The sequence below is a fragment of the Nostoc sp. genome (genome assembly GCF_036917355.1).
Taxonomy (GTDB): domain Bacteria; phylum Cyanobacteriota; class Cyanobacteriia; order Cyanobacteriales; family Nostocaceae; genus Nostoc.
Window position 1 is genome coordinate 1 of record NZ_JBALDP010000028.1, and the last position, 50187, is coordinate 50187.

Below are 50187 nucleotides of genomic sequence, written 5' to 3' on the forward strand. Positions count from 1 at the left end.
TCTGTGAGGCTGCTAGAGTATGGCATTACTACTTTATACAACTTTTGCGCTCACTTTACTTCAACACAGTAAAAGATGTCAAATGGGTTCTATAGGCAGTCTTTTAGTCCGAGGCAGAGCGTTTCCGGTTCCACTCAGTCTTCGTCATCCGCCTACCTATCAGGGCGCGGCGCTTTGTAATTGAATATTCATGTATGTGTCAATACTCATAAGCGACCAATCATGAGAAGCTAACTTTACCTAAATTTCATGAAGTACCTGTATTCTCATCGTTTTCTAGTCATTTTATGTAACTATTACTCAGTATAAATAACTACAAAAAATTAAAAATTTATCTACAAAGACTGCTTGAATCAAACCTAACTGATGCACTTAGAGATTGGAATCTTTTTTTTAACAAGTTTTTGAGTTTAGCATCCTGTTATATATCAATATCATTAAGCAAAAGTTCAAATGCATATATTTTTCTTTGTAATTTTTTTATAAAGGATGAAAAATAGCTTAGTTAGTGTCTAAATGAAGATTATTTAAAGTGCGTAAATAATAGCTATAATAAACACACTGCCGAAAAAATTAAAATATACGATTCTTTTTATAGGTGTACTTACCAGATAAAAAAGTAGTTGTAATCAAAATTTTATTGGCAGTAATTTATCTCTTGGCTTAGATATGAGGAAAAGATTTTATGTCAAACTTCTAGCGCCCTGCTTGGCTAAAAATGATTTATATAACATCCAGATAGATGAACACTAAAAATCGCAAAAAATTGCTGATTTTAAGGCAAGCTAAATCTCTAAAATGAAGATAAAAAATATGCAAAATTTCATTGCATTCTGACGATAATTTATTGTAAAAGTATGAAACAAAACTAAAATATTATTATCGGCAACAGTCAAGTAACATCACATAGATTCTGGATTAATTTGTCTGTGTGAAATTACAGGTATTGCTGTCAAAATTTACTAAGATACTTGGCAATTTACACTCAGTAGACTGAGCGTTATCCCCTTTTTCTGGCTACTATATTGGCACTGAAAAGCAATCAGCTTGATCGAGGTAAGCCAAAATTCATAACTGTTCAAGTAGCTCTTAACTTCTTGGTTACAGTATGGTTACAGATAAGTGTTTGTCGCTTATTTGCCTACTAACAAGAGTGACTATTCACGCTCTATACACACCACTCTAACCCGCCTGTAAGCCAGAATTTCAGCATGATAATGATTCTGAAGCTTTATTTTTTGGGGTTCTAGCAGATGCTCTCTCTAAGCAGGTTTGGTGAACTTAGTTAAGAGAGAAGGTCAAATGCTTTCAACAGAGAATAACTTTGGAAATCTTCATTGAGTCAATGGTAGGTGTCTCGAATTCCTTTATAAAAATTCATTGTCAGGCTTTACTCATGCTGTTAGTAGGGTTATTATCTTCAAAAGCAACTATGTGCTATTTATGCTGTCACAATAGTAACAAATAAAGTGTAGTATTTTGATTTTTTTAGAAAATGATCAATCCTTTGACAAAACAAACATTTTTAATATTAATGGTATTACTTGTTTCCTGAGACAAACTCTGATAACCTTATCGGTTCCCTCTTTAATTTAGACTCTTTCGACCAGTTAAATATACAGCAAATAGCATGATAATGACAAATAAAAAATGGGCCGTTAAACGCATAACAGTTAATCTCGCAACGCAGGAAGCGGAAAAACTAGAAAAATATTGCCAACAAACAGGTAGACCTGCAACTGATGTGATTCGTGAACTGATTAGAAGTTTGCCTGTCTCTGACGACAACAAAGATGCAAACAACTAAGAAGTTAATTTCACAACATTATCCAGAAAACAGCTTTGCCAACAAAAAAATATCTCTGATACTTTTGAGACTCCGTCGCTATGGACAAAAGTTTGTCTAGATGATACAGACGCGTTTTTATCGCGTCTGGTCATTTACCGGGATTAATAAAAAGTAATCAAAGAAGTTTTAGTATCGATATTGGCAAGCCTTAATATGCTGCTAGAGTTGATATTAAGTAGCAAATTCCGACACCAACCCAGTTACAATCTGTAAAGAAACTGAAAAGGAACGACGGAATGCGTGTTGCAATCGTAGGTGCGGGACTGGCTGGGCTAGCAACCGCAGTAGATTTAGCTGATGCTGGTTGTGAAATAGAGATTTTTGAGTCTCGTCCGTTTGTCGGCGGTAAAGTTGGCAGTTGGGTTGATGGAGATGGCAACCATCTAGAAATGGGGTTGCATGTATTTTTCGGGTGCTACTACCAACTATTTGACTTAATGAAAAAAGTGGGGGTGTTAGAAAACTTACGCCTCAAGGAACATACCCACACTTTTATTAATAAAGGGGGGCGCACTGGTGCTTTAGATTTTCGTTTTATTACAGGTGCGCCTTTCAATGGCTTAAAGGCATTTTTCACAACTTCCCAACTATCGTTGCAGGATAAATTGCAAAATGCGATCGCTTTGGGTACTAGTCCGATAGTTCGCGGATTGGTAGACTTTAATGGGGCGATGAAAACTATCCGCAATTTAGATAAAGTTAGTTTTGCCGATTGGTTTCGCAGTCATGGTGGGAGTAATGGCAGCATCAAGCGGATGTGGAACCCCATTGCTTACGCATTGGGATTTATTGATTGCGAAAATATGTCTGCCCGTTGTATGTTAACCATATTCCAGCTATTTGCAGTTAGAACTGAAGCTTCAGTTTTGCGAATGCTAGAAGGTTCTCCATCTGAATATTTACACAAGCCGATTCTGGAATATCTGGAAGCTAGAGGCACCAAAATTTACACGCGTCGGCAAGTTCGGGAAATTCAGTTTACTGAGTCAGCCGAACAAACCCGTGTCACTGGTATAGTAGTTGCCCAAGGTGATGCAGTAGAAACGATCGCTGCTGATGCTTACGTTTTTGCCTGTGATGTTCCAGGAATTCAACGCATCCTACCCCAGGAGTGGCGTAAGTGGTCAGAATTTGACAATATTTACAAACTGGATGCAGTGCCAGTGGCTACAGTGCAGTTACGCTTTGATGGTTGGGTAACAGAACTGAATGATGGAGAACAACGTAAACAGCTAAACCATGCGGCTGGAATCGATAATTTACTTTACACAGCCGATGCTGACTTTTCTTGTTTTGCCGATTTAGCGTTGACTAGCCCTGCTGATTATTATCGCCCAGGACAGGGATCTTTGTTACAGCTAGTGCTGACACCGGGAGATCCGTTTATTGCCCAAAGTAATGAAGCGATCGCACAGCATGTTCTCAAGCAAGTCCATGAACTTTTTCCCTCGTCGCGGGAGCTAAATATGACTTGGTACAGTGTTGTAAAGCTTGCTCAGTCTCTCTACCGAGAAGCGCCAGGGATGGATGCGTACCGTCCCAACCAAAAAACACCAGTAGATAATTTCTTCCTTGCCGGCAGTTATACTCAGCAAGACTACATCGATAGCATGGAAGGTGCTACTATTTCTGGACGACGTGCGGCAAAAGTGATTTTGGAAAGTTTCAAGAAATAACGAACTCCAAAGAGTGCCAAGAACGCGATCGCAAAGCATCTCGTAGAGAAGGAAAAAGAGAAATGCCAGACTGGTTAGAGCATACTGTGCAGGTAGAAGTAGAGGCTCCCATAGATTTAGTATGGAGCCTCTGGTCTGATTTAGAGCAAATGCCCCGGTGGATGAAGTGGATTGATTCAGTGAAAATTCCGCCAGATAATCCAGATATATCTCTTTGGAAATTAAAAACTGGCAGTCTAGAATTTAATTGGCAATCCCGAATTCTCAAAGTTATTCCCAACCAAATTATCCAATGGGAATCCGTTGATGGTTTGCCAAATCAGGGAGCGATTCGCTTTTACGATCGCCACAATAGTAGCATTGTGAAAATGACTATTTCCTATGCTATCCCCGGCATTCTTGGCAAAATTATGGATAACTTGTTTTTGGGGCGAATAGTTGAATCGACAATTCAAGCTGATTTGGAAAGGTTTAAAGAATACGCGCTGAATGTTAAAGCTAATTGATATTAGATATCGAAAATAGGCAGTAGGAATATTTAATATTTTATTTCTTACTGCCTAAGAAGAGTTAGGAGTTATCAGTCCAAGGTCTTTCAACACTAATACCTTCTTTTACTGAGATTAATCCGTCATTTACATCAAGTAAATTCTTGATACTAAGTGATTTATTATCAACTATAAAAGGTATACTAATTACGGTAAAAATTGAGGATAATATTCTTGCTTCTTCAGTTAGGTTTCTAAAATCATCAAGTTTATTGATAAAAGTTTTAGCTATAAAACCATCTTTATGTTTGTGCAGTTTTAATCTTTCAGCAGTTGCATAATCATTTATCTCTGAATGATTAGAACCAATAAACCATGTACCATGTATAATATCATTTCGTTTGTCTATTAATTTTTGAAACCTCTCTAAAATATTTGTAATAATTCCTAATTCTTCTTGATCAAAAAATCCTGATATATAGATTAAATCTTTAAATTTCTCTTTAAGATGACCAGCTGTTTCTTTATATAGAAAAAGTCGTGCAATATTTTGATTGTTTAAACCATTTTTCTGAAGTAAAAATATAGAAGTTGTTTGAACTGCAAAACATATATGTTCAAATTCAACAACGAATTCTCCTATCGCATGATAAATTTCATTAATTTGATTTTGCTTTTTTTCGTTTGTTTCTACTGTTGGTTCTGGAAGTGGATCACCTACAGCTTCGTAAGCAATAATTAGAGACTCTAAAGCTTCAATTCCATTTGCCACAGCTAACTCGTAAGTATCCCCATGAGTCCGCCAGCGTTGTCCTGGAAAATCAGGGAATCCTACTAAGAAGCAATCATCTTCGTCAGACCATTGAATAATCATTTGGTACTTAAGCTTACTCATCTTTTTCTTTCCCTTCTACTTCTTCAATTGCCTGTTTGACTTCCTTCTCTTGGTAGCGTTTAGCATCTGCTCCGTCTTTGCCTGAAATCGTGATTTTTCCACTATAGAGGGGATGCACCCAGTTAGTATGACTTCCTTTTCCTGGGACTTCTGTAAAACCTACTTGGGAAAGCATTTGCTTCAGTTCCCGGATTTTCTTTGGCATCAATTTTCTTAAAAAATGCGATTGCCACAGTAAAAAACAATGGTTTAAATATTCCTTGCTGTCTATCCAAAAGCATCTAATCATTGATTAGATTTTTGTTTATGCATTGAGTTGTTTTACTATACTAGTCCTTGTCAATAACAGGACTGAGATTACCAAGTTGGATCGCTAAATAAATTAATCGTCAATTCCTCGCGTGGCGGTACTCCGGTAATACAAGCGCGAACAATCTCTCCATCCTCTAATTCGACGGTGCAAGCGTGACAAGACCCCATGAGACAACCGGTGGGAATAAAAACCCCAGCCCGGTCTGCTACATCTAAGAGGGCTTCTCCCACTTCGGCATCTACTGTGACATCATCTGGTAAAAAACGGACACGAACAATCATCAATATTACGCTTTTAATAGAGTTGTCATTTGTCAGTTGTCCTTTGTCCTTTGCAAATGACTAATGACATTTCAACGCATTTTAGCTTAAGACAAAAACAGGCTTAAGTCTAAATGGCTTTCAACTTCAATGGCTAGAGAGTCCAAAATCTGCTCTCGCTGTTCTCGATAGTTAGCAACACCGGTAGGCAAAGATTTTAAACCCCGCTGTTGACGGAGGCGATTTAACCAAGCCCGTCGCCAAGGGCCATTGTCAAAAAGCCCGTGCAGGTAACTTCCCCAAACTGATTGACAGCTATCTACTAACCCTAAATTAATATCATCAAATAGGGCATGGTACGATTGGGGATCTATGCCTTGCTGTTCGATACGCGATCGCCCTTGGTGGATTTCAAAGCCATTAACTGGTAAACCTTGTTGGGGATAATTTGAGCTAACTTGGCGCTGACGGGCAATTTTTTGTCCTGTAATTACAGTTCTGATTGGTAAAAGATTTAACCCTTGAAATCTGCCCGCTTGTCCCTCTATCCCCTCTGGGTCGGCGATGATTTGACCGAGCATTTGATAGCCACCGCAGATACCTAAAACCGTTCCCCCAGAAGCAGCGTAGTTTTGGATAGCTTCTGCCATACCGCTTTTTTGCAGCAGTAGCAAGTCAGCAATTGTGGTCTTTGTACCTGGGATAATCACGGCATCGGGATGTCCCAAATCTTGCTTAGGACTTAAGTACTTAATTGAAACTGTACTTTCTGATTCCAGTGGGTCAAAGTCGGTGAAATTGGCAATTCTTGGTAAGCGGATGACGGCAATGTTGAGGTCAGTTTGGGCTTTATTCGTGGACGATTGACGTTCTAGCAGGTCAAGAGAATCTTCTGCTGGAAACATTTCTTGTAAGTAGGGTATAACACCGATAACAGGGATACCTGTGCGTTCTTCTAACCATTTTATCCCCGGATCTAAGAGCGATCGCTGCCCTCGAAACTTATTAATTACTATACCTTTAATTAAGGCACGTTCATCTGGTTCCAATAACTCTAAGGTTCCAACGACATGAGCAAAAGCACCACCCCGATCAATATCAACTACTAACATGGTTGGTGCATTTAAATGTTTTGCTACCCGCATATTAGTTAAGTCACGGTGCTTGAGGTTAATTTCTGCTGGACTACCAGCACCTTCACAAACCACTAAGTCAAATTCTGTTCCTAAATGCTGTAGCGATTCTTCAATTGTCCGCCACCCCAATTCAAAATATTGCTCGTAGTAATCTGAGGCACTCACTTTACCTACAGACCTACCTTTAATAATTACTTGGGAAGTCATATCCCCTTGAGGTTTGAGTAGAATTGGGTTCATTTCTACCCAAGGCACTACTCCCGCTGCCCAAGCTTGTACTGCTTGAGCATAGCCAATTTCTCCACCACTGGCGGTGACATAAGCATTTAAAGCCATATTTTGACCTTTAAAGGGAGCCACTCGCCAACCACGCCGCGACAGAATGCGACAAATAGCTGTAGTTAAAAGTGATTTCCCTGCATGGGATGTTGTCCCCACTACCATAATTGATTTCATAGTTGCTATCACTTAGTTTTTCAAGATACAGAGTTAATTTTTAGGAGCGAGCAACAGGGGAGCAGCACTTCGGCTACGCTCAGTGACCGAGGTAGCAGTAAGTTTTTCCCCTCTGCCCCTCCGCTCCTCTGCACCTCTGCCTCTTGTGCCCAATGCCCACTATAACCATCACAAATTCTACTTGGATGATTATGGTAAAGACTTCATGAATAGATATGATGTTTCCGTGTATATTGTTCCCTTTGATTCCCTAATCCTAACTCTTGGATTTTTTATTCTAAAAAGGTATCCGTAACCAACGAATCACAGCATCATAGAAACGATCGCGCCATGAAGGAGTACGCCAATTTTTACCCTGGTACTGTTCCACTAACTGGCGTCCCAAGGGAGTGAGACGAAAACTATCTGTAATTCCCTGACCATCGACCTCTCGGCGCAATACACCTACTTGAATCAACCAGCCCAAAGCGTTATCACAGGCTAATTCTGATAAAGGGCGTTTAGTATAGCCCTGCTTGAGTCCATTTTCCAGAGCGATCGCAGTTACTGATACACTCTGATGGCCCATCACTTCAAATAAAGATACATTAAAAGGCGAACACACTAGCGATCGCTCGGCTCTTTCTACTGTGCTTTGAGGATAGACAAAAATATTTGGGTTTTGGGAATCAACAGCAGGCATCGTGTATGGGTATAAATTTTTCTTCTAATAAAGATTAATTTAATAATATATTTTTTCTCGTACTAAATACCCCATTAAACCAAAATTAGTTACCTAAAGTATATTTATCCTATTTTTTAGTAATTATATTTAAACATTATAAATTAATGTAAAATTTCAAGTGCATCAACAATCTGAAACAGGAAAGGTTAATTATGCCTCTAGCAGTTGGTACGGATGCACCTGCATTTACCGCCAAAGATACAAACGGCAACACAGTCTCGCTATCTGATTTTGCCGGGAAGACAGTTGTTTTGTATTTTTACCCCAAAGATGACACGCCAGGCTGCACCAAACAAGCCTGTAGTTTTCGGGATGCCCAGTCTCAATATCAAGGTAAAGATATTGTCATCTTGGGCGTCAGTGCAGATGATGAAGTCTCCCATCAAGCATTCACCCAAAAATATAATTTGAATTTTCCCCTACTGGCTGACAGCGACAAATCCCTCATCAAAGCTTTCGATGTGGATGGTGGTGGTTATGCCAAGCGCGTCACCTACGTAATTGACCCCAGCGGCAAAATTACCCATGTTGACAGTGCTGTAAATACCACCACCCATGCTAGCGATGTTTTAGCTGCACTTGGGCTGATCTGATAATTCAGGATTTTTTAAATGGTCTTAGCCCCAAGCCTTTAGAGGCTTGGGGTTCTTTGTTTGATTCAGTTACCTGATGGTGGTGTCACCAATGGCGGCGTAACTGATGGTTGTGTAACCGTTGGCAAACTGAGGGTTGGTTGCTGTTGTTGACCTTGAATTAGTTTTTGTTGCCTTGCTTTAAAGGCTGCTGCTGCTGAGTTTAGTTCTTCGTTCTGTTGGTTAGAATCCCAGTTGAGAGTCCCGAAATTTGCCCGATGAATCAGATCAAACATATTGAAATTGTCTGAGTTGGAACGGGCGAAAGGATCGGTATTTTGGTCTGTTGTACTATTGCTGGGGAAAGCATCGGCTGGGCTGCTGACTTGAGCCGAACTTGGTTGAGCCACAAGCAAGGAAGCAAAGCTAATTCCTGCTACTGTAGCTACAAAAAGTCTAGTAATTTGTAAAAATGGTTTTTTCATGGGTTTTGACCCTACCTAAAATTTATCTATTCTATCTTTTTAAGCCAGAGTCCGCCGCAGTTGGGGTTGAATACTCAGCAAGGCGACTAGGGCAAAGCCAAACAACACCAGTAATGCTCCCCCAAAGGTAACATCGCCCCAAGGAGCCTGCATCACTACACTACCTAGTTCCCAATTACTGTGGAAATAGAGATAGCGAATGGGTTCGATCGCATAACTGAGAGGATTTAGAGTAGCTACAATTTGCAACCACTTAGGCATGAAAGATAGAGGTGCTAAAGCAGTACTAGCAAACAATAACGGTAGGTTAGTGACAAAAATCACTGCAATCAATTCAATGTGTCCGGGTAGAGCGAAAGCTAAACCGAGGGAGATGGCTGTTACACCCAAAGCTAAAAGTAAGACAATTAGAGCGATCGCACTTAAACCCGCTACATCGGGTAGTCCAGCCCCTAAGAATGCAGCTGCTGCTACAATCACCGCAGCTTGCAGCAAACTTTGGCTGATGATAAAGATGGCTGAGGCAAAAACAATGGAAAATCGCGAGGCTAACGGTGCTACGAGCAAACGATTCAAAAAGCCGAATTCGCGGTCAAACATTACAGGTAAACCAGCATTTAGCGCCCCGGCAAAGGCTGTAAACACAATGATGCCAGCAGCCAAAAATTGACCGTAATTTGTTGTATTGCCAAATATACCCTTGGGAGCATTTTGGAACAAAGCACCAAATAGCACTAACCACATTACTGGTTGAATAATTCCAGCAACTAAAGACGAGGGACGGCGTTGCAACTGAATAAACAAGCGACGAGTTAAAGCCAACGTCTCTTGTACCAATTCACCGAAAAAGTTAGGTGCAGTATTAGCATCTGCTTGTGGCGATGCTAATGGTTGCCAATTGATATCAGACTTAGGAGTAACACTCATAGCAATTTTGGATTTTAGATTTTGGATTTTAGATTGGGCACAAGAGGCAGAGGTACGGAGGGGAAAAACTTACTGCTACTTCTCCCCTGCTCCTCTGCTCCCCTGCTCCCCTGCTCCCTAGCTATCTCATATTCTGCTTCTTTTCAGCTTTGGGATCGCGGGTGGCGACAGCTGCGAGTTCTGCATCCAATAAGGTGCGTCCTGTGGCAGCGAGATAAACGTCATCGAGGCTGGGGCGAGATTGGGCGATGCCAAATATGGGCAAGCCAGCGGTGTTCAGCGCTTGCTGTATGTTAATGAGAACATCATTTTGAGGTGTCACTACCAAGTTGAGTGAATTACCTTGAGCGCTGTTGATGATGACTTCTTGGACAAAAGGCAAAGGTTTCAGGAGGTTTTTAGCTTTTTCAGCTTCCTCAACGGGGGAAAACTCGCGGATTCGCAAGGTGATGCGATCGCCCCCTACTTGATCTTTCAATTGCGAAGGTGTACCACTTGCAATTACAACGCCGCGATCTATAATTGCCACGCGATCGGCTAAAGCGTCAATTTCTTCTAAATAATGGCTGGTAATTACTACCGTCGTCCCAGAGGCACGTAATTTTCTTAGGAAATCCCATACCACAAAACGGGTTTCTATGTCAAGTCCTACAGTTGGCTCGTCCAATACCAGAACATCCGGTGCATGGAGCAATCCAGCAGCCAAGTCTAGGCGCTTGCGTAAACCGCCTGAGTAGGTTCCTGTCTTTTTGTTGGCGTATTCTTGCAAACCGAGTAAATCTAATACCGTTTCAATACGCTGTTTGGCTACTGCGCCTGGAAGGTGATAAAGTGCTGCTTGCAATTGCAGCAGTTCTTTTCCAGTCAACACCTTATCTATAGCGACTTCCTGAGCTACATAGCCTAGTCGTTGTCTTGCGACTCTGGGATTATCTAACACAGAGATGCCAGATACTTCAATTTTGCCAGCATCCGGTGTGGTCAGCGTACACAAAGCACGCAAGGTAGTAGTTTTCCCAGCACCATTGGGGCCAAGTAAACCAAAAATTTCTCCTGGTTCTACCTGAAAGGAAACATCCTGGACGGCAACCACTGTACCGTAATGTTTTTGCAGATTTTGAATTAAAACGGCGGGAGCCATGACAGCCGATCCCCAACTATACAAATCTCAATAAAGTCTATCTTTATTCTAGAAGGTAGAGAGCAAGGAAATAGCGCATAGAGCGAAAATCTGTCAAAAGTTCGCTTCATGCGCTATGCTGCCAAAAATTTTTAATTATTCTAAACAAGTTGTTTGATTGCGTTTGTAGCGAAACAAACCAAATACTACAGCAATTAATCCTAAACCTGGAAGAGTTGCAGGCTCTGGAACCTGAATACGAGTGGGAGGCTTAGGCGGATTGTAGTACCTCGTTGGGACATCTGGCAGATCCCCATTAAATAGATAGTTGTGAGACTCACCATTTCCTGTCAAAGAAGCTACCACTACATTGCCGTTAACTTGACCGTTATTGAAATTTAAATTAGCCAAAGGTGCAAGAATACTACCTTGGATGCCAATTCCACTAGCAGTTATATTTGTCGCTTCATAAAAGTTGTAGATTACCTTTTGTTTATCTGCGCCAATGATATTAAACCCAAAGTTTTGTAGTGACACATCCTTACCGCTGATATTGACAACGATAGTTGAATTTGCGTCCCCTTTAATTTCAAAATAGTTTGTCTTAGAGACAGATGAGCCTGCAAGATTAAAAACATTGAAAGCAGTACCACTACCACTAAGGTTAATAGCACCCCAAGGTTGAACTGTTGTGTTACCAGTAGGAGTCAAGGTTGCCAAATATTCAGATAGTCCTCGCAGTTGTTTCCCTGCTTCATTGAAGTCGATGGGATTACCTTGGCTGAGAGTTCCTTGGGGAAATCCCACATTGCTGGATACATTGGCGCTGCCTCCATAGACAGCATTACCGTGGTAGACTTGACCGTTACTTAAAGTTAAATTCTGTCCAGCGACTACTACGTTGCCGCTATTGCCAGAAAGTCTGCTTCCAAGTCCGCCGACGAAATTGATATTACCGCCAGCAGCAACTTTTCCTTCGATATCTGTATATTTTTGAGAGATATCTCCCAAAACAAATACATTGTAATCAGAGGCAGCGCCTAACTCAACTGCATTCGCTCTTGCTGAGAAACCCAGCGCTAGAGTGAATACAATCGGAGCTGTTACTTGCCCCCAAATATAATAGGTTTTTGATTTCATCTTATAGTTTAGGAATCATCAAGATGATCCTATGGTTATCAATCAAAGATTGCACTAGTCTACTAGCTATTTTTATTGAAGTTTCACATTAGTATAAATACTGTATATTTTCCCCTAACTCATTTTAAAAACCGCACATTTACTATTGACTTTATCAATTAGACTTTTATGAAGAATAATCCAGTAGTTATAAGGTTATTTCACAACTTTCAAACTTTTGAGGCTAATGTCATTGCAACCGCTGATAAATCCACCCATAGCCTGAATTTGTTGTAGGTATTCAAGGACTGATTTGGTGATGACTTCTCCCGGCATTAACACAGGAATCCCTGGAGGATAGGGACAAACAATTTCAGCACAGATGCGTTTATTGGTTTGTGTCAAAGGTAGTATTTCACTGACAGCAAAAAAAGCTTGACGGGGAGAAAGTTGTAAAGCATAATCTAATGTTCTGTCTAGATTTAGCCAAACCTGGTTTTTAACAGTCAAGTTGCTTCGTCGATATTCTTTGGCGAGGGTGGTGAAACCTTGCACTAATTGTTCAATATCGGCTGGGATGTTGCCCAAACTAATGATAAAGGTGAGATGTTGCAGTGAGGCAAATTCAGCAGTAACGGCAAATTTTTCATCGAGAATTTCATCTGCTTCAAATCCGGTTAAACCTAAACCAGAAACAGTGACAGTTAGTCGCGTTTTGTCTAAAGTTACAAAGCCGGGAGATCCCGCCAACTGAGGCATTTCCAAAACTGATAATCCAGGAATTTGACTGATTCTGGTTCTAGCTTCCTCAGCAAGTTGCAAAGTGCGAGACATCAGCATTTTTCCGTGGAGTGCCATTTGTTGACGTGCTGCATCTAAAGAAGCTAAAAGTAAATAACTAGGACTGGTAGACTGTACGAGCTGCAAAGCTTTACTGATGCGATCGCAATCAATCCTGTTACCTTGAATGTGCAGCATCGATGCCTGTGTCATTGCACCAAGTACTTTGTGGATAGATTGTACAGTTAAATCTGCACCTGCGGCTAAAGCTGGAGTGGGTAATTCGGGATGAAAGGCAAAGTGTGCGCCGTGTGCCTCATCTACAAGTAGAGGGATATTATATTGATGTGTGATGTTGGCGATCGCACTCAAATCTCCACAAACACCGTAATATGTTGGATAAACTACCAACACTGCTTTGGCATAAGGATGCTGTTGGAGTGCAGATTGTATAGCATTGGGCGTGATGCTATGGGCAATATCTAAAACTGGATCGTATTCAGGATGGATAAAAATTGGTATTGCACCAGAGAGAATTAAACCTGCGATCGCCGAAGAATGCACATTGCGAGGCAGAATAATTTTATCGCCTGTGTCACAGGTAGCGAGAATTGCCGCTTCAATCCCACAGGTAGAACCATTGACAAGGAACCATGTTTGCAAAGCACCAAATGCTTCAGATGCAAGTTGTTGTGCTTCTTGAATAACGCCTTGGGGTGCAAAGAGATTATCTAAATCTGCTAATTCAGTTAAATCAGCGCGAAAGACGGCTTTGCCAAGTAAATCAGCCAAGGGTTGAGAAACTCCCTCACCTAGCTTATGTCCTGGAGTGTAAAAAGGCGCATGAGGTCTTGCTGCATTGGCTTTTAAGGCATCTAATAAAGGTGTTTTGTTTTGATTGAGCATTTAATAATTCGTAATTGGAGGTACAAGAAAGTTAAATTTATTAATATACATAAATAAATTACGAATTAAGAATTACGAATTATCGCATGAGACCTTATCATCAAATCCCAATTTTTGAGTGTGGTGAACCGCTAATAGCAATTCCTTTAGAATTGTTTGCGGTGGAATCTCCTCATCCTTATGAAAAATTAGGTGCGCCTTATGGCGATCGCTCCCCCTATTATCTCCGTCAAAGCGTTATTGAAAATTTGATCCAAGCGCAAAATTATCTTAATCTTCTGCATCCTAACTGGCGTATCCAAATTTTTGATGCCTATCGCCCGATCGCAGTCCAGCAGTTTATGGTAGATTACAGCTTCGCTCAAGCAGTGCAGCATAGGGGATTAACTGATGTGGAATTATCCCCAAACCAACGCCAAGAGGTTTGGGAAGCGGTTTATGCAATTTGGGCTGCACCAAGTTTAGATGAAAAAACTCCGCCTCCTCATAGTACTGGTGCAGCAGTAGATGTAACGCTAGTAGATGATGCAGGACAAATAGTAAATATGGGTTCGCCCATTGATGAAATGTCAGAGCGATCGCATCCAGATTATTATGCAAATAGCGATCGCTCTGAAACGCAAAAGTATCATACTCATCGTCAACTATTGCGAGATGTAATGTTAAAAGCCGGCTTTCAACGCAATCCTAGAGAATGGTGGCATTTCTCTGTCGGCGATCAAATGTGGGCTTGGCTGAATAATCAATCTAATCCAGCCAATCCTGTCACAGCACGTTATGGACGGCTTGTATAGATGCGTTATGCATCTTGAGGATTCAGTTCTTTTAATTCGTCGGTAGTGTAAGTACCAATGGGAGTCCAAACTAGATAGGGAAGGAGTAACAGCGCCGCCATTAAAGAAATCGGTAAAACGCAGATTGCGAGAACAACACCTGAAATCAAACCGATTAGCCCAAGAATTTCCCCAACTTTGAGACTGCGAAACCTGAGCATTATAGGTATGTAGGCGACGGTGATAATTTCCACCAAAAGATACAAAGCCATTAATAGCCAAGTAATTAGGCTTCCGGGATTTTTTTCCCAGACAATATAAGCTGAAGCTGCACCACTGATAAAAATCACAGTCCAGATGAACGGAATCAGCGGTTCAAAAACTAGCCAGCGAGGGCGACTTAAATTTGCAAACCATTTAACATCACGCGGCGTAATCAAGAAACTCCCAAGGGCGATGAAGAAAGTTACAGCCCCAATTATTATCCAAGATGGAATCATAATGCACTCAAGTTTTGTGTATTTTGTCAAGTCATACACTGCAAGTTTGACAATTTAGGCTATATCTTTAATCATTCTCTGGGGCGATTCTTAGGCATCTTGAGGATTGAGACGGATCATCTGCCAAGTGGTATAAGTACCAATAGGACTCCAGAGCAAATAAGGAACTAGTAATAGGGCTGCCCAACCAGAAAAACCTAAGACTGCAAGTATCAATAAAGCACTAATAATCAAACCTGTACCACCGAGAATTGTGCCCACTTTCAGACTGCGAAGCTTAAACATTACAGGTGTATAGGCAATGGTAACAATTTCTAATAGCAGATATAAACCCATGATTAACCAGGTTGAGGTGCTTCCTGGGTCTTTTTCCCAGACAATATAAGCTGACCAAGCACCGCAAATAAATATTACAGTCCAAATAATCGGAATTGCGCCCTCAAAAGTTAGCCATCTCGGTCGTTGTAAACGCTTGAACCATTGGCGATCGCTAGGCGTAATCACGTTCGCGGCTAAAGCAACCAAGAAAGCCACGCCCCCAATCACCATCCAAGATTTAATCATGCCCGTTAGTCCTTTACAAGCGCTATCTATCGCTTAATATCACTCTTTATAGTGTGATTTTGTCAATTTAATTGCTAATTACTCATCATCCCTGAGTTTGAACCCTTCACATCGTTTGGTAGGATTTTAAATTATGGGCATTGGAAATAGCACAAAAAGTAGAAAGGACATGATTCGTGTGACTTTTTTAGTGACACGCGATTTGAATGCTATTTTTCCAGATGCGATCGCCAGAGCGCGTCCTGGTTGGGATAATGTAGCAATGTTTGGATGTGCAGCAAATGCAGGTTGAAGGTAGTTTACAGCGCTGCATTCGGTTCTTAATCCACGCCTATCTGCCAGCCTCCGCCTCAATTCATCATATCTATTTACGCAACGTCGCTAGCTTGCGTCCTGACTGGACTTTGCCCAGCTTTTACAAGCATCACAGCCAGTAGTGAAGTCAAAAGTGTAAAATACTCATATTAATAAATAAAAGCGAACTGCTAAGAACTCCAAGAAAACTAATCGTCATCATTTATAGAGAATTCGTATTAGAGCGATGTAGATTTTATGACTCAACGCTTAGATTTCAGAGTAGATATTGAAGAAGCCATAAAAACGCTAAACCTTTCTTGCAATGATTTCAGGTTAGTTAGCCTTCATGAATACGAACAGATATTGGTGTCAATTCTTGAGCGATTCACAAGCTTGGGTAAAAAAGGACTAAATTATTCCTATTGGTGGAGTTCATTCAAAGAACCGTCTTGCTCAATTCATCTCGAATATGCACCTGACGTTTTGAAAGAACTTGTACCTTTAGAAGAAACAGTGTGGTTTGTGGCTGAAGACTGGAAAAGAACTAAAAAGCATGGTAATTTTTGGCTCTATGAGGGCGAGATCGCGGTAATTGCCGATCTAATAGGAGAAATGTATGGGTTTGAATATTACATAGTCTCGAAAAAGTTTGAGTGGCTACTGGGCGAAGATCGTCACAGAGTATTAATTGGTGTTGGGCAGTCTATGACTGAAAAGATACAATACTTAAAATCAAATTGTGAAAACGTCAAATAGGTTCAGCATTTTAAAATTTTATTCTAAGGTCATTGGTTAGGCGATCGCGCCCAAAATCAAGATGTTGATTTGTGAAGGGAGTTTGCAATGAATCATCAAAAACAACTCAGTGCAATGCTTGTTCCATTCTATTTAGGGCACCAACAAGATTCAAAAGGTCGGACAATTCAAGAGATGTGGACTTGGGATTTTGAAGAATTGGAGTGTACCCATGATTACATTCAGTGGTTGTTCCCTTTAGCTGAGAGAAGTGCATTCAATTCTGATGCACCCATCGTTGATGAGGAAGTAATTCAAGCATTTCAAAGCAACCCACAGCTACGTCAGAATTTGCTGCGTTCCTTCACAGTAATGCTTAAATTTTATGGGTTGCAACGCCACCAGAGTAATGACGGAAAAATACTTGTTAGCCAGTCAGAAGACTATTTGAATCGTAAACGCGAATGGGTCTGTATATTTCACCACAATTATCTTCGTATCACCCGTATATTAAAGTGCTTGATAACATTTGGATTGGAGAATGAAGCCCAAGCATTTTATGAATGCTTGCGGGAAATCTACCGTGAGAATAGCGATCGGGTTGGAGGTGAAACATTTCAGTATTGGACAATTGCAGTCAAACCAAATGCGACAATGTAACAGCAAGCCTTAAATCGACCAATCACACTTCCCCATACTACAAGCCAATGTCCAATTCCTCATGATTTTTTGAGTACTACCTCAAAAAAACCTTTATTTAAAAGTTGCGCGATGACACAGACAACTAGAGAGCATCTGTATTCTTTTGAAGAATATCTCGCTTATAACAATAGTACTGATAGCCGTTATGAACTGGCGGATGGGAAACTAGAACGCATGAATCCGCCAACTTTTAGACATTTACTACTTGCTAAATTCCTTGAACAGACATTTGACACAGAAATCAATCGCTTGAGTTTACCTTGGCTATGCTTTAGAGAGGCAGGGGTAAGAACGGGATGGCGAAAGTCAAGATTGCCTGATGTTTATGTTGTAAAAGCTGAACAGGTAATGGAATTCCTTGATGAGTCTGCTGTTTGTCAGTCTGCGCCGATATTAGTAGTGGAAGTTGTCAGTCCTGATTCCGTAAAACGCGATTATCGATATAAACGTTCTGAATATGCAGCGTTAGAGATTCCTGAATATTGGATTGTAGATCCAATAGAGTCAAAAATTACGATTTTATTGTTTTCAGAAGGATTGTACGAGGAACAAGAGTTTAGCGGGAGTCAGCAAATTGTGTCTGCAACTTTCCCAGAAATTGCACTTACAGTTGAACAAGTGTTGTCTGCGGGTAATGTTGGTTAAAAAATAGACCAGTTTTTAGATCATTTTCCTAGTGTCAGCCGTGAGCAAGCGATCTTATGCAATAACTTTATTCTTTTTGGTGAGAATCAATTCCAGCCGACGGATTTTACAAACATCACAGCCAGCAGTTAAGTAAAAAGCATAAAATAATTACGTAAATTTTAGGTAATAATAATTACATAATTTCTGATTGCAGTGGTAAAGTTCAATTTAGGCGATCGCAACTTATTACAGTCGCTTATAACTGTGTGAAAAAATTTTAAACCAGTCCGAAGATGAAAGATTCTCCTATAGAAGAAGTTAATCCAGACATCGAAAGTATTGTGAAGGGAAACACTGCTTTCGCTCTTGATTTATATGAAAGACTTAAGCCAACGGAAAACAACCTATTCTTTTCCCCATACAGTATATCTTTAGCATTAGCTATGGCTTACGCTGGTGCTCGTAAAGATACAGAAAGGCAAATAGCTCAAGTTCTCCATTTCACATCGGGGCAGCAACAACTTCACCAAACATTTGCTTGCCTAGAAATGGAATTAAAAGCAGTACAAGATTGGTCAGGAATTCTGTTGCGAACTGCCAATTCACTATGGCCCCAAACAGGATACCCTTTGCTTAAAGAGTTTTTAAACCTCGTAAACAATTATTATGGGGTGGTAGTTACTGCCGTCGATTATCAGAAAGATCCAGAAGCAGCAGAAAACATTATTAATGCTTGGGTTGCAGAAAAAACTCAGGATAAGATTCAGAATCTGATTCCATCAAATTCTCTCAATGAATTGACACGTCTGGTCTTAGTCAATGCTATTTATTTCCAAGGAGACTGGAAAAATAAGTTTGACAATACCCTTACAGAAACAGCTCCATTTTGGATAACATCTGCCAAAAAGATTCAAGTGCCTATGATGGAGCAGCAGGAGACATTTGGGTACAAAGAAACCGAGGACTTACAGGTTCTTCAGTTGCCCTACGTTGGCAACGATCTATCAATGCTTGTTCTCTTACCCAAACAGATTAACGGACTAAGGGAACTTGAAGACAACTTAACCCTGAAAAATCTGGCGAATTGGATAGAGGGACTTCAGGAAAGAGAGGTTCGTGTATTTCTGCCACGTTTCAGAGTCAGTTCTCAGTTTCAATTAAATGAAACTCTGATTGCGATGGGGATGAGAGATAGTTTTGATGAAAATAAAGCTAATTTCTCTGGTATGGATGGCAGAGAAAATGGGTTTTGCATTGGAGCAGTTGTCCATCAGGCTTTTGTTGACGTAAATGAAGAGGGTACTGAAGCCGCAGCCGCAACAGCTGTGGGGATGGTAAATTTATGCTTGTCTGAGCCACCTTTACCAGTACCAGTTTTCAAAGTCGATCGTCCATTCATCTTTCTTATTCGTGAGAAGATAACAGGAAGTGTCCTTTTTCTTGGGAAAATAGTCAATCCTGAGGAGAGTTTGTAACCTTTTATTTATAAGTCCCTAAATTAACCATCTATCTTAGCGATCGCACTCAGTTGACAATGAAGGCTAGCCTTGCTCACGATAGACTTTATACTTTTATCAACTTCCCAGTGCTAGCCATTCCTTTGAGTAGGTGCAGCCCATCGTAAGCATCGCTCTATGCAAAAACTCTATTCTTTTTGATGATGAAATCTAATCCCTAAAAAGATGTCGTAAACAAACTCAAAAAAGTCCTTTTTCTGCAACAATCCTGAAGTTTGATAACATCCTTTTTCATCTAACAGAGGCTTTATCACATAGTATACAGGCTGATAATTATACCAAGGAATAGAAGGCCACAAATGATGAATTAAGTGGTAATTCTGTCCCATAATCAGGATATTGAGAACTTGGTTCGGGTAGACACGAGCATTTTTCCAGCGATCGCGCTCTGCAAAAGGACGATGGGGTAAATAGTCGAAAAATAATCCTAGTGCTATGCCCACCACAAAAGCTGGTATAAACCAAAAATTGAGAATGTAACCTAAAAAGTGGTATTGCACTGAGATATAAACAATTACCCCGATAATTAAGCGGCTGATGAACCATTCTAATAGCTCATATTTACGCCACAGTCGCCGTTGAAAGAAAAACACCTCGTGGTACAAAAACCGCACTGCAATCAGCCACAGTGGCCCACCCGTAGAGACATAATGATCTGGGTCGTCTTTAGGATGATTAACATGTCCATGATGCTGTAAATGCACCCGCGTAAAGACTGGAAAAGCAAAAGCTAGCATCAACGCACTGCCATGCCCTAACATCGCATTCATCACCCGGTTGCGATGAGCAGATTGGTGACAGGCATCATGAATTACTGTTCCAGCACAATGCAAAGCCATAGTATTAACGCAAAAGCATAGCCAGTGCGGCCATTCCCAAAGCCAGTAACCAAAGTTGGATAACACCAGCATGGATACAGCTACAGAAAACAACAGCAGCGTCGGATTGAAATCACCAGGAGGCGCTAAAAATTCCTTGGGTGGGATTGTCAGTGGCTTTTGTGCCTCCGATGCGATCATCTCTAACATTGACTCCTTCTTAAGCAGACATTACGAATATACGATAAATATTATTGAATAATAAAGTTTTGCAAATTTTTGTATAGCAAGATTTATCCACAGCTTTGCATATCAGCAGATGAATAACGCTATGATTCCAGACGAAGCCTAGTCTTTACTGATAAGTAGGGTATGACAATCGGCAAGAAGTTAATGGAATAAACTCCTTCGTTCGGAGGATGGATACAAGATTGATGTACTATATCTAGTCTATCCCACAGCCCCCACTCTCCCATAAACCCTCATCTAACTGCTTATATCTTATTGGTATAGCAGTGACTGAAAAGGAGATGCCACTTAAGTTACGATGACTTCCCAGATAGCTCCCTAACTTCAGCCCCTATGCAATTACGAGATTCTCTGCGCCGGACAAAAATTGTCGCTACTATTGGCCCCGCCACTAGCAGTCCTGAAATGCTCAAGGCGATTATTGAAGCGGGAGCCACGACGCTGCGGCTAAACTTCTCCCACGGAACTCATGCCGACCATCAGCGTAGTATTCGCTTAATTCGGCAAACCGCTTTTGAATTAAATCAGCCAGTGGCTATTCTCCAAGACTTGCAGGGCCCAAAAATTCGCTTGGGGAAGTTTGACAATGGGTCTATAGTTTTAGCAAAAGGCGATCGCTTCACCTTGACAAATCGTCCGGTGGTAGGTACGCAAGAAATTAGCTGTGTCACCTACGATTATTTAGCCGAAGAAGTTCCAGTCGGGGCAAAAATCCTCCTTGATGATGGACGAGTAGAAATGCTGGTGGAGGAAATTAACCGAGATAAAGGTGATTTGCATTGTCGTATCACCGTGCCTGGTAAACTTTCTAACAACAAAGGCGTAAACTTTCCTGGCGTTTACCTGTCAATTAAGGCAATGACCGACAAAGACCGAGAGGATCTAATGTTTGGTCTAGATCAGGGTGTCGATTGGGTGGCACTTTCCTTTGTCCGCAATCCCCAGGACATGATTGAAATTAAAGAACTAATTTCTAGTACAGGCAAGCAAGTGCCAGTGGTTGCCAAAATTGAAAAGCACGAAGCCATTGAACAAATGGAGGCGATTCTGGCTTTGTGTGATGGCGTGATGGTTGCCAGAGGCGATTTAGGGGTGGAATTGCCAGCGGAAGATGTTCCGGTACTCCAAAAGCGGCTAATTGCGACAGCAAATCGCTTGGGGATTCCGATCATCACTGCCACTCAGATGTTAGACAGTATGGTGAGCAATCCCCGTCCTACTCGTGCTGAAGTATCGGATGTGGCAAATGCGATTTTAGACGGCACAGACGCGGTGATGCTCTCCAACGAAACCGCCGTGGGTAGCTTCCCTGTAGAAGCAGTGGCGACGATGGCGCGAATTGCCGAACGTATGGAGCAGGAAGAAGCCCAACACCTAAACCTACGTTCTGTCAGAGATGCTCGACGCTCCATTCCTAATGCGATTAGTCAAGCTGTCGGTCAAATTGCCGAACAACTAGGTGCAGCAGCAATTATGACCCTAACGCAAACGGGAGCAACAGCTCGCAATGTCTCTAAATTCCGTCCTCACACACCGATTTTGGCAGTGACACCCCATGTAAATGTGGCGCGGCAGTTACAGATGGTGTGGGGAGTCAAACCGTTGTTGGTGCTAGGATTACCTTCCACTGGTCAGACATTTCAAGCTGCGATTAACGTGGCTCAGGAACTTAAGTTACTGTCTCAGGGTGATTTAGTAGTGATGACGGCTGGTACACTCCAGGGTATTTCTGGCTCTACAGATTTGATTAAGGTAGAGGTGGTGACGGCAGTACTAGGTCACGGAATTGGACTGGGACAAGGTTCAGTAAGTGGTCGCGCACGGGTGGCTAATACAGGGATGGATGTGAGTAACTTTAATCCCGGAGACATATTGGTTGCATCCCGCACTAGTGCCGATTTTGTTGAAGCAATTCGGAAAGCTGCCGGGATTATTACTGAAGAAGAAAGTCTCACAAGTCACGCGGCAGTAATTGGCTTGCGTCTTGGTGTACCAGTAATTGTCGGCGTGAAGCAGGCAACGCAGGTGATTCGAGATGGGGCGATTATAACGCTGGATCTGCAACGGGGTTTGATTTACTCTGGGGCGGTGAGAACGGCTTAGAAGTGGGGATTGGGGACAGAAGAAGGGAATAGGGTACAGGTTACAGGGTACAAATTATTCCCTGTCACCTGTAACCTCTTACCTAACCCCACATCCCACTCCCTTTATGAAACAGTTGCGATCGCAGCCCCAAGCCATCCAGCAAAGTTTTGTTGCTGTTTGGAGTTAGGATGCTCAACAGGCTTTACTTGATATCTAGTTGGACGTGGGGATGTGAGGGTGATGGAATAAATACGCAGTTCGTCTTGGTGGAAAACTGCGACTTGGATGGTATCGTTTGGTTGATAATCTTTCAGGCGATCGCTTAAGCCACCCGCCGTTATCTTAATCCCATCAATTGCTAACAACTCATCACCTGCATCAATTCCTGCTATTTGTGCAGGTGAACCAGTCTCCACAAACTTAATAATCTCGCGCCCATTTTCTGTATTTATTCTCACACCCAGGTAAGGTTCTTCCTGCTGTTCGGCTACCAACTGTAAGCCAAAGGGTTCTAAATACTGATTGAAAGGCAAATCATCAGTACTATCAACGTAGCGTTTAAAGAAATCAGTCAAATCGATTCCGGCAACAGATTCGATAACTTCTTGCAACTGTTCTGGGGTATAGCCAATTTCATCTTGCCCAAATTGCTGCCACATTTTCAGCATCACGTCATCAAGGGAGCGCTGATTGTTGTGAGTAGAGCGAATCAGCAAATCCAGGAGCAACGATACCATTTCTCCTTTTAAATAGTAAGAAATTTGGGAATTACCGCTATTGGCATCTGGACGATAGAGTTTTATCCAGGCATCAAAACTTGACTCGGAAACTGGTTGTACCTTTCGCCCCGGTGTCATTTCATATCTGGTAATTTCCTTACCTAAGTTATTCAAATACGACTTAACATCATAAATTCCCGCCCGCAAAGGAATTAACAAGTCATAGTAACTAGTAGTACCTTCACAAAACCACAATGATGGTGTGTAATTTTCTTGGTCGTAATCAAAAACCTCTAATGCTTTTGGGCGAATTCGCTTGACATTCCACAAGTGAAAGAACTCGTGTGCAACTAATTGCAGAAAGCGATCGTATTTTTCCTGAGCGCGAAATCCGAAACGTTGGTAAATTAAGGAGCAAGAGTCTTTATGCTCCAAACCGCCAAAAGCTTGGCTAAATAAATGTAGCAGAAACACATATCGTTTATATGGCAAACCGCCAAACATCTGCGCTTCTACCTGAATAATTTTTTGGATATCAGCAATCAACTGCTGGGCTTGGTAATTACCTTGTCCCCAGATTGCCAATTCATGGGGTTTTCCTAATACCTCAAATTTATACAATTGGTGGGAACCAATCTCAAAGGGAGTATCCACCAGAGTATCAAAATCGTTAGCCAAGAAAGTATTCGTTTTCTCTGCAACGGGTGGTAAGGCAGTAGTTACATGCCATTCCAGCTGTGGTGGTACGATAGTGACGCGAATGGGTTGCTTATCCCAGCCAGGTATTCTAAAAAATAGTGCCGCACCATTAAAATAACCGTGGGTGCTATCTAAGTGATTTGTTCGTACCGATAGCTCATTGGCAAAAATGCGGTAACGTACAGTTAATTCTGAAATACCTATTTTTTCTATCTGCCAGTGATTTTTACCGAGCTTCCGCCAAGTTAAAGGCTTATTCTCTGCAAAAGCCTCAAAATCCTGTAAACTCTTTGCGTATTCCCGGACTAAATAGGAACCGGGTGTCCACACTGGCAGTTTTAAATCGAGAATCGGTGAGGAATAATCGACAAGGTGTAAAGTAACCTCAAACAGATGGGTTTCTGGTTGGGACATTGCCACCAGGTAATGAATCGTTGGCTCAGTTTCTTGGGCGTAGGTGTTGGGGCGAGTTGCTGTTGCTTCAGTCATTTTGCGTGCTGAGTTAATAATCAATGGGTAATTTTCCCATCATGACAAATTTGTTTTTAACATCGCACACAAACCGTCTTTCATTCGTCATCATTCCAAATCTCTAGCGTTAAACTTACCAAGAAACAGGTTACGCAGACTATCTTATAGAGAATCGGATAAAAAAATCACACTTTGCCAGCCAAGTTCATCAACTGTTTGAAGTTCACAAGATAAGTAATGTTGTTGGCACTATCAATCTTTATCCACCCTTTTTCATGCAGCTTTTCCATGATTTTGGTGGTTTCTTCAACGCCGATTTCTGTCACCTCTGCTAAATCTTTGAAGGGAATGTTAAAAATTTCTCTTCCTAAGTCTGATTCTTGACCATAGCTTTCACCCAAAGTCACTAGAGTATGAGCGAGTTTAACTGCTGGTGGTGAAGACCGCATTTGCAAGCGCACGTTAATTTGCCGCAATCGCCTTACCATCAGTTGCAACATGCGGTGATGTAACTGCGGGTCTTTGAACAATATTTGAATAAACCGCTCTCTGGAAATACTCAGCAACTTCACGGGTGAAAGGGCAATGACATCAGTTGAGCGTGGAGATTCATCCAAAATTGCCATTTCTCCAAAAAAATCTCCACGCCCAAAAATTGCCAGAGCTACTGAATCTTCCCCGACGGTACGCCGGACTTTGACCCAACCAGAAACCACGAAGTAAACGGCGTTACCCCAAGCATCTTCCATCACAACGGCTCGCCCAGATGGGTATTCATGTTCAATTGCAACGTTGAGTAGCCATTCCAATGTCTGTGGATTGGCTGTACTCATTAAGGGGAAAAGTTCACTAAAAACCTCAGTTAACATGAAATATTTGCAACAATAGGATTTAAGAGGGGGAAACGAACTTTGCTACTATTAAGTTTGTTTAAACCGTAATCTTACTCAGAATACGATCGCAAAATTTGTATTTATTTGGAGATGAATCTCTAAGCTTTATCAGTCTAGGATTCCATTACAACATAACAATTATGTATGCTAACGAAATCAGCGTTTTCACCTACTGACTGATGATTTACTCTTTGTTGGTATATTGCTATCTAGTGCCAGTATTTTGATCTGTTGGTCTAAATTTTTCACTAATTGATTCAGGGTAACTAAAGCCTCTAATTGCTGAGAATCAAGGCTAGGATTCAGTAAAAGTCGTTCTTGTAGTTCATGTAACTTAATGCTTAGTTGCTGAGAAATTCCTAAAGCATCGCGGCCTATACGCGTCAATTGTTGTTGTTGATAGAATTTTAATGCTGCTCCCCGCAATACTTGCAGTGTTGCCTCTTCGCCGTAGATTCCCGGCATGACTCGCAAGCGTAATAATAAGCGATTTTTTTGATATATGTATTCCTTTTCTACTTGTTTTGGTTCTGCAATCGTGGTTACAGGCAGGAAAGCAAACCGCTTTAATTCATTCAATACTCCTTGAAAAACTGAGAGCGGCAGTTTGTCTAATACAGACTGTAAAACTCCATTGTCACTCCACAGTATTCTGCCTTCGTAAGCTTGTCTTTCTAAGTACAGCCGACCAATTCCCCCAGCCAGGATTCGCCCTAGTAATTCTTCTAGTAATTTTTTCGGTGGTAGTGTTGTTAGCAACTCAATCGGACTCAGTAGTTCGGAAGTTTGTGTGAGAAAAATAGGTAAATTGTTTGATGATGTGGCTTCAGAATCCTCTCCTAGTTGAGTTGTGGAAATAGGGGTGAAGAACATCGTAGTTTGAGATGATTGGTCTAACTCTGGGATAGGAGGCAAGTCTACCCGCTGCCCAGAATTTTGACGCTTTTGTGTCTGAAACACCATCAATACTGGTTGTTGATTTGATTCCTCGGCATCTAAGGAAGGACTAGGTATGTCAGCAATCGTAGCTGGGCTATTTGTTGTGGGAAAGTCCACTGTTGGCTGATGCACTTGTTGGGCATCTAGCTGAGATATATTCTTATGGTTGAGGTAGGCTGATAGTATTCTGCGGTGAGCATCGGCTGCGATTGCCTCAATCACCATTGTGCAATTGATAGAAGACAAAATGCGACCAACGTAATCTAGGGCTTCGCTCTCTTGTGGATGAACCATGCCTAACAAGAGGTTTTTGTCTTGTAATCCAAAGGGCAAAATTTGGTGGTAGAGGCAAGCTTCAAAGGACAAAAGATGATCGATTAGGTGGAATATTTGTTCGCGATCGCCTTCTTGCTCCCACTTAGTTTGAGTGGCAGTTAGCATTTGCTGTCTATTTGCTGCTGTATCATTTAGTTCGCCCTTTGAAGACAACATAGATTTGATTCGTTGGTGTTTACTTATATTTTGCCTCTAATTCAATAGGTAGTTAATAAAGATACTTTGTTAGATTGTTAAAATTTCAATTATATATACTTAAGTAAATGTAAGTAGAAGATGAATTTTAGATTAGAGACTGGGGATAATACTGAGGATTGGGCAAAAGAGTGCTGTTAGCGGATAGCTAGGGTTGAGCCAGTGCTGAGTTTTATTTATCTCCTTGTCCCCTTGTCTCCCCTGCTCCTCCGTTACAGAGCGTAGCCTTACCACTTGCCTACGGCACGCTCCGCGAACGTGGAAGCAAGCTACGCGCAGCGTCTCGTAGAGAAGTGCTACTTCCCACTCCCCCATGCTCCATTTCCCACTACAGGCTACTCTTGGGTTCTTAAAGCTTGGGCTGTCAGATAGACTTTCGTCCATTCGCCTAGCACTTGATGGGTTTTGAGTTTTAACTGTTCGGCTATGGCTTCTATTGAATTACCCTCTTTCCGCAAAGCTAAAATCTGCCGACCCAGAGGAGTCAATTTTTCATCAAGTTGCTCCCATTGGTTTTGTGTTAATCCCAAGTTGTGTTCTTGCAAAGAAATTGAGAGCCAACTTTCCACGAGTTCTGGTTTACCTTTGAGGGCAAAAACACGCACAGCATGATAACTAATTTTTTCTCGTAGTCGATATACCTCTTTAGTCTGCTTATTCAGTTTCTGGGCGATGTCTTCCTGGGACTTACCTTGCAGATAAAGTCGTAGCCATTCCACTGCATCTGTTCCCAGATTTTCTTGTAAATAATCTTCAAATTCTTTTTGTACTGACTGGCGCAGCCCTTGTTGTTCCTCTAATTGTTGTGCTTCTTGATATTCTGCGATCGCCTGACTATCGACTAAGTTCACTCGATTGTCACTGTCGTCTGTAAGAACTTCTTCTGAGACTAGGCGAACCAAATCACGTCCTGGCACTTGGGTTAAACCACCGCGCTGAGTGCGACGCAAATAATTCACAAATCGGTAAGCTAATAGGGGTTGATTCCTTACTGGCCGCAAACAATATTCTTCTAAACTGGCAAATAGCAGAGCATCTCCCAATCTTCTATCGGTTGTATATTTGGCAATATCAGCCATTTGTTGTTGCATCTGGCTGTCGTTTTGGAGTAACTCTTGGAGTACTTCTTGTAATACATCCATTACACTACGCTGGCGATCGCGGCTGAGGGAAACCCAAGTCTGAATCTTATTCCGTAATGTTACTAAACTCCCCAATCGGGTTATCAAGTTGCGATAAGCACGTTCTCGCCCCAGCCCCAAGTAGCGTTGACGTAAAATCCTCCAGCGATATTCCATCGCTTGCTTGGCGATATCTAGTTCTTTAGGATTGTACAAATCGAACCGTTTTGAGTCAGATCCCAACAGCCAGAGAATAATGCTTTGCCTTGCGGCTTCATTTTGGTCTGGACATTCCACAACCAAGCGCTTTTGCCAATCTAGAGCCAGTTTTTCCACATCTATTGTCATAGTGAGATTGCATTCCTCGAAACTCAATTTTGAAGTTTGCATTACAACCCCCATTCGTCCCACCTAATTGTTTAACTGGCAGCTGCCCCAGATTTCACGAATTTCATGAATTTCATGAAAATAGCTCAGTGATTCTACTTTTATTACGTCTGAATTCATTAGAATTATGCAGAAATTTCTATATTGATGTTTTGCTTTTACTTTAAAAAGCCCAAAACCAATATATATCAAGCATTTGGGGTATTATGCCCACTTCAACTTTTTGTAAAGTTATGTGTTTTAGTTGAGAACAGAAATCTGCTTAAAGTGGGGAGGATACACTTTTTACAAAATGGATCGGGTAAATCTGACATTTTGTATGTAACAGAGCCGAGGAACGAATATAATTTAACTCAAATTTGGACGTTATTCCACCAGTATAAGTTTCATCCCTGTACAGACCCTTACGTAGTAGGAATATTTAGTTGAATCTCAATATCCTTAGTGTTAATGAGATTTGGCCCTGGAAAATTCCCTAAGTGCTCTGATAAATTGGCTTAATTCTCTGCTTTTCAAGGAGGATTGGGCTTTAGCTGAATCGTGTTCAGTCAATTTTTGCGATCTTTTATGATTTTATTAAGTACATATACGGTAATTAGAGTTTTAAGAGGTTGTTTGGTAAGTCGTTGTATAAAATCTTGGATAAATACTATCGCCATAGTGTGGAATTAGCGCTCTTCTATGACTTTGGAGAGAGAATAATCCAAGCGATTAGAAATCGCGGCTACACAAACAAAGTCCGCCTCCACGGACTAACGCCAAAATAAGGTTTCAAATTTAATCTGACGAGAGTAATAAAAGAGCGTGAGTCTCAGTATCTTATGTAGCGATGTCTACGATGGTCACGTCACTTTGTGGAAGCAAGCGTCTCCTAGAGAAGTGCGGGCTACGCCTACGCTATTCTAAATAGTAGGAATTGATAGGCAAATTTCTCTTTTTTAAACTAGCTTCAGTCACAACTACACCTTTCATATTGGTAAGTTATTCTTAAAAGTTTTATATTTCTACAAATGAACAGTCAACAGTCAATATTGGTTTTGACTATTGACTCTGACTGTTGCTTTCGCTCTGCTTCAAAATTCAACTTATGCAAAATCTAAAAACAGAAGGAATGTAATCCTCTAAAGTTTTGATAGTCAGAAGCCTGACAAAAAACTTCTTTTTAAATTCATTTATGGGAAGTTTTTGTTTTGAATTCCCCCGCAGGAAGTTAAATCTATCGATTGTTCGATCTAACAATGGGATTTTCTACAGATTCTCGATAACCTTGGACTTGTTCTGTATAAGCAATTGGTAGAACAGCTTCAACGTTTTCATGGGGACGAGGAATAATCACCCAAGATTCAAGTGTACCGCCATAAACATTTTCTGCGGCTTCAACACCGGCAGCCATAGCGGCTTTTACTTCAGAAACATCACCACGAATATTAACTGTAAAACGAGCGCTACCTACTCTGATATAACCAACAAGGGTAACTCGACCAGCTTTTACCATAGCATCTGCTGCTGCTAGCACCGCAGGAAAACCTTTAGTTTCAAGTGCTCCAACTGCCTGTAATGACATTATTAATCTCCTGTATGAACAAACTGGGGGCTACAAGTTAATTGTACGAAGCTTCGCTACAGATTTTGATAGCAAAATTGCTTAGAAGATGCGGAAAGGTTCTGATTCTTCAGTGAAATGGATTGGTAATATGGTTTCCACATTTTCTGGGGGATTGGGAACGATGTAGTGGGTAATTACTGTACCAACCTTTACTTCCTCTCCAGCGGCGATTCCGGCTTCAACAGCTCTATTTACTTCAGAAACGTGTCCCCGGACGGCGACTAGCAAGCGAGCACTTTCCGCTTGACCATAATACACAATTGTGACTGCGGCAGCTTTGACCATTGCATCTGCTGCTGCTAAGACACTCGGAAAACCTAAAGTTTCAATTACGCCAACCGCCATTGGCATGGCATTAGCTCCTGGATTAAGGGATAAGCGATTTTAATTGTACGTGGCTTTAGTCCCCATTTTGACATTTTGGAAAACTTTCTTTGATGCCATATTTTTTTTGGAGAGTAGAGAAGCGATTAATTGTGTCTGTCCTGTAAGCGATTAATCGCGTCTGTTGGGAGTTAGAATATTTTGATATTCCCTTACTTATGTTTTATATATATATTACAAATAATACTTTAGCATCTTAGGTTGTGTAACTTTATTGTTTAACAAAATCAATTATGGGTGGAAGCAAGCTAGTACGATAAACTGAAATTTATGTTTCCGAATTTTCTTCCTACGGCAGTTGAGCAACTCACAGAACCTACTTCGATCGCACTAGCTCAGAGTATTCAAACAACTGCGATCGCTACTCCTTTAACTAATCAAGCAGTTACCACAACATTTGTCAAGCAAGGGTGTGGTGGAACTCCAATTTTATTAATTCACGGCTTTGACAGTTCTGTATTAGAATTTCGGCGGCTTTTGCCACTACTTTCTGAAGATAATGAAACTTGGGCAGTAGATTTATTGGGTTTTGGATTTACAGATAGACTTTCAGGAATTGCCTATAGCCCAACTGCAATTAAAACCCATCTTTATTATTTCTGGAAAAGCCTAATTAACCAACCTGTAATTTTAGTAGGTGCTTCGATGGGGGGTGCAACGGCGATTGATTTTACCTTAGCTTATCCAGAAGCAGTCAAAAAGCTGGTGTTAATTGATAGTGCGGGATTAGCGGGTGGTTCGCCATTGAGCAAATTCATGTTTCCACCATTAGATTATTTAGCAACTCAGTTTTTGAGTAATATGAAAGTGCGCGATCGCGTTTCCCGCATTGGATATAAAAATCAAACTCTTGCCTCTATCGATGCGTTATGTTGTGGAGCATTACATTTACAAATGCCGAGTTGGCATCAAGCTGTGATTTCTTTCACTAAAAGTGGTGGTTACAGTGGTTTTAGATTCACAGCTATATCAAAAATTGCGCAACAAACGCTAATTTTGTGGGGCGATTCTGATAGAATTTTGGGTACTAAGGATGCTATGAGATTTAAAAGGGCAATTCCACACAGTACTCTCACGTGGATTAAAGATTGTGGTCATCTCCCACACTTGGAACAACCACAAATCACCGCGCAGCATATTTTAGACTTTCGAGTTGAAAGATAGCTCAAGTCTCAATAATTTTTCTGTAACGGCGTGGAAAGCTTTTCAACTGTTGCTAATGGCTTCTGTCATAGCTACTATTTTTTCTTGAATCGTGTTACTTTCACCTAATTTTAGGGAATGTAGCTAGAGCGATACCTTCGGTGAGCTTCTCTACGAGACGCTTCGCGAACGCTAACGCAAACCTGTATTGTATTAAGGTGGGCATTATAATGCACACCTTACAAGCTCAAAAGATTTACACTTGCACTTGGTAATTTAGGTTTAATTCATCTCCTGTTGTTCCCCGAATACCCCAGTTGTGTTTTGGGGTTTCTGTAATCGTGATTTCTATATCTATAGGTGCAATTGCAACTTGTTCAGATAAGCGAGAAAACAACAACATAATTAGTTTCTTTTTCGTTTCAATAGTGCGTCCCTCAAACATACTAATCTCAATGATGATGTATTTCTCTGAACGTCCTAAAGGGTAGATGAAATCATCGGGTTCGAGAGGAAAGAACCGATGGATACGCTTGTCTTGAGGATATACTAGAGCTTCAACAACACAAGAATGAATTGCGTCAGAAATGGCACTGCGAGAATGACGGATAAATGAAGCAGTGCCATAGATTTTGATTTGTACCATTAATCTTTAACTGACTGATGAACTGATTCTAGTCGAGTAACCACATCTCATTAGAACTATCAGGATACTCATTCGGCTGATTTTGTGGTTGATTTTGAGCTAGTGTTTCCGATGAGCGATGTGATTTTTTGTAGTTAAGTGGATTGTAGTGGTCTTTTACCGGTTTGATCGCGTTAGTTTCTTTGACAACAAGTTTAGATTTCTCTTCTACTTTTTGTACTGCTTTTTGTTCTGCTTTTTGTTTTAAAGAATTAATTTCTTCTATAAGCTGGGAATTTGCTTCTGCAAGTTGCAGTGCTGTTTTTTTTGTCTCATCAAGTTCTTTTGTTAGCTGTTCTAGTAATGATTTTTGTTCTGATACAAATGTTTTTTGTTTAGATAATTTTGATTGCAAATCAGCAACTTCTTGTCCAAGAGATGCTTCCTTTTTATGGCTTGTTTCTAGATTACTTGTCAATTCTTTGACAGTTACTTCTAAATCAGCTTTAGTAGGACTGCGTTTAGTAGAAGTTGGCTCAAGTGGTTGTCCTAACGATTCCTCATCAGATGAAGCTTGTTCTTCGACAATTTTTTCTGCTGTAACTTCGATCGCAGATTCACCTTCTGGGGGTGTAAATTTTTGCGCCTCTTCTTGTAGTAAGTCAGAGAGACTTTGTTTCCTAGCCATTATTATTTTCTCCAATCACGCTGTAATTCATCAGCTGCACGGCGGTAGTCTAATTCCGCCTCCCGTGCGTTTCCTCCTCGCCACTGAGTAATCGCTACACCTTCCAGTGCTGCTCGTTCATGAGCTTTATAGGCACGGATGAAGGTATTACAAGTAGGAATACCTAAGCGAGTCAGAGTGTTTTTTGCTTCTTGTGCTTCCCCCAGACTGCGCGTATCGACTTTGGTGAGCAATACCCGATGGGGAGTTCCCACAGGGATGACGGCTTCCTTAACTGTTTCCACGAGGATTGCTAAATCCATTGCAGATGGGGGTGTCGGCAAAACTAGATAATCTGCGATCGCAACTACCGCCACTAATGCTTCAGAGCGCAGGGCGGGAGGTGTATCCACCACTACTAAATCGTAACCTGTTATCTTTGCTAAATCACTTAAAAGTGCGGGATCTGTTTCTTGAGATAAATCAAATCCCATTCCCTGCTGACTGCGCCCAAACCACCAACTGGCAGAACCTTGAATATCTGCATCAATCAGCAGCACCTTTTTTTTCTTCGCAAAGTTTGCAGCCAGATTGACTGCGGTAGTCGTTTTACCGACTCCTCCTTTACCGTTGAGAATAGCGATGATTTTTGGCACTGCTTACTTCCGATGCTGCCTCTTGAGTGCTGAGTTAGGAGTGCTGAGTGCTGAGTTAGGAGAGACGCGATTAATCGCGTCTGTACAAGAGTTATTATTATCCTCTTTGTCTTCTTTTCAGTTCCCAGTTTCCAGTCTCTAGTCCCCAATCATGAATATACCGCTTTCTGTAACCTTAAGTAACATGAAAAGTCGTAACAATAAAATTCAGAAGCCATCAACTCCACAAAATTCTATGACAACTACTTACAATTTGCCCGATGGGCCTCAAATGCCGCGCTGGCTGCGGATGATCAAGTTTATTAGTCAGCCAGTGAAATATGTGGATGATTTTGCCCAAATCTACGGTGACACTTTCACGATCGGGAGTAATCGCTCTGATAACCATCTAGTATATTTTAGTCAACCCCAAGCACTTGAGCAGATTTTTACTGCTGACTCCAGGCATTTTGAGGTTGGGAGGGGGAATACAGGGCTAAAATTTTTACTTGGCGATCGCTCCTTTATGTTAGCGGATGGCGATCGCCACCAGCACCAGCGGCAACTATTAGCTCCTCCCTTTCATGGCGAAAGAATGCGGGCTTACGGTGAGGAAATTAGGGAAATCACCCGACAGGTGACTAATGAATGGCAAATTGGCAAGCCTTTTAAGATCCGTGAGTCGATGCAAGAAATTACCTTGCGTGTTATTTTACGGGTTGTATTTGGTTTGAATGATGGACAGCTGTTTGAGGAGCTGAGGCGATCGCTAAGTGACTTACTAGACTTCATCACTTCGCCTGTAATGTCCAGCGCCTTCTTTTTCCAGTTCATGCAAAAAGATTTCGGTGCGTGGAGTCCGTGGGGCTGGGTTCTGCAACAACGGCAAAAAATCGATCGACTGATTTATGCTTTACTTCGAGAACGTCGGGCTGAACTCGATCGAAATCGCCAAGATATCCTAAGTTTGATGATGGCGGCTCGTTACGACGATGGTCAAGGGATGTCAGATGAAGAACTACACGACGAATTAATGACGCTGCTAGTTGCGGGACATGAAACTACCGCTTCAGCATTGACATGGGCTTTTTACTGGATCGATCGTTTACCAGAGGTGCGTGAGAAGTTGTTACAGGAACTCAACACCATTGGAGTTAACGCTGATTTGAGTAGTGTAGCTAAATTGCCTTATTTAACAGCAGTTTACCAAGAGACATTGCGACTTTACCCAATTGTCATGACTGCTTTCCCGCGGATTGTGAAAACCCCAATTACAATTATGGGCTACGAACTGCGAGAGGGAACGGTAATAATCCCTAGTATTTATTTAGCGCATCATCGGGAAGAAGTTTACCCACAATCCAAGCAGTTCAAACCAGAACGCTTTTTAGAAAGACAATATTCACTTTATGAATATTTACCCTTTGGTGGCGGTAATCGTCGCTGTATTGGGATGGCATTTGCCCAGTATGAAATGAAAATTGTCTTGGCAACTGTTTTGTCGGAATTTCAAGTTTCGCTAGTGAATAAACGTCCCGTGCGTCCTGTGCGCCGTGGGTTAACTTTAGCTGCACCAGCCGGAATGCGGATGGTTGCTACACCTCAAGTTAAGCGTGCGAATACAATTGCTGCCTCTAGTTTAAGTTGATTTACTTAAGTGAAGCTATGCTGAAGGCAATAACTTTTATTCTCTAACAAGATGAGCAGATCAAATAATAGCTGGGATGACTATTGTGTACGCTACCTAGCAGCGCTGGGAACTGATTTAGGTGATGAAACTCTAAAAAGTTTATGGTCTGAGACTAGGCAGCATTTTTTAAGTGCATCTGAAGAAGATATCAATTGGTTTATACAAGCACTTGGAGATGAACAACGTAAATTGTTTGTTGTCTTCATGTTCAACAAAGTAACTAAATCTGTTCCTCAGTACCTTAAAAAAGTGCTGTTTTCTCCTCTAATTCGCGCTGCTGTCTATGAAAGAAATCCCAGCTTTAATCGTTCATTCGTAGAGCCATGTGTTATTGCTTTCGGTCATCGTCTCGTCAATGAAGCTTTGCTAGAGTTTGTTGAGCATGGATCAAATTTTGAGAAAGCAGGGGCGGTAAACGCCCTATATTGGGCACAGGTTCCCTTACGCTTTGATAGAGAAGTTCCCAACTTTAGCAAAGAGTACGCAACACCAGAGTCACAGGCCGCTTATGACGCCGTAGCTGATATTCAGCTACGCAAGCGTTGCCTATTTCTTAGAGAGTTCGTTAAAAATTCTAGCGTCGAAGTACGGCGCAGTATTATTCCTAGTCTTGTACTAGATCCGTTACTTTATCCTGATGAACTTAGACATTTTATACCAGAAGCGATTGCGATCGCTAAAACTCATTCTGATAGTTATATTCGTCATCGTATCGAGGTACAGTTAGGGACAGAAAATTTACTCCAGCCATTACCCCCGCGAAATTCCAACCATTAAACCTGAAAACTTACCTGGAATTACTCTGAAAGAGGGTGATTCTCTTGCTTGTTGGCAAGTTATTTATAATAGTAAAAATGACTCCTGGAACACCTGTTATTAAAACGTATATTGAATTACTCAAATCTTTTCCTCCTCGTCCCGTAACTTCCGAGGAAGAATTAGTGGCTACGCAAGAAGTCATTGATTCCTTGATTGATAAAAGTGAATTAACACCAGATGAACAAGACTATCTCAATGTTTTAGGTACTCTGGTTTATGAGTATGAACAAAAACATCATTCTATACTTGATATTCATGGCGTAGAATTACTTCAAGCAATGATTGCCGAATTTGGTTTGCGACAGAAAGACTTAATTCCTATCTTTAAAACCGAGTCTATTGTATCTGAAGTCTTGAGTGGACAAAGGAAGCTAACAGTTAACCATATTCGCAAACTTGCGGAGTTTTTTCATATTTCGCCTGCTGCTTTTTTTGAGTCATAAGAGGGAAAACTTTACAGATCCTTATCGCGTATGGACTTGACAGAAAGCTAACTGATGTAGCAAGATTCATTTAAGTCCCTTTCGTCCCACATCTCGCAGTGGGTAGGAGGCAATGCATGATTGGCAGTATTTCTTTAACCACGATCGCAGCAATTTAAATCAAGGCACTTACCGCATCTTTGAGCCGGAGTGGAAAGCAGAGATTCTCCACTGGTTCAGCCAAAAGGATGTAGATAAGCAGCAGAAAGAAGATTTTATTCAAGCTTTAATAGATTTTGATGACGGTTGCGGCGATTTTTATCGGTATCGCGCCTATTTTTTGGCGGCTGAGGCTTTATCCCAGTTCCCAGAATCTAGTTTGGGTGATGCAATTGTAGAACAACTGCTCAAATGGAGTTACGCCTATTTTCGGCAAGATAAGCGAGATTGGCAGATACTACCAAAATCATTGGTGCAGACAGCTAGAAAAACGCTGGAATTAACTGACAGAAAACGGGTAATTGCTGCTTTTGTCCATTTGGTTCATACTACAGAAAGTCGTTCGATTCTTAGAGTTGCAGCCGAGAAGTTAGGAACATTCGATCCGGGTAATAAAAGTGCGACCGCAGCTTTATTACTTCTAATGAAGCAAGATAAATATGACTATTGGTGGTTTGGAATTGGTAGCTCAGGGAAAATTGGCTATGGCAATGAAACTGCAATCGCTTCTTTAATCCAATTTATTAAGATGAAGCCTGATGAAATTACAAATGAGTGGTTGACTTTAGAAGACATATATCAGAGTGCGATTACAGCTTTAGGAAAAATAGCTTATGGCAATGAAACTGCGATCGCTACCCTAATTGATTTTATCCAAAAATACAAAGATGACGTGGTTTCTTCATCTGCGGCTGCGGCTTTGTGGGATATTGATCCAGGTAATCCAATAGCATTAAATACTTTAGTCCAGATTCTCGAAACTACCGAGAATACATATTTGCTTGATATGTCTGTTAGATATTTGATGGTAATTGATCCAGGTAACAAAGCTGCAATTACTATTTTAACTGAGAGAATTAAAACCACTGAAAATGAATTTTTCCGTTGTAAAGCTGCTTTATGTCTAGGAAAATTTGATTTAGGTAATAGAGTAGCAATCACCACTTTATCCAAAATACTTGAAACTTCTGAGGAGAAATGGGTGTATTTTCATGCAGCAGATATACTAGCACCAATTAATGACTATCAGCAGCAAATAATTAACGCCATGTGGAAAATGGTTAATTTAAAAGATGAACGTACATCTCTAAATGCGCTCTTTATCTTGCTGAAAATAGATTCTAATAATCAACAGGCGTTTGATAGTCTAATTCGGCTATTGAACACTACAAAGCATGAATCAATTTTGACAAGTGCTGCTTATAGCCTACAACAATTTAACCTAAGTAGAAAATTAGAAGCAGAGAAGCTAAATGAACTAATTGCCGTCTTTATAAGATTCATTCAAACCCATCATTATCTTGAAGTTGAGGAAGATGAAAATGAAGATTTATTTCCTTTGGAGTGGCTATCCTATGAATCCTGTCTTTTAGATATAGCTGATGATTTGATAAGCATCATCCAAAGCGAACATTTACCACAAGTAGTCATAACCCTAAAAGACTATCTAAGTAAACAGTTCTACAAAAGCAATTCATATCGCTACGAAGCCGTGTTTAACATCATCTGGCATTGTGCCGAAAATCTAACTTACCCAGATTTTCACAAAGCAATCAACTAAACAAAAAGCGCAGAGTTCTTATCTTCCTCCGCGTACCTCTGCGCTTCCCTCCGCGTCCCTTTGCGTTAAAAAACAATCTCCTCCCTCATCCTCTCTTCCAGTACATCCAACAACCCATCCACATCCTTCCCAACTTCCTCAAAACAAATCGGTGGCGCTGGTTCCGGTGCAAACTGAATTAACTTAATTTCCCCCTTCCCAATCCCAATCATCACAACTTCCACATCCGGCTTGTGATTCTCCACAATTCCCAAAATTTCCTGAAGCCGATTCTCAACTCTAATATTTAAATTCTCTATCTGTTCTTTCGGACAATAAACAAAATGCGGCGTTGGTTGCAAATCAATACCAACAGTACCCTGACTGTCACCATTTGCTAACCACAATCCCCAAAACAGCGCCGCCAACTCTTGCTGATTTGCTTTGACAAACTTATCCAACTGGCGACGCCACTTAGTATCACCTGATTCTGGTTGACTATTACCAAAAAACATAAATCATTCGTAATGAAGACACAGACAATAGGCGAAACTTATCTCAAACCTGACTGTACACGCCAGAGGCCGGAATAAATCCCGTCTTTCTCCAGCAATTGCTCATGGGTTCCCGACTCTACTAATTTCCCATGTTCCATGACATAAATGCAATCGGCATTGCGGATGGTGGAAAGACGATGAGCGATCGCAATTGTAGTTCTATCTACTGTAATCCGTTCTAGCGATCGCTGGATTGCCGCTTCTGTCTCATTATCCACTGCCGAGGTTGCTTCATCTAAAATCAGAATTGGCGGATTCTTTAAGACGGCACGGGCGATCGCAATCCGTTGTCTTTGTCCACCAGATAACTTTTGTCCTCTTTCCCCCACAATTGTCTCATAACCTTCGGGCAATTCAATAATAAATTCGTGTGCCTCGGCTATCTTCGCCGCCGTGATGATTTCTTGCTCTGTAGTCTCAAAGCTACCATAAGCAATATTCTCCGCTACAGTGCCATGAAATAGAAACACATCCTGACTCACCAAACCAATGCAGCGCCGTAAATCTTTTAAATTCAAAGTTTGCAAGTCAATACCATCGACAGTAATATTTCCAGCTTGCACTTCGTATAACCGTAACAATAGTTTGACTAAAGTGCTTTTACCAGAACCGGTAGAACCGACAATTGCAATAGTTTTCCCCGCCGGAATATCCAAAGACAGATTTTTAATCACTGGAAATCTATCTTTATAGGCAAAATAAACATTGTTAAATTGCACTTCCCCGCGTACTTCATCCACAGGTAAAGCTACATCACCTGTATGAATGGCGATAGGAGTATCCAATAAATTCATGACTCGATTAGTAGAAGCCATTGCCCTTTGATATTGATCAAAGGTTTCGCCTAATCTAGTTAAAGGCCACAGCAATCGCTGGATTAAAAACACTAATACGCTGTAAGTACCTACAGACATGGCTCCAGAAACCGCTGCCATCCCGCCATACAAAAGTAATGCCGTGAACCCCACCAAAATCAGCATCCGAATTAACGGGACAAAAGCAGCAGAAAGAGTAATTGCCTTAGAGTTACTGTGACGATAAGCGTCACTATCTAATTCCAAACGATAGGCTTCATAAGCTTCAGATGTGAAGCTTTTAATAGTAGTAATTCCGCTAATATTGTTTGACAACCGCGAATTGAGAAAACCTACTTTTTCGCGGACATCAGCATAGCGAGGCGCGAGTAGTCGTTGATAGGCAAAAGAACCCCAAAGAATGAATGGCATCGGTGACAAAGCCATCCACGCTACACTAGGAGCCAGAATAAAGAAAGCAGCGCCAATAATTAGAACCGTTGCAGAAACTTGGATAATATCATTCGCTCCTCCATCCAAAAACCGCTCTAATTGGTTAATATCATCACTGAGGATAGACATTAAACCGCCAGTGCTGCGTTCTTCAAAATAAGCCAATTCCAACTCTTGCAAATGTTTGTATGCATCCAAACGCAAGTCATGCTGAATATTCTGAGCCAAATTCCGCCAAAGTCGAGCGTAGGCGTACTCAAAAACCGATTCTAATATCCAAATGACAACAGTCAGGAAGGAAATAATCAAAAATTGTTGAAAGACATCCCGTACCCCTAACTGTGCAATTATGGAATCCTGTTGCTTGACTACCACATCCACCGCCACGCCAATTAAGCCGGGTGGTGCTAAATCGAAAAATTTATTGAGGGTAGAATAAGTAGTCGCCAGCCAAATTTGTTTACGATACTGGTGTCCATACTCAAGCAAACGCTGGAGAGGATGCGCCGAATGTTTACGCTTTCTTGATGCCCGATGAGATTTTAATGCAGTAGCCACGGCTTTTTGCGATTTCGTGTCACTGATATTAACACGGAACAAAGTCTTGAGTCCTAAGTCCTGAGTCTGAAGATTGATTCAGACAGACTAGTGAGAAACTAGTAACTGAGCAATACTGCTCGGTTAAAGGGAAAAGGTAAAGGGGAAAAGGAGTAGAAGGCTCGATATATAAGGTTTTTTCCCTTTTAACCTTTTCCCTTTCCCCCTTAACCGATAAGTATTGAGTAACTGAGTTTATTCAAGGACTGGCGGCAGGGGAGCAGGGGAGCAGGGGGAGAATAAAAAATGACCAATGACCAATGACAAATGACTAACTAAATATTGGAGAAAGGAATTTGAAAAATCAGCAATTTGGTAATTGGCAAACCACAGTTTTCGGAATTGTGTTAGCAATACTAGTGATTATTGGGCTAAATTCCTTTATCATTATTAACCCAGGACAAGCAGGAGTAATCAGTATCTTGGGTAAAGCCAGAGATGGCGCTTTATTGGAAGGTATTCACCTAAAACCGCCTTTTATCACTGTGATAGATGTGTATGATTTAACAGTGCAAAAATTTGAAGTACCAGCAGAGAGTTCCACTAAAGATTTGCAAAATTTATCTGCGAGATTTGCAATTAACTTTCGTCTCGATCCGATAAAGGTAGTTGAAGTTAGAAGAAAACAAGGAACATTAGAGAATATTGTATCAAAAATCATTGCTCCTCAAACACAAGAAGCATTTAAAATTGCCGCAGCTAGAAGAACAGTAGAAGAAGCGATTACTAAACGAAGTGAATTGAAAGAAGACTTCGATCAAGCGTTAGGCGATCGCTTAGACAAATATGGGATAATTGTATTAGATACTAGCGTCGTTGATTTAGCATTCTCACCAGAATTTGCCAGAGCAGTTGAAGAAAAACAAATTGCTGAACAACGGGCGCAAAGAGCCGTTTACGTAGCACGTGAAGCTGAACAAGAAGCACAAGCAGACATTAATCGTGCCAAAGGTAGGGCAGAAGCTCAAAGACTCTTAGCAGAGACACTCAAAGCCCAAGGAGGGCAGTTGGTTCTGCAAAAAGAAGCAATTGAAGCTTGGAAGACTGGCGGCGCTCAGATGCCGAAAGTCCTGGTTATGGGTAATGACTCAAAAAATGGCGTACCCTTTATATTCAACCTTGGGAATGTCCAAAATCAACCGTAAAAGGGAAGTGGGCATGAGGTAACAAGGTCTAAAATTATGGAATTTGCTCTGACCTCAGACAAATTTTACAATACATTGGACTATTTCCAATTCAAAACCTAAAATCCAAAATGGTATAAGTTGGGCTAGTCCCAACTCAAACCCCACAGAAAAACCAACCAGATAATAGTCAAAGTTTATGTCAACCCCCAATCCTCAGAATCTCACTGCCGAAGAAGCTAAAAAATTGCTGAACAAATTCAACTGTCTAGACATTGCCCCTATCCTCAACTCATCAGAAAAAGTTGTAGTTCGTAATGCCTTGATTTTGCTCGCCAAGCTTACTGATTACCAAATATTAGGAATTTGTGCTGATACGGCAGAAGAAGGAATATTGGCAATGAAAACCTATTCTCTGGCTTTGGGTTATGAACCACCAAATAATTTACTGACACCCGAAGGCCCAGTTTATATCAAATTAAATGGTAAAAATGGCTTGTGTTATCTTGATTCCTATGATGGACATCATCGTGGTGTATTAGTATCTTGCCAGTCTTATGACGAAGATGGAATCAACGAAATGTATGGACACCTTCCCTTGGACTTATTTGTATAGAAGTTTGCGAATGTAGGTAAGGCAAATACCTTACCTACTCACTAATGAAAAATAATTAATGACTTCAATCTTATGAGTATTATTACACTACAATCAGTAAAAAAAGACTTTGGCATCAAGGAAATTTTAAAAGATGCGAGCTTTAGCCTTGATGCTACCGATAAAGTTGGATTAATTGGTACTAATGGTTCTGGTAAATCAACCTTGTTAAAAATGATCGCCGGATTAGAATCGATAGATAGCGGTCAAATTTTAATTAACTCCGGTTCTAAAATCATCTATTTACCGCAGCAGCCAGATTTAGATGAAAATCATACAGTTTTAGAGCAAGTTTTCGCTGACAGTGGCGAACACATGGCTTTAGTACGCGAGTATGAAGAACTTTCTGATAAATTGGTTCACTATCCAGATGATAGTCAACTGATGTCTCGCCTTTCTGTGGTGATGCAACGGATGGATACGAGTGGTGCTTGGGAACTAGAAACTAATGCCAAAATCATCCTGACAAAATTAGGAATTTCTGATTTTGATGCCAAGATAAGTACTTTATCTGGAGGCTATCGCAAGCGCATTGCTTTAGCATCAGCTTTGCTATCAGAACCAGATGCTTTGCTCATGGATGAGCCAACAAACCATCTAGATGCTCTTTCTGTAGAATGGTTACAAAGTTATTTAAATCGCTATCGCGGCGCATTGTTTCTGATTACTCACGATCGCTATTTTCTAGATCGCGTTACCAACCGGATTGTGGAAATCGACCGAGGCGACATTTACACCTATACAGGTAACTACTCATATTACCTCGAAAAGAAAGCTTTAGCTGAAGAATCTGCTGTAAGTAGTCAACGCAAACACCAAGGCTTGTTGCGGCGCGAGTTGGAATGGCTCAAAAAAGGGCCAAAAGCCAGAAGTACCAAGCAAAAAGCTAGAATTGATCGCGCTCACGCTCTGCGAGATACTGAATTTAAACAAGTTCAGGGTAAAGTTGATATTTCGACAGTTGGTCGTCGCATTGGGAAAAAAGTTATTGAATTAGATAACGTTTCTAAGGCATACAATGGACGCACTCTGATTAATAATTTCACCTACGAATTTAGTCCAGAAGACCGCATCGGCATTATTGGCGCTAACGGTGCTGGTAAATCGACTTTAATGGATATCATTACTGGACGGGTTAAGCCAGATTCCGGCATTGCAGAAATTGGTACTACAGTTCACATCGGTTATTTTGACCAGCATTCGGAAGAATTGCTCACAGCCTTAAACGAAAATCAGCGCGTGATTGACTACATCAAAGAAGAAGGAGAATTTGTCAAAATTACCGATGGTACTCAAATTACCGCTTCGCAAATGTTGGAGCGGTTTTTGTTTCCTGGTAATCAGCAGTATGCCCCAATTAGTAAACTTTCCGGTGGGGAAAAACGCCGTTTATTTCTGTTGCGGGTTTTGATGGGTGCGCCCAATGTCTTAATTTTAGATGAACCGACAAACGATTTAGATGTTCAGACATTGGCAGTATTAGAAGATTATTTAGAAGACTTTGCCGGGTGTGTAATTGTAGTTTCTCACGATCGCTACTTTCTGGATCGCACCATCGACACAGTATTTTCCTTTGAGGAAGGCGGTAATCTGCGGCAATATCCAGGTAATTACTCGATTTATCTGGACTATAAGAAGGCTGAAGAGGCACAGCAACAGGCTGCGAATGCTAAGGAGAAGCCGAAAAATGCCGAAGTCCAAAATGGTGCAGCTTCAGCTAAGGATGGAGAGAATACCAAGCGGCGGAGATTATCTAATTGGGAGAAAAAGGAATTTGAGCAGCTGGAAGGTAAAATTGCCGAGTTAGAGGCTGAGAAGGCGGAAACCGAGAAAACGCTGGCAAATGTTTCACCGGGGAATTATAGTCAGGTGCAGAAATTGTACGATCATGTAGAAAAGCTCAAGCACGCGATCGATGTGGCGACTGAACGCTGGTTAGAATTGGCAGAGATGGAATCTTGAAATTACTAGCTAGTAAGCCACGGCGTAAATAAATTACTCATTCAAAATGAATGAAATGCTTACACTGTATTCATTTTTAATTTTTAATTCCGCTTTGGGGTACTAGGGGGGTGGCAGGGTAAGCTCATCTAATTTGGTATGATATGAACTTGATAAATTAAAGAAGATAAGGATAAAAAACGCACTTGACAACTGAGCAAGAGAGATCGCTATAACTCATAGAGGAGATATTAGCGTCACCAGTGAAATCGTTGTTGGTAGCTGCTTTCAGGTACGTTTGCCATTAGCTTCTTAGTTTAATTATTAGGGTTTTGCCGAGTTTTTTTACCAAATAAACCAGACATATTTAATCCTGTCACCAACAATCCCAAAACTCCTAATCCATTCAAAATTGGGTAGATTCCTTGCAGATGAAAGATTTCGCCTGTATGGATACTTAAGAGGAAGCTAGCTGGAACTCCTATACTCACAGACCACTCGCGGACAAAGGTTGTTAATATCCCAGTCAGCACGGTTAACATAAGTGGCACAGATAGGATGATGCCAAGGATACGATGATACTTACGAAATGAACGTTTCATGGTATTTTTCCTGTCAGTAGAAACTTTTTCCCAATACAATGTAGGCTCAATATCACCTGAAATGCAAATGAGATGAGAAAAATCGAGTCTTGTCAGACAAGACTCGAAGTCAGTAATTGGTGTGAGGAGTCTTGATAGACTCTGTTCTTAAGGTAAAGCACAGCAAGTAAAGAACTCGGAAAGAGAAGATATTGGTTCTTTCCGAGTTTTTTACCTTGATAGCATTAATATTTTTGTTCATAGTCAGCGTAAAATATGAACGCTAGTACAAGTCGGCGGAAACAAACCTACTATTTCATTACCGCTATAAATCCCAAAATTAAAGCATGAGTGACTTTTAAATTTTGATTTCCCTCTTGCGGTACTAGTCTACACAAACGAGTTTTGATGAGGAGTTTAAAATGAATCGTTTTAATCCAGTACTGATAGTTGCTGCAATCAGCCTAATGACTTTGGTTGGCTGCAATAAGAGTGACGAACCTACTGCACAGACGCCACCTGCTGGGAGTTCTATCTCTGATACAGCAGCCACTCCCGCTGCGACAACCACCCCTAGTGCAGCAGCCACTCCCGCTAAAACAACCGAATTTCAAGGTCTACAAGGTGTTGTTACCAATACTAAGGCCGCAGTTGAGGCGGGAGATTTTACCAAAGCGAAAGGGGAATTTGATAAATTTGAAGATTCCTGGTCAAAGGTTGAGGATGGAGTCAAAGCTAAATCTCCCACTACCTACAAAGAAATTGAAGACAAAGCCGATGAGATTAAGGCAGGACTGAAAGCCTCTGCACCAAATAAACCGAAATTGTCAACAGCTTTAGGGGTTCTTAACAAGGATGTCACTAGTGTTGCCAAGCCTTAAGAGCTAAATAGATAGACTGAGTATTTGTTGGCTAGTGTGCTAGTAGTACGTCAAGTTGAAATTGATGGATAAGCAAGTTTGTAGTAAGGATTTTAGTCCTGATTATTTTAAGCACTAAAGTGCTTACTACAAACCTTCAAGATTAACTTAGACACTGTGCAGAACTGGAAAAGCATCAGTTTTCTACCACTACTAAACTCAATGGTGAAGCGATTTTTGCAGTAGCAGGTGTTGTGTCAGGAGATAATGCCAGGGGAGACAAAATCAATCGAAATCCTATTTTAGGCGATCGCACTTCCACAACACGCTACTATATCTGATAAACTGCGTAGTTTACCGCACTTCGGCAAGCTCAGTGACCACCGTAGGTATCGCCTCTGCTTAACACACCCTACCATTTCATCTTTTACTTTTGAGCTTTGGAGAATCATTTTTCTCCTTTTTATCCTGCAAGCTGCGAATTTTAACCAGCACTGAAATATATTGTTGAGTCATCCAAATCAACGCCTCAATGGATGATTTACCTTGGTCAATCTGGCTTTTAGCTTGTAAACCAATCAAGAATAGTTGCATTGCCAGCAACAAAGCAATGGTTTTACCGAGAATTTGACGGACTTGCATTTGGTTATGCCCCAAAGAGTTGATAGATATAGGTTCTCTTTGGGGCTGTGTCCCTAAGCAAATACCCCAATGTCGCTGAAAATGCCTTAGAATCTGGATTACATGACTTTGGGGTGGTAGTTTCAATCTGGGGTAGCCCCAAACTTCTTACTCAATTTTTTGGATGTAATGCCACGAATTACCTATGGGCTTCAGATTCAAAAGCGAGTCAAGCGTCTGCTAGAGGCGTTGCTTTGTTTTGTCGATGGGGAATTTGAGGATGGTAACTTTAAAATTGAGTCCGACTGGAAAGAAGCAGACAGCGCTAACCCCAAGCTGACTGTACAGACTACGTTAGTCGTGTTGGAGTTGCTGACGCAAAAAGATAAATGTGCTGGCAAGTTAACTAAAACGCAAATTCGAGAAGCGCTGAATTTGCTGAAGGATTTTTTGAAGATTCTGGAAGATAACCGTCTCCAAACTCAAGGTTCTGATGACTGGCGCTTTACTTTAAAGCTATGGTCAAAGGATAGAGAGAAGAACCTGAAAGGGTTTGATGAAGCGTGGGAAAAGAAAAGACCAAAGAAATCGAAAAAATTAGCAGCCAATTCCACCCAAGATGAGGGTGTTGCTACTGTACCCCAAATTAAACTTACTCTATTTCAAGCGCCACCTTTACCCACATACTTTGTAGAACGCCCAGAGTACAGCGATGATTTAAAGGCTCGTCTTTTAAATGGTTCATCGTCTGATAGTCGCACTTTAGTAATTACTGCAATTCACGGTTTGGGTTCGGTGGGCAAATCTACTTTAGCGGCGGCTTTAGCCCATAATGCAGAAATACAATCTCGTTTTTGTGATGGCATTCTTTGGGCAACATTAGGTCAACAACCCAATGTCCTTTCTTTACTTAGTGGCTGGGTGCAAGCATTAGGAGACTATAGCTTTAAGCCTACCAGTGTTGAAGCAACTTCCTCGCATTTGCGGACTCTGCTTTATGACAAGGCTGTGTTGCTGGTGGTGGATGATGCTTGGAATACCGAAGATGCACAAGCGTTTAATTTTGGTGGTGCGCGTTGTCAAGTTTTAGTAACTACTCGTGAAGGTCATATTGCCGATGCCTTAGCAGCCAACACCTACAGCCTGGATATAATGAAACCAGACCAGGCAATGGAATTGCTGACGAAGAAATTAAGACGCGAGATTACTGGCACAGAACGTCACTCAGCAGAAAATTTAGCCAAAGGTGTTGGTTATCTTCCCCTAGCATTGGAACTCGCAGCCGCCGAAGTTGCCTGTGGTACGACTTGGAATGAACTATTGGTGGATATTCGGCAAGAAATAGCCAGATTAACAAGTTTTGACCGACCGGAAGCCGAAGAAATTACCGATGAGGCTAGTTTAAAACGCCTGAGTTTAACCGCATCATTAAATTTGAGTGTCAAGAGAATGCCACCAGAAAAGCAGCAGCATTTCTCTTGGTTAGGGGTATTGCCGGAGGATGTCAACATTAATAAGATGATGGCGGCAACGCTGTGGCAGATGGATAAGCGTGATGCTGCCAAGATGTTGCAATATTTACGGAATAAAGCATTGCTATTAACAGGAGTACCGCTTGCTGATGGTATGCCTACCTATCGCTTACATGACTTATTCCACGATTTAGCGTGTAATTTGTTAACTGCTCCCTCTGAGCCAAAGCGCCCAGGAGATTTGGCTGGGTTGGGTTTAAACCTTGCTGATGTTCACGCTGCTTTTTTAAAGAAGTATCGGCAGAAAACCCAGAATGGTTTATGGCATACTTTACTCGATGATCGTTACATTCATCAGTATTTAGTTTGGCATTTGGAAAAGGCTGGACAGTTAGAAGAGATTCACCAGTTATTGCGGGAAGAGTCTGCAACTGGAAGCAATGGCTGGTATGAAGTGCGAGAACAATTGGGACAAACTGCGGGTTACATAACGGATATTTCTCGTGCCTGGGAGTTAATAGAAGCCAATTGGACTGAATCAACCCTGTCTCAAGTTGTAAGTTTGCAGTGTGCCTATGCTCTAATTACTGCATCCATTAATAGTCTGGCAGCTAGTATAGCAGTAAAACTACTTATCGCATTGGTCAAAAACAATGTGTGGGTTCCTGAACAAGGACTAGCTTACATCCTACAAAACCCAAATCTATTTCAGAAAGTGAGTTTGCTTACAGAGCTACTCAAATATTTGCCCCCAAATCTCAAAAAACTGGCATTGCAAAAAGCACTGGCTGCTGCCAAGGCTATTCAAGATGAGCGGTATCGTGCTTCGGCCCTGAGTATCTTAGGTGACAAACTACCACCCGATTTGTTGCTAGAAGCACTGACTGTTGCAAGGGCGATTCAGTCTGAACAGTATCGCTCTTATGCTCTGAGTGCTTTAGGCGACAAACTACCACCCGAGTTGTTGCTAGAAGCACTGACTGTTGCAAGGGCGATTCAATCTGAGCAGTATCGTGCTTTTGCCCCAAGTGCCTTAGCTAATAAACTCCCACCTCATTTGTTGCCAGAAGCCCTAGCTACTGCAAAGACAATTCAGGATGAGTCTAATCGTGCCTCTGTCCTGAGTGCCTTAGCTAACAAACTGCCACCTGATTTGTTACAAGAAGCCCTGGCTGCTGCAAAGACAATTCAGGATGAGTCTAATCGTGCCTCTGTCCTGAGTGCCTTAGCTAACAAAATACCACCCGATTTGTTGCCAGAAGCCCTGGCTGCTGCAAGGACGATTCAGGATGAGCGGTATCGTGCTTCTGCTTTGAGTGCCTTAGCTGATAAAGAGCCATTGGTATTGCCAAAAGCACTAGCTGCTGCTAAGGCGATTCAGGATGAGCGGTATCGTGCCTCTGCTTTAAATGCCTTAGCTGACAAAGACTCATCAGTATTGCCAGAAGCATTGGCTACTGCCAAAGCGATTCAGGATGAGCGGTATCGTGCCTCCGCTTTGAGTGCCTTAGCTGACAAACTACCGCCTGAGTTGTTATCAGAAGCACTGGCTGCTGCCAAGGCGATTCAGGATGAGCAGTATCGTACCTCTGCTTTAAGTGCCTTGGCTGACAAAGACTCATCAGTATTGCCAGAAGCACTGGCGGCTGCCAAGGCGATTCAGGATGAGCGGGATCGTGCCTCCGCTTTGACTACCTTAGCTAACAAATTGCCACCTGAGTTGTTGTCAGAAGCACTGGCTGCTGCCAAGGCGATTCAGGATGAGCGGGATCGTGCCTCCGCTTTGACTGCCTTAGCTAACAAATTGCCACCTGAGTTGTTGTCAGAAGCGCTGGCTGCTGCAAAGGCGATTCAGGATGAGAAGTATCGTGCCATTGCCCTAATTACCTTAGCGGACAAAGAGCTATCAGTGTTGCCGGAAGCGCTGGCTACTGCCAAGGCAATTCAGGATGAGAAATATCGCGCCATTGTCTTAAGTGCCTTAGCTAACAAAGAGCTATCGGTATTAGCAGAAGCGTTGGCTGCTGCAAAGGCAATTCAGGATGAGAAATATCGCGCCATTGTCTTAAGTGCCTTAGCTAACAAATTGCCACCTGATTTGTTACAAGAAGCGCTGGTTGCTGCCAGAGCGATTGAGTCTGAATCTTCTCGCGCTCATGCCTTAAGTGCCTTAGCTGACAAACTGCCACAAATTTTACCAGAAGCGCTAGCTGCTGCCAGGTCGATTGAGTCTGAATCTTCTCGCGCCCATGCCTTAAGTGCCTTAGCTGACAAACTGCCACAAATTTTGCCAGAAGCACTAGCTGCTGTCAGAGCGATTGACAATGACGAGTATCGCACCAATGCTTTGAGTGCCTTATACCAATTTAATATGAAGCTGCATAGAATAAAGCTTCCAGGATAAAGTTGTAAGAAGAGACAGAAATTACCTGCTCAAATGTAAGTTGGT

46 protein-coding genes and 2 pseudogenes are annotated in these 50187 nt (G+C 41.4%); 21 read left to right on the plus strand and 27 right to left on the minus strand.

All coding sequences use genetic code 11. From position 1 onward, the window contains the following. Positions 1-1630 precede the first annotated feature (1630 nt). The 3 genes from V7K53_RS08150 to V7K53_RS08160 all read left to right on the plus strand — a co-directional run bounded on the left by V7K53_RS08150 (position 1631) and on the right by V7K53_RS08160 (position 4031). Positions 1631-1807 carry a CopG family transcriptional regulator gene (locus V7K53_RS08150; RefSeq protein ID WP_289798878.1) on the plus strand — a complete coding sequence of 59 codons (177 nt, stop codon included), beginning with the start codon at positions 1631-1633 and terminating at the stop codon, positions 1805-1807. A 278-nt stretch (positions 1808-2085) separates the two neighbouring features. Then, positions 2086-3525: a 9,9'-di-cis-zeta-carotene desaturase gene (gene zds, locus V7K53_RS08155; RefSeq protein WP_335197056.1), complete on the plus strand. Its 1440-nt coding sequence runs from the start codon at positions 2086-2088 to the stop codon at positions 3523-3525. Between the two features lie 62 nt (positions 3526-3587). Beyond that, on the plus strand, positions 3588-4031 hold the full coding sequence (locus V7K53_RS08160) for an SRPBCC family protein (RefSeq protein ID WP_292786899.1): 444 nt from the start codon (positions 3588-3590) through the stop codon (positions 4029-4031). A 673-nt stretch (positions 4032-4704) separates the two neighbouring features. Here V7K53_RS08160 and V7K53_RS08165 read toward each other — a convergent pair. The 5 genes and pseudogenes from V7K53_RS08165 to V7K53_RS08185 all read right to left on the minus strand — a co-directional run. Further along, a pseudogene (locus V7K53_RS08165) lies at positions 4705-4908 on the minus strand (type II toxin-antitoxin system HicB family antitoxin); the annotation flags it as partial. Next, the gene (locus tag V7K53_RS08170; protein WP_229484349.1) at positions 4901-5113 is read right to left on the minus strand and encodes a type II toxin-antitoxin system HicA family toxin; all 213 of its coding nucleotides are present in this window, start codon (positions 5111-5113) and stop codon (positions 4901-4903) included. The gene V7K53_RS08170 and the pseudogene V7K53_RS08165, both read right to left, overlap by 8 nt. A gap of 152 nt (positions 5114-5265) precedes the next feature. Next, positions 5266-5502, minus strand: coding sequence for a 2Fe-2S iron-sulfur cluster-binding protein (locus tag V7K53_RS08175; protein ID WP_289798882.1), 237 nt, complete (start codon positions 5500-5502; stop codon positions 5266-5268). Between the two features lie 86 nt (positions 5503-5588). Then, positions 5589-7073, minus strand: coding sequence for a cobyric acid synthase CobQ (gene cobQ / locus V7K53_RS08180; protein ID WP_335197057.1), 1485 nt, complete (start codon positions 7071-7073; stop codon positions 5589-5591). 277 nt (positions 7074-7350) lie between these two features. After that, positions 7351-7755 carry an Npun_F0494 family protein gene (locus tag V7K53_RS08185; RefSeq protein WP_335197058.1) on the minus strand — a complete coding sequence of 135 codons (405 nt, stop codon included), beginning with the start codon at positions 7753-7755 and terminating at the stop codon, positions 7351-7353. Positions 7756-7949: 194 nt separating this feature from the next. Between V7K53_RS08185 and V7K53_RS08190 the strand changes: the two genes are divergently transcribed. Next, positions 7950-8390, plus strand: coding sequence for a peroxiredoxin (locus tag V7K53_RS08190; protein WP_099101976.1), 441 nt, complete (start codon positions 7950-7952; stop codon positions 8388-8390). Between the two features lie 65 nt (positions 8391-8455). Here the strand turns inward: V7K53_RS08190 and V7K53_RS08195 are convergent, their stop codons facing one another. From V7K53_RS08195 to V7K53_RS08215, 5 genes are all read right to left on the minus strand, one after another. Next, positions 8456-8854: a hypothetical protein gene (locus tag V7K53_RS08195; protein WP_335197059.1), complete on the minus strand. Its 399-nt coding sequence runs from the start codon at positions 8852-8854 to the stop codon at positions 8456-8458. A 39-nt stretch (positions 8855-8893) separates the two neighbouring features. Continuing rightward, positions 8894-9781: an ABC transporter permease gene (locus tag V7K53_RS08200; protein WP_335197060.1), complete on the minus strand. Its 888-nt coding sequence runs from the start codon at positions 9779-9781 to the stop codon at positions 8894-8896. 121 nt (positions 9782-9902) lie between these two features. Continuing rightward, positions 9903-10922, minus strand: a complete 1020-nt coding sequence (locus V7K53_RS08205) for an ABC transporter ATP-binding protein (protein ID WP_335197061.1) — start codon at positions 10920-10922, stop codon at positions 9903-9905. A gap of 135 nt (positions 10923-11057) precedes the next feature. Then, positions 11058-12041, minus strand: coding sequence for a choice-of-anchor A family protein (locus V7K53_RS08210; RefSeq protein ID WP_335197062.1), 984 nt, complete (start codon positions 12039-12041; stop codon positions 11058-11060). 195 nt (positions 12042-12236) lie between these two features. Next, the gene (locus V7K53_RS08215) at positions 12237-13706 is read right to left on the minus strand and encodes an aminotransferase class I/II-fold pyridoxal phosphate-dependent enzyme (RefSeq protein ID WP_335197063.1); all 1470 of its coding nucleotides are present in this window, start codon (positions 13704-13706) and stop codon (positions 12237-12239) included. Positions 13707-13792: 86 nt separating this feature from the next. On the opposite strand from V7K53_RS08215, the gene V7K53_RS08220 reads away from it, so the two are divergent. After that, positions 13793-14500, plus strand: a complete 708-nt coding sequence (locus V7K53_RS08220) for a M15 family metallopeptidase (RefSeq protein WP_335197064.1) — start codon at positions 13793-13795, stop codon at positions 14498-14500. Positions 14501-14505: 5 nt separating this feature from the next. Here the strand turns inward: V7K53_RS08220 and V7K53_RS08225 are convergent, their stop codons facing one another. Both V7K53_RS08225 and V7K53_RS08230 read right to left on the minus strand, forming a co-directional pair. Continuing rightward, positions 14506-14979, minus strand: coding sequence for a TspO/MBR family protein (locus V7K53_RS08225; RefSeq protein ID WP_335197065.1), 474 nt, complete (start codon positions 14977-14979; stop codon positions 14506-14508). A gap of 90 nt (positions 14980-15069) precedes the next feature. Then, the gene (locus tag V7K53_RS08230) at positions 15070-15543 is read right to left on the minus strand and encodes a TspO/MBR family protein (RefSeq protein WP_322638266.1); all 474 of its coding nucleotides are present in this window, start codon (positions 15541-15543) and stop codon (positions 15070-15072) included. 163 nt (positions 15544-15706) lie between these two features. Between V7K53_RS08230 and aroH the strand changes: the two are divergent. The 5 genes and pseudogenes from aroH to V7K53_RS08255 form a co-directional block, all read left to right on the plus strand. Beyond that, positions 15707-15997, plus strand: a pseudogene (gene aroH, locus V7K53_RS08235) (chorismate mutase); the annotation flags it as partial. Between the two features lie 98 nt (positions 15998-16095). Then, positions 16096-16596 (plus strand): DUF6756 family protein, encoded by a 501-nt coding sequence (locus V7K53_RS08240; protein ID WP_335197066.1) that lies wholly within the window; start codon positions 16096-16098, stop codon positions 16594-16596. Between the two features lie 87 nt (positions 16597-16683). After that, a complete protein-coding gene (locus V7K53_RS08245) occupies positions 16684-17235 on the plus strand; it encodes an opioid growth factor receptor-related protein (RefSeq protein ID WP_335197067.1) in 552 nt (183 codons plus the stop codon). Between the two features lie 111 nt (positions 17236-17346). After that, on the plus strand, positions 17347-17922 hold the full coding sequence (locus V7K53_RS08250; RefSeq protein WP_335197068.1) for a Uma2 family endonuclease: 576 nt from the start codon (positions 17347-17349) through the stop codon (positions 17920-17922). A 275-nt stretch (positions 17923-18197) separates the two neighbouring features. Then, positions 18198-19379, plus strand: a complete 1182-nt coding sequence (locus tag V7K53_RS08255; RefSeq protein WP_335197069.1) for a serpin family protein — start codon at positions 18198-18200, stop codon at positions 19377-19379. Positions 19380-19549: 170 nt separating this feature from the next. Here V7K53_RS08255 and crtR read toward each other — a convergent pair whose 3' ends face one another. After that, positions 19550-20440 carry a beta-carotene hydroxylase gene (gene crtR, locus V7K53_RS08260; protein WP_335197090.1) on the minus strand — a complete coding sequence of 297 codons (891 nt, stop codon included), beginning with the start codon at positions 20438-20440 and terminating at the stop codon, positions 19550-19552. A gap of 381 nt (positions 20441-20821) precedes the next feature. Between crtR and pyk the strand changes: the two genes are divergently transcribed. Next, positions 20822-22591 carry a pyruvate kinase gene (gene pyk / locus V7K53_RS08265; RefSeq protein WP_335197070.1) on the plus strand — a complete coding sequence of 590 codons (1770 nt, stop codon included), beginning with the start codon at positions 20822-20824 and terminating at the stop codon, positions 22589-22591. 104 nt (positions 22592-22695) lie between these two features. On the opposite strand, the gene V7K53_RS08270 is transcribed toward pyk, so the two are convergent. From V7K53_RS08270 to V7K53_RS08300, 7 genes are all read right to left on the minus strand, one after another. Beyond that, positions 22696-24480 carry a M61 family metallopeptidase gene (locus V7K53_RS08270; protein WP_335197071.1) on the minus strand — a complete coding sequence of 595 codons (1785 nt, stop codon included), beginning with the start codon at positions 24478-24480 and terminating at the stop codon, positions 22696-22698. A 167-nt stretch (positions 24481-24647) separates the two neighbouring features. Further along, entirely contained in the window at positions 24648-25331 is a 684-nt protein-coding gene (locus V7K53_RS08275; protein WP_099101639.1) for a Crp/Fnr family transcriptional regulator, read from the minus strand. Positions 25332-25520: 189 nt separating this feature from the next. After that, positions 25521-26786, minus strand: coding sequence for a pilus assembly protein PilB (locus V7K53_RS08280; RefSeq protein ID WP_335197072.1), 1266 nt, complete (start codon positions 26784-26786; stop codon positions 25521-25523). Between the two features lie 132 nt (positions 26787-26918). Next, positions 26919-27140 (minus strand): hypothetical protein, encoded by a 222-nt coding sequence (locus V7K53_RS08285; RefSeq protein ID WP_335197073.1) that lies wholly within the window; start codon positions 27138-27140, stop codon positions 26919-26921. 20 nt (positions 27141-27160) lie between these two features. Continuing rightward, positions 27161-28348, minus strand: a complete 1188-nt coding sequence (locus tag V7K53_RS08290; protein ID WP_335197074.1) for a HetZ-related protein 2 — start codon at positions 28346-28348, stop codon at positions 27161-27163. A gap of 1201 nt (positions 28349-29549) precedes the next feature. Next, positions 29550-29897: a carbon dioxide-concentrating mechanism protein CcmK gene (locus V7K53_RS08295; RefSeq protein WP_012409276.1), complete on the minus strand. Its 348-nt coding sequence runs from the start codon at positions 29895-29897 to the stop codon at positions 29550-29552. 81 nt (positions 29898-29978) lie between these two features. After that, on the minus strand, positions 29979-30290 hold the full coding sequence (locus V7K53_RS08300; protein WP_335007084.1) for a BMC domain-containing protein: 312 nt from the start codon (positions 30288-30290) through the stop codon (positions 29979-29981). Positions 30291-30593: 303 nt separating this feature from the next. Between V7K53_RS08300 and V7K53_RS08305 the strand changes: the two genes are divergently transcribed. Further along, the gene (locus V7K53_RS08305) at positions 30594-31487 is read left to right on the plus strand and encodes an alpha/beta fold hydrolase (protein WP_335197075.1); all 894 of its coding nucleotides are present in this window, start codon (positions 30594-30596) and stop codon (positions 31485-31487) included. A 235-nt stretch (positions 31488-31722) separates the two neighbouring features. Here V7K53_RS08305 and V7K53_RS08310 read toward each other — a convergent pair whose 3' ends face one another. The 3 genes from V7K53_RS08310 to V7K53_RS08320 are packed head-to-tail and all read right to left on the minus strand — an operon-like array spanning position 31723 to position 33414. Continuing rightward, on the minus strand, positions 31723-32112 hold the full coding sequence (locus V7K53_RS08310; RefSeq protein ID WP_335197076.1) for a tautomerase family protein: 390 nt from the start codon (positions 32110-32112) through the stop codon (positions 31723-31725). 28 nt (positions 32113-32140) lie between these two features. Next, complete coding sequence (locus tag V7K53_RS08315; protein WP_335197077.1) at positions 32141-32779, minus strand: hypothetical protein; 639 nt, start codon at positions 32777-32779, stop codon at positions 32141-32143. A gap of 2 nt (positions 32780-32781) precedes the next feature. Next, entirely contained in the window at positions 32782-33414 is a 633-nt protein-coding gene (locus V7K53_RS08320; protein WP_194044647.1) for a ParA family protein, read from the minus strand. Positions 33415-33649: 235 nt separating this feature from the next. Between V7K53_RS08320 and V7K53_RS08325 the strand changes: the two genes are divergently transcribed. From V7K53_RS08325 to V7K53_RS08340, 4 genes are all read left to right on the plus strand, one after another. Beyond that, positions 33650-35041, plus strand: a complete 1392-nt coding sequence (locus V7K53_RS08325; protein WP_335197078.1) for a cytochrome P450 — start codon at positions 33650-33652, stop codon at positions 35039-35041. A 51-nt stretch (positions 35042-35092) separates the two neighbouring features. Further along, complete coding sequence (locus tag V7K53_RS08330) at positions 35093-35860, plus strand: hypothetical protein (RefSeq protein ID WP_335197079.1); 768 nt, start codon at positions 35093-35095, stop codon at positions 35858-35860. Positions 35861-35937: 77 nt separating this feature from the next. Next, complete coding sequence (locus V7K53_RS08335; RefSeq protein ID WP_335197080.1) at positions 35938-36345, plus strand: helix-turn-helix domain-containing protein; 408 nt, start codon at positions 35938-35940, stop codon at positions 36343-36345. Between the two features lie 112 nt (positions 36346-36457). Further along, positions 36458-38104 carry a hypothetical protein gene (locus V7K53_RS08340; protein WP_335197081.1) on the plus strand — a complete coding sequence of 549 codons (1647 nt, stop codon included), beginning with the start codon at positions 36458-36460 and terminating at the stop codon, positions 38102-38104. A 65-nt stretch (positions 38105-38169) separates the two neighbouring features. Here V7K53_RS08340 and ccmS read toward each other — a convergent pair whose 3' ends face one another. Both ccmS and V7K53_RS08350 read right to left on the minus strand, forming a co-directional pair. After that, positions 38170-38598 (minus strand): beta-carboxysome assembly chaperone CcmS, encoded by a 429-nt coding sequence (gene ccmS / locus V7K53_RS08345; protein WP_292740741.1) that lies wholly within the window; start codon positions 38596-38598, stop codon positions 38170-38172. A 38-nt stretch (positions 38599-38636) separates the two neighbouring features. After that, on the minus strand, positions 38637-40445 hold the full coding sequence (locus V7K53_RS08350) for an ABC transporter ATP-binding protein (protein WP_335197082.1): 1809 nt from the start codon (positions 40443-40445) through the stop codon (positions 38637-38639). Between the two features lie 335 nt (positions 40446-40780). Between V7K53_RS08350 and V7K53_RS08355 the strand changes: the two genes are divergently transcribed. The 3 genes from V7K53_RS08355 to V7K53_RS08365 all read left to right on the plus strand — a co-directional run bounded on the left by V7K53_RS08355 (position 40781) and on the right by V7K53_RS08365 (position 44225). Further along, positions 40781-41629: a prohibitin family protein gene (locus V7K53_RS08355; RefSeq protein ID WP_335197083.1), complete on the plus strand. Its 849-nt coding sequence runs from the start codon at positions 40781-40783 to the stop codon at positions 41627-41629. Positions 41630-41807: 178 nt separating this feature from the next. Then, positions 41808-42224 carry a DUF1824 family protein gene (locus V7K53_RS08360; protein WP_335197084.1) on the plus strand — a complete coding sequence of 139 codons (417 nt, stop codon included), beginning with the start codon at positions 41808-41810 and terminating at the stop codon, positions 42222-42224. A gap of 72 nt (positions 42225-42296) precedes the next feature. Beyond that, positions 42297-44225 (plus strand): ABC-F family ATP-binding cassette domain-containing protein, encoded by a 1929-nt coding sequence (locus V7K53_RS08365; protein ID WP_335197085.1) that lies wholly within the window; start codon positions 42297-42299, stop codon positions 44223-44225. A 296-nt stretch (positions 44226-44521) separates the two neighbouring features. On the opposite strand, the gene V7K53_RS08370 is transcribed toward V7K53_RS08365, so the two are convergent. Beyond that, positions 44522-44806 carry a peptidase gene (locus V7K53_RS08370; RefSeq protein ID WP_335197086.1) on the minus strand — a complete coding sequence of 95 codons (285 nt, stop codon included), beginning with the start codon at positions 44804-44806 and terminating at the stop codon, positions 44522-44524. A 401-nt stretch (positions 44807-45207) separates the two neighbouring features. Here V7K53_RS08370 and V7K53_RS08375 point away from each other — a divergent pair, with 401 nt between their 5' ends. Then, on the plus strand, positions 45208-45666 hold the full coding sequence (locus tag V7K53_RS08375; protein ID WP_335197087.1) for a DUF4363 domain-containing protein: 459 nt from the start codon (positions 45208-45210) through the stop codon (positions 45664-45666). A 399-nt stretch (positions 45667-46065) separates the two neighbouring features. On the opposite strand, the gene V7K53_RS08380 is transcribed toward V7K53_RS08375, so the two are convergent. Then, positions 46066-46287, minus strand: a complete 222-nt coding sequence (locus tag V7K53_RS08380; RefSeq protein WP_335197088.1) for a hypothetical protein — start codon at positions 46285-46287, stop codon at positions 46066-46068. 168 nt (positions 46288-46455) lie between these two features. On the opposite strand from V7K53_RS08380, the gene V7K53_RS08385 reads away from it, so the two are divergent. Beyond that, on the plus strand, positions 46456-50142 hold the full coding sequence (locus tag V7K53_RS08385) for an NB-ARC domain-containing protein (RefSeq protein WP_335197089.1): 3687 nt from the start codon (positions 46456-46458) through the stop codon (positions 50140-50142). The last annotated feature ends 45 nt before the right edge of the window (positions 50143-50187 follow it).

What these genes read in the sequence shown, in the direction of transcription:
- V7K53_RS08150 (WP_289798878.1), top strand. Translation starts at nt 1,631, where the DNA reads ATGATAATGACAAATAAAAAATGGGCCGTTAAACGCATAACAGTTAAT.
- zds (WP_335197056.1), top strand. Translation starts at nt 2,086, where the DNA reads ATGCGTGTTGCAATCGTAGGTGCGGGACTGGCTGGGCTAGCAACCGCA.
- V7K53_RS08160 (WP_292786899.1), top strand. Translation starts at nt 3,588, where the DNA reads ATGCCAGACTGGTTAGAGCATACTGTGCAGGTAGAAGTAGAGGCTCCC.
- V7K53_RS08170 (WP_229484349.1), bottom strand. Translation starts at nt 5,113, where the DNA reads ATGCCAAAGAAAATCCGGGAACTGAAGCAAATGCTTTCCCAAGTAGGT.
- V7K53_RS08175 (WP_289798882.1), bottom strand. Translation starts at nt 5,502, where the DNA reads ATGATTGTTCGTGTCCGTTTTTTACCAGATGATGTCACAGTAGATGCC.
- cobQ (WP_335197057.1), bottom strand. Translation starts at nt 7,073, where the DNA reads ATGAAATCAATTATGGTAGTGGGGACAACATCCCATGCAGGGAAATCA.
- V7K53_RS08185 (WP_335197058.1), bottom strand. Translation starts at nt 7,755, where the DNA reads ATGCCTGCTGTTGATTCCCAAAACCCAAATATTTTTGTCTATCCTCAA.
- V7K53_RS08190 (WP_099101976.1), top strand. Translation starts at nt 7,950, where the DNA reads ATGCCTCTAGCAGTTGGTACGGATGCACCTGCATTTACCGCCAAAGAT.
- V7K53_RS08195 (WP_335197059.1), bottom strand. Translation starts at nt 8,854, where the DNA reads ATGAAAAAACCATTTTTACAAATTACTAGACTTTTTGTAGCTACAGTA.
- V7K53_RS08200 (WP_335197060.1), bottom strand. Translation starts at nt 9,781, where the DNA reads ATGAGTGTTACTCCTAAGTCTGATATCAATTGGCAACCATTAGCATCG.
- V7K53_RS08205 (WP_335197061.1), bottom strand. Translation starts at nt 10,922, where the DNA reads ATGGCTCCCGCCGTTTTAATTCAAAATCTGCAAAAACATTACGGTACA.
- V7K53_RS08210 (WP_335197062.1), bottom strand. Translation starts at nt 12,041, where the DNA reads ATGAAATCAAAAACCTATTATATTTGGGGGCAAGTAACAGCTCCGATT.
- V7K53_RS08215 (WP_335197063.1), bottom strand. Translation starts at nt 13,706, where the DNA reads ATGCTCAATCAAAACAAAACACCTTTATTAGATGCCTTAAAAGCCAAT.
- V7K53_RS08220 (WP_335197064.1), top strand. Translation starts at nt 13,793, where the DNA reads ATGAGACCTTATCATCAAATCCCAATTTTTGAGTGTGGTGAACCGCTA.
- V7K53_RS08225 (WP_335197065.1), bottom strand. Translation starts at nt 14,979, where the DNA reads ATGATTCCATCTTGGATAATAATTGGGGCTGTAACTTTCTTCATCGCC.
- V7K53_RS08230 (WP_322638266.1), bottom strand. Translation starts at nt 15,543, where the DNA reads ATGATTAAATCTTGGATGGTGATTGGGGGCGTGGCTTTCTTGGTTGCT.
- V7K53_RS08240 (WP_335197066.1), top strand. Translation starts at nt 16,096, where the DNA reads ATGACTCAACGCTTAGATTTCAGAGTAGATATTGAAGAAGCCATAAAA.
- V7K53_RS08245 (WP_335197067.1), top strand. Translation starts at nt 16,684, where the DNA reads ATGAATCATCAAAAACAACTCAGTGCAATGCTTGTTCCATTCTATTTA.
- V7K53_RS08250 (WP_335197068.1), top strand. Translation starts at nt 17,347, where the DNA reads ATGACACAGACAACTAGAGAGCATCTGTATTCTTTTGAAGAATATCTC.
- V7K53_RS08255 (WP_335197069.1), top strand. Translation starts at nt 18,198, where the DNA reads ATGAAAGATTCTCCTATAGAAGAAGTTAATCCAGACATCGAAAGTATT.
- crtR (WP_335197090.1), bottom strand. Translation starts at nt 20,440, where the DNA reads ATGATCGCATCGGAGGCACAAAAGCCACTGACAATCCCACCCAAGGAA.
- pyk (WP_335197070.1), top strand. Translation starts at nt 20,822, where the DNA reads ATGCAATTACGAGATTCTCTGCGCCGGACAAAAATTGTCGCTACTATT.
- V7K53_RS08270 (WP_335197071.1), bottom strand. Translation starts at nt 24,480, where the DNA reads ATGACTGAAGCAACAGCAACTCGCCCCAACACCTACGCCCAAGAAACT.
- V7K53_RS08275 (WP_099101639.1), bottom strand. Translation starts at nt 25,331, where the DNA reads ATGTTAACTGAGGTTTTTAGTGAACTTTTCCCCTTAATGAGTACAGCC.
- V7K53_RS08280 (WP_335197072.1), bottom strand. Translation starts at nt 26,786, where the DNA reads ATGTTGTCTTCAAAGGGCGAACTAAATGATACAGCAGCAAATAGACAG.
- V7K53_RS08285 (WP_335197073.1), bottom strand. Translation starts at nt 27,140, where the DNA reads ATGGGGGAGTGGGAAGTAGCACTTCTCTACGAGACGCTGCGCGTAGCT.
- V7K53_RS08290 (WP_335197074.1), bottom strand. Translation starts at nt 28,348, where the DNA reads ATGGGGGTTGTAATGCAAACTTCAAAATTGAGTTTCGAGGAATGCAAT.
- V7K53_RS08295 (WP_012409276.1), bottom strand. Translation starts at nt 29,897, where the DNA reads ATGTCATTACAGGCAGTTGGAGCACTTGAAACTAAAGGTTTTCCTGCG.
- V7K53_RS08300 (WP_335007084.1), bottom strand. Translation starts at nt 30,290, where the DNA reads ATGCCAATGGCGGTTGGCGTAATTGAAACTTTAGGTTTTCCGAGTGTC.
- V7K53_RS08305 (WP_335197075.1), top strand. Translation starts at nt 30,594, where the DNA reads ATGTTTCCGAATTTTCTTCCTACGGCAGTTGAGCAACTCACAGAACCT.
- V7K53_RS08310 (WP_335197076.1), bottom strand. Translation starts at nt 32,112, where the DNA reads ATGGTACAAATCAAAATCTATGGCACTGCTTCATTTATCCGTCATTCT.
- V7K53_RS08315 (WP_335197077.1), bottom strand. Translation starts at nt 32,779, where the DNA reads ATGGCTAGGAAACAAAGTCTCTCTGACTTACTACAAGAAGAGGCGCAA.
- V7K53_RS08325 (WP_335197078.1), top strand. Translation starts at nt 33,650, where the DNA reads ATGACAACTACTTACAATTTGCCCGATGGGCCTCAAATGCCGCGCTGG.
- V7K53_RS08330 (WP_335197079.1), top strand. Translation starts at nt 35,093, where the DNA reads ATGAGCAGATCAAATAATAGCTGGGATGACTATTGTGTACGCTACCTA.
- V7K53_RS08335 (WP_335197080.1), top strand. Translation starts at nt 35,938, where the DNA reads ATGACTCCTGGAACACCTGTTATTAAAACGTATATTGAATTACTCAAA.
- V7K53_RS08340 (WP_335197081.1), top strand. Translation starts at nt 36,458, where the DNA reads ATGCATGATTGGCAGTATTTCTTTAACCACGATCGCAGCAATTTAAAT.
- ccmS (WP_292740741.1), bottom strand. Translation starts at nt 38,598, where the DNA reads ATGTTTTTTGGTAATAGTCAACCAGAATCAGGTGATACTAAGTGGCGT.
- V7K53_RS08360 (WP_335197084.1), top strand. Translation starts at nt 41,808, where the DNA reads ATGTCAACCCCCAATCCTCAGAATCTCACTGCCGAAGAAGCTAAAAAA.
- V7K53_RS08365 (WP_335197085.1), top strand. Translation starts at nt 42,297, where the DNA reads ATGAGTATTATTACACTACAATCAGTAAAAAAAGACTTTGGCATCAAG.
- V7K53_RS08370 (WP_335197086.1), bottom strand. Translation starts at nt 44,806, where the DNA reads ATGAAACGTTCATTTCGTAAGTATCATCGTATCCTTGGCATCATCCTA.
- V7K53_RS08375 (WP_335197087.1), top strand. Translation starts at nt 45,208, where the DNA reads ATGAATCGTTTTAATCCAGTACTGATAGTTGCTGCAATCAGCCTAATG.
- V7K53_RS08380 (WP_335197088.1), bottom strand. Translation starts at nt 46,287, where the DNA reads ATGCAAGTCCGTCAAATTCTCGGTAAAACCATTGCTTTGTTGCTGGCA.
- V7K53_RS08385 (WP_335197089.1), top strand. Translation starts at nt 46,456, where the DNA reads ATGCCACGAATTACCTATGGGCTTCAGATTCAAAAGCGAGTCAAGCGT.